The sequence below is a fragment of the Bradyrhizobium sp. CCBAU 25360 genome (genome assembly GCF_028128695.1).
Classification (GTDB): domain Bacteria; phylum Pseudomonadota; class Alphaproteobacteria; order Rhizobiales; family Xanthobacteraceae; genus Bradyrhizobium; species Bradyrhizobium ottawaense.
The window spans coordinates 1-54,935 of the sequence record NZ_LBJA01000030.1 but is presented as its reverse complement, the minus strand read 5'-3'; the positions used below and the strand labels follow the sequence as shown (position 1 = coordinate 54,935).

Below are 54,935 nucleotides of genomic sequence, written 5' to 3'. Positions count from 1 at the left end.
GGATCTCGCCGTTCTCGAGCCTGGGCATGCGATGGTTCATGCGGCCGGGAATTTCGCGGATCTCGGGATGCAGCGAGCCGCCGAAGGCGACGTTCATCTCCTGGAGGCCGCGGCAGATGCCGAACAGCGGCACACCGCGGGCGACGCAGGCGACCGAAAGCGCCAGCGCCACCTCGTCGCGATGGATATCGTACGGCTCGTGGCGCTCGCAGGGATCGACATTGAAGCGGGTCGGATGGACGTTGGCGCGGGCGCCGGTGAGCACGATGCCGTCGACCACGTCGAGCAGCGCGCCGATATCGGTGATATCAGGCGCGCCCGCGAACATCATCGGCAGGCCACCGGAAACCTCGGCCACGGCGCGCAAATTGCGCTCGCCGACCATCTGGACCTGAAATCGATTTTCGACGCGATGGGCATTCCCGATCACGCCGACGACCGGCTTTCTCATCTGTCGTTCCGCGCCTCTCCGATAAGAAGATTCTCCAAACATGCCCTTGGGCTGGAACAAATTCAACAGAAGGGATCGCGGGACGGCAATGCTATTTTCGCGCAAATGCCTCCCGGGCCTCGCCCCCGGCGGGCAGCCCGGCGGCCTGCAGTGCGGTTGCGGCAGGATCGCCCGGGGCGGCCAGCCAGGGCAGTTTCGCATCGATGCCGCGCGTCACGGGCTCTCCGAGCACCCCACCGAAATCGATCGGCCAGAACCCGTTGGGCTCGACCTCGGCAGTGATGCCCCGGATCGCATAGCCCTCGCCCAGAACCGCCTCCGCATGGTCGCCGGCGACAAGGCGGGCCGTCTTGGGATCCTTGGGATCGCCAAAGCTCACGAGCACCGGCACGAGGTCTGCCTGCACCGGGACAACGCCGGTCAGCCGGTGGATATCGTTGAACGAGACGCGGTTGCCGCGCGCGGCGCCATAGGCACGGAGCGCGACATAGTTGATGTCGTCGAAGTCCAGCTTGGCGTCCTGCCGGTGCGCCAGCAATGCCACCAGATTCTTGCTCTGGCCGAGGTCGACGAACACCGCCTCCCCGCGCATCGTGGTGCGGCCGCCGCGGTTATAGTTGCGGTCGGGCACGACGGCCAGAACGCCGGATCCGGCCTTGATCCCGTCAGGCGTCGTGACCTCGACCGTGAGACGAAATTTGTGGCCGGGCCGGTTGATCCGGATCTGGTCGCCGACCACGAGCACGGCGAGAAGCCCGAGCAGACCGGCCCATTTGCTGATGAAGCTCAAACCGCCCCCATTGCTCTTTCCTCATCGCTCTGCACCGTCGGCACGCCGACGTCAAATCAGCGCGTTGACGCGGTCTTGATCCGAAGCGCGTTTGCCCGGAGAGTGCAGCGCGCATTGCGCTGAAAAGGACCCGATGTGACCATGTCGTCCAAAGATGAACGCTCCCGGACCCGCGGCGACCTCGCTTGGGCGATCTCGGTCGGGGGCATCGGCGTCGTGCTGTTCACCGCGCTGCTCGCCTTCACCTGGTATTTCGCCGCCACCCTGCTGCTGATCTTCACCGGCATGCTGCTCGGTCTCGGCCTCAACGCGCTGACAGGCGCGCTCGGCCGCCGCGTGCCCCTGCCGCATCCGGTGCGGCTCGCGATCGTCTGCACCGCGCTCGCCCTGATGCTGGCCGGCATCGCCTATCTCGGCGGCGCCACCATTGCCGAACAGGCTTCGCTGCTGAGCAAGACCATCAAGTCGCAGATCGGGAACGTGAAGTCCTTCCTGGACAACCACGGCATCGACACCAGCTTCTTCGATTTCGGCAACGGCGCGACCGACGCCTCGGCCACTGCGCCGTCGGAGACGGCGCCCGCACCAGCAGCGCCCTCGCGCGGTCCCCTGCCCGGCGCCGGCGCGCTGGCCTCCAGTGGCGGGGCGATCGTGAGCCAGACTTTCAAGCTGCTGCTCGGCACCATCCACGGTGTCGGCAACATCTTCATCGTGCTGTTCCTGGGCTTCGCCTTCGCCGCCCAGCCGGCCGTCTATCACGACGGTCTGCTATTCCTGGCGCCTGCCAGGCACCGCACCCGCGTCGCCCTCATCATCGATCGCATCAGTGAGACTCTGGAGCGCTGGCTGATCGCGCAGATCATCGTCATGCTCGCGGTCGGCGTGGTGACCTGGATCGGGCTTGCCATCATCGGCATCCCCAGCTCGTTCATCCTGGGAATTCAGGCCGGCCTGCTCGCCTTCATCCCGACCATCGGGGCCATCATCGCCGGCGTCGTCGTGGTGCTGGCGAGCCTCGCCTCGGGCTGGATCCCGGCGCTATCGGCCTTTCTGCTCTTCATGGGCGTGCACGCCATGGAGAGCTACGTGCTGACACCGATCCTGCAGCGGCAGGCGCTGGACATTCCGCCGGCCACCCTGTTCGCGTTCCAGATCGTGCTCGGCGTCGTGTTCGGCATCTGGGGCCTGGCGCTGGCACTGCCGCTGGTCGCCATCGCCAAGGTCATGATCGACCATTTCAAGACCTATGAGGCGCCGCCTTTGGCAGAAGCGGCCTAGAGCATGATCCGGACCCGAAGGGCCGCGTTAGCGCAAAGTGCGCAGCGGTTTTCCGATAAGATCATGCTCCAGAAATAAACCCTCAGGTCGTCAGCACGGTCTCGGTGTGCTCCACCTCGGGCGGCGAGGCAAAGTACTGGCCAACGAGGCCCCGCCATTCGGTGAAGTTTTCCGAGCCGCGGAAATCGACGGTGTGATTTTCCAGCGTCGCCCATTTCACCATCAGCCGGTAGCGCTGCGGCTTCTCGATCGATTTGTGCAGCTCGAAGCCGTGAAAGCCCTTGGAGCGGCCGAAGGCGGCCCTGGCCTTGGCGACGGCGGCCTCAAAGTCCTTCTCGCTGCCCGGCTTGACGTCGATTTGCGCGATCTCGGTGATCATCGGTTTCCACCCTTTTTGTTCGATGGGCGTGTCTAGCGCAGGCAGCAAGAAAGAAAAAGGCGCCGAAACGGCGCCCTGGTCGGCCCAAAAATGCAGGTCTCTCAGAGCAGCAGCAGGACGGTGCCCGCCACGATCAGGGCGCAGCCGATGAACAGCGCGAGCGGCCAGTAGCTGCGGCGGCCTTGCGTGTAACGCCCCTGCGCGCGGCGCTCGGTGATCAGCGCGCTCTCGTATTCGTCCGCGGTCGAGAACAGACAGGCGAAGCCGCTGCGTGCCGAGGCCGCAGCGGCTTCGAGCGACATCAGGGCAGCTTGCGGGTTCTGTCGACGGATCGATTCCATGACCGCAATGGTAGGGATCGAATGGTAAACAGAGGATTACCGCGGGTGCTGCCTTGCGTCTCAGGCGGTAGCCGGCCGCGGCTGCGGCGCACTGATCCGCGCGGCGCTCTGTCGGCGCCAGTTCTCCAGCGACAGCGGCAGCTCCTCCGCCGCCTCGACGCGGTTACGGCCGCCGCGCTTGGCCTGGTAGAGTGCGGTGTCGGCCGAAGCCAGCAGCACCTCGAGCTCGGTGCCGGCGGGCCCGCCGGCGACGCCGATGCTGACGGTGGTGTCGACCGGGCCTTCATCGACCACGACGCCGGACGTCTCGAACGCCTCGCGCACGCGCTCGGCGACCAGCACGCCCTCCTCCAGCGAGCACGGCAGCAGCGCGGCGAACTCCTCGCCGCCGATGCGGCCCGACATGTCGGTGATGCGCAAATTACTGACGACGACGGTGGAGAACAGTTTCAGCATCTCGTCGCCGGCGGGGTGGCCGAAGCGATCGTTGATCGACTTGAAGTGATCGATGTCGAAGATCATCACGGTCACGGGACGTCCGGCCTTGGCCTCGCGCTCGATCACGCGGCCGCAGGCTTCCGAGAAGCCGCGCCGGTTGAGCATGCCGGTCAGGGGATCGGTCGACGCGGCGGTGCGGTGCGCGGTCACGGTGCGCTCGGACACCAGCATGAAGATCACGAACACGGTGCCGACGGCGTAGAGGATGAGTTCAACCGCGAACACCTTGACCCAGATGCTCTGGGAGAAGCCGGCATCGTGCGGACGCAGGAAGCTGCCGATCAGGACCGGCAGCATCAACACGCAGCCATGCATCACGGGCATCACGAAGGCCGGCCAGCGCCGCTGCAGGCTCTTGCGCCGTTCGGTCCAGAGCTCGCTGGCGGTCAATGCCGCGTAAACCGAGACGATGCCGGCGCCGATGATCATCCGCAACATGGATGCCTCGGGGTCGAGCAGCGTGACGGCGGCGACCCAAGCGAGCGCGCCGAGCACGAGACCCGGCCAGTTCGGCTTGCGGCCGTGGAAGACCCGCGCCGCATTCCACACCATGCCACAGGCGACGAAGCCGACCGCGTTCAGCGCAAGGTAAAGATGCGGGCCCAGCCTGTCGCCGGCCGCGGTCCACAGCGCGACGGAGGCGGCACCGAGCAGATACGCGGTGCCCCACCATTTCAGTGCAGGGCTGTTCTCCTGCCTGCCGAAAAACACCATCATGGCGCCGAGCAGTGCGGCAACCATGGTGGCGACCAAATAGAGCGTGATGCTATCGAGCGACATCATGTCGGCCCCCTCTAGAACATAGCAGTTACGCGACCGGCCCAGCCGATTTGCGCGCCCTTCCGAATGCGACGCTAGGTCGCGCGAGTTCCATTCAGGTTTTCGCGGGAGGCCAAGTTTTCGGGAAACACGCCATCAATTTGCATACAAACGAACAACAAAAAGGGCGCTGAAATCAGCGCCCTTTTGCATCTCATTGAAGCCGCTTTCGCGGCGAATGTGACCGAAGCGATTAACGCTTCGAGAATTGGAAGGACCGGCGGGCCTTGGCCTTGCCGTACTTCTTGCGCTCGACCACGCGGGAGTCGCGCGTCAGGAAGCCGCCCTTCTTGAGCACAGAGCGCAGCTCCGGCTCGAAATAGGTCAGCGCCTTGGAGATGCCGTGACGGACCGCGCCGGCCTGACCGGACAGGCCGCCGCCGGCAACCGTGCAGATCACGTCGTACTGGCCCGAACGCGCGGCCACGGAGAACGGCTGCTCGATCATCATCCGCAGCACGGGACGGGCGAAATAGACCTCGACCTCGCGCGAATTGACGGTGACCTTGCCGGCGCCCGGCTTGATCCACACGCGGGCGACCGCGTCCTTGCGCTTGCCGGTGGCATAGGCGCGGTTGAACTTGTCGACCTTCTTCTCGTGCTTGGGCGCATCGGGCGCCGCCGCCGTCTTGAGCTGCGAGAGCTGGTCGAGCGACTGGATGGATTCGGCCATGTTATGCGGCCCTCGTGTTCTTGCGGTTCAACTTGGCGATGTCGATCTTCTCGGGCGTCTGTGCCTCGTGCGGATGATCGGCGCCGCCATAGACGCGGAGATTGCCCATCTGGACGCGACCGAGCGGGCCACGCGGGATCATGCGCTCGACGGCCTTCTCGAGCACGCGCTCGGGATGCTTGCCCTCGAGGATCTGGCGCGCGGTGCGCTCCTTGACGTGACCGACATAGCCGGTGTGCTTGTAATAGGTCTTCTGCTCGCGCTTGCGGCCGGTGAGGACCGCATGCTGCGCATTGATGATGATGACGTTGTCGCCGCAATCAACGTGCGGGGTGTAGGTCGGGAGGTGCTTGCCGCGCAGGCGCATGGCGACGATGGTGGCGAGGCGGCCGACGACCAGACCCTTGGCGTCGATCAGCACCCACTTCTTCGTCACCTCAGCCGGCTTTGCCGAAAAGGTTTTCATGTCAGAGTTTCCGTGGACGGGGAGCATCGGCGCGAACACCGCACCGGACTGCGCGGTTTTCTAGAGAAGAGACGCGCAACGGTCAATGCCCGGCGGCGGAAATTAGTACCGTAATATCAATGGCTTGAAAATATGGTGCTATATTACCTGCAAAAAGCTCAAACATTTGGAATGGAATAGGTCGAGGTGACATGGGCGATCGGATCGGGCGAGCTGCCGGACAACAGTTTCACCTCCCCGACCGCCAGCCGCTTGCCGAGCTTGAGCAGCCGCGCCTCCGCCAGCACGTCCTGCCCGGGCCCGCCCTTGCGCAGGAAGTTGATGTTGAGATTGGTGGTGACGGCGAGCCCGACAGGCCCGATCGCGGACAGGAGGACCACGTACATCGCGAAATCGGCCAGCGCCATCAGCGTCGGGCCGGACACGGTTCCGCCGGGTCGCAGCATCCTTTCGCTGTAGCGCTGGCGCAAAAGGCAGGTCTGGCCGTCCGCGCTTTCGATCGTGATGTCGTCGCCGCTGAAGGCCTGGGGAAACTCGTGGCGGAGGAACTGCTCGACCTCTGCCACGCTCATTTTCGCTAACGCCATGCTGTTCCCCACCCTCGCTTCACTTGCCCTGTTACATTAAGTTATCTGCGTCATTCAAATGCAATAATCCAACGGAAACGCTTCGATGTCCGCCCAGGCTGCCCGCGCTCCCTCCCCGCAACCGCCGATCCTGCTGCGCGAGACCGTAGGCCCGATCGCCGTACTGACGCTGAACCGCCCCGCCGCGCGCAACAGCCTGTCGGCGGCGATGATCGCAAGCCTGCATGCCGAGCTCAATGATATCAGCAGCGACAAGGCCGTCCGCGGTGTCGTGATCGCCGCCAACGGTCCCGCCTTCTCCGCCGGCCACGACATGAAGGAGCTGACCGCGCGCCGCACTGACCCCGATCGTGGCCGCGCCTTCTTTGCCGAGATGATGACCGCCTGCAGCGCGATGATGCAGGCGATCGTGCACCTGCCAAAACCTGTGGTCGCATCCGTCCGGGGTATCGCGACCGCGGCCGGCTGCCAGCTCGTGGCCAGCTGCGATCTCGCCATCGCCTCGGAGGACGCGAAATTCGCAACGCCGGGCGTCGACATCGGCTTGTTCTGCTCGACCCCGATGGTGGCGCTATCGCGCAACGTGCCGCGCAAGCAGGCGATGGAGATGCTGCTGACGGGCGAGCCTGTTACGGCCGCGCGCGCCCGCGAGATCGGCCTCATCAACCGCGTGGTGCCCGCCGGCACCGAACGCGACGCCGCGATCGCGCTGGCGGAGCAGGTCGCGCTGAAATCGGCCTACACCGTCAAGCTCGGCAAGGAGGCGTTCTATCGCCAGGCCGAGATGAGCCTTGTGGATGCCTATCGCTATGCCGCAGAGGTAATGACCGAGAACATGATGGCACGCGATGCCGAGGAAGGCATCGGCGCCTTCATCGAGAAGCGCACGCCGACATGGCGGGATGAATAGAATTCGTCATTGCGAGCGAAGCTAAGCAATCCGGAAATCCCTCCGCGGAAAAAGACTGGATTGCTTTGTCGCTTCGCTCCTCGCAATGACAAGGAAAAAGAACAAATGAACCACGACTCCTATTCCGACAATTACATCCGCGCCATCCTCAACAGCGTGAAGTCGATCGCGATGGTCGGCGCCTCGCCGGTCAATGTGCGGCCGAGCTATTTCGCATTCAAATATCTGGCGCAGCGTGGCTACGACATGATCCCGGTCAATCCCGGCCATGTCGGCAAGGAGCTGCTCGGAAAGCCCTTCATCGCCTCGCTGTCCGACATCGGCCGTCCCATCGACATGATCGACATCTTCCGCAATTCCAGCCACATCATGCCTGTCGTCGAGGAAGCGCTCACGCTCGACCCGCTGCCGAAAGTGATCTGGATGCAGCTTGGCGCACGTGACGACGTGGCGGCAGCGAAAGCCGAGTCGGTCGGTATCAAGGTGGTGATGAACCGCTGCCCCAAGATCGAATATGGCCGCCTGTCGTCCGAGATCTCCTGGATGGGCGTGAATTCGCGCACGCTCAGCTCCAAGCGCGCGCCGGCACCGACGCAAGGCATGCGGCTATCCCTCAATCGGATGAGCGTCGGCGGCGGCGACACAGCGGCCTCCGATCGTGCCGCCAAAAACAAGACCGAGCAAAGCTGACGCAATTGCGAGGGATTCATTTTGCCAACGCGACAATGCGTAGCAAGATCATTCCCAAATGGTCTTGATGTGACACGGCGCCTTGACGCCGAGCGCGGCGCCCATCAGCATGCCGCGCGATTTCAGACCAAGAGAACAGGACGCCCTCAATGAGCGATCGCCTTCCGGGATTTTCAACCCTCGCCGTGCATGCCGGTGCACAGCCCGACCCCACCACCGGCGCGCGCGCGACTCCGATTTATCAAACGACGTCGTTCGTGTTCAACGATGCGGACCACGCCGCCTCGCTGTTCGGCCTGCAGGCGTTCGGCAACATCTATACCCGCATCGGCAATCCCACCAACGCGGTGCTGGAAGAGCGCGTCGCCGCGCTCGAAGGCGGCACGGCCGCGCTTGCGGTGGCCTCGGGCCATGCCGCACAGGTCGTGGTGTTGCAGCAATTGATGCAGCCCGGCGACGAGTTCATCGCCGCGCGAAAACTCTATGGCGGCTCTATCAACCAGTTCACGCACGCCTTCAAGAGCTTTGGCTGGAACGTGGTGTGGGCCGATCCCGACGATATCGCAAGCTTCGAGCGCGCGGTGACGCCGCGCACCAAGGCGATCTTCATCGAGTCCATTGCCAATCCCGCCGGCAGCATCACCGACATCGAGGCGATCTCGACGGTGGCGCGGAAGGCGGGCGTGCCGTTGATCGTCGATAACACGCTGGCCTCGCCCTACCTGATCCGCCCGATCGACCACGGCGCCGACATCGTCGTGCACTCGCTGACGAAGTTCCTGGGCGGTCACGGCAATTCGCTCGGCGGCATCATCGTCGATGCCGGCACCTTCGACTGGTCGACCGGCGGCAAATATCCGATGCTGTCGGAGCCGCGACCGGAATATCACGGCATCCGCCTGCAGGAGACCTTTGGCAATTTCGCCTTCGCGATCGCCTGCCGCGTGCTGGGCTTGCGCGACCTCGGCCCCGCTCTGTCGCCGTTCAACGCCTTCATGATCCTGACCGGCATCGAGACCTTGCCGCTGCGCATGCAGAAGCAGTGCGACAATGCGAAAGCGATCGCCGAATTCCTCGCCGGCCATCCGGCGGTGGCGTCGGTTAGCTATGCGGGCTTGGCAAGCGACAAGTATAACCAGCTCGCGCGCAAATACGCACCGAGGGGCGCGGGCGCCGTGTTCACCTTCAGCCTGAAGGGCGGCTATGACGCCGGCGTCAGCCTGGTGTCGAAACTGCAGCTGTTCTCGCATCTCGCCAATGTCGGCGACACCCGCTCGCTGGTGATCCATCCGGCGTCCACCACGCACAGCCAGCTCGACGACGCCGCCAAGGTGAAGTCCGGCGCCGGCCCCGACGTGGTGCGGCTCTCGATCGGCATCGAGGACAAGGAAGACCTGATCGCCGATCTGGAACAGGCGCTGGGGGCGTAGCTTTCCCGGTCATTCCGGGACGCCTGAATGCGCCCCGGAATGACGTCCCGGTTAACAGTCATTAACCATATCTGCCCCATACATCGTCCTTGGATCGCCCTTTTGATTCGGAGCCGACGATGCTGCGCTGGATGGTGCCTGCCCTTGCGGCGATGCTGACGGTTTCAGCCGCCGTTGCCGCTGACTTGCCGGCCACGCCGAAGCGGCGCGCCGCCGCTCCGCCACAGGAGCCGCCGCAGGTCTATGTCGATACCGACCCGGATGCGCTGATCTCGCCGGCCTATGGCATCGGCAGCTATATCCGCAATCTGCCGGGCACGCCGCTGCTGCCGGGCTCGCACACCTTGCCGGGCTACTACGGCCGCCCCTGGAGCTACGACTATCAGGGCGCGTATTACGGCGGGAAGCAGGTCGATTATTTCTGGCGCCTACCCTACGCGTGCGGCATCTACGGCTATTGCTGATCAGCCGGGCTGGCTAATCGGAACCGCACGCGGCTGCGCCTCCGCAGATCGCCGCGAAGCGAGCCGCTCCACCTGCATCACCGCGAGCGTCAACACGACGATTGCGACGGCCTGATGCGACAGCGCGAGGTCGATCGGCACCTGGTTGAGCAGCGTGAGAATGCCGAGCACCGCCTGCAGGCTCACCGCCGCGAACAGCCAGAGCGCGCCGCTTGCGGCCGCACCTGCGCGCGAACGCACCGCGTCGATCGCATGCAGCGCGGCCAGCGCGAACAGCGCATAGGCGGTCATGCGGTGCTCGAACTGCACCGTCAGCACATTGTCGAACATGTTGCGCCACCACGGGGTCTCGAACCACAGCCGCTCGGCCGAGGGAATGAACGCGCCGTCGATCTGCGGCCAGGTGTTGTAGGCGCGCCCGGCGCGCAGGCCCGCAACCAGCGCACCGAAATAGATCTGCACGAACGTCACGACGAGGAGCAGCGCGCCCGTGAAGCGCAACCGCGCAGACGCCGCGATCTGCGGCCGCTCCTTGAGCCGCCGCACCGTCCAGACGATGCCAGCAAAGATCAGGAGCGCGAGCACAAGATGCGTCGCCAACCGATATTGCGACACCTCGACACGCTCGGTGAGACCCGAGGCGACCATCCACCAGCCGACCGCGCCCTGGAGACCGCCAAGCGCGAATAGGAGCCACAGTCTACGTTTCAATTCACCGGACAGGCCACCGCGCCACAGGAAGAACAGGAACGGCAAGAGATAGGCGACGCCAATGAAACGGCCGAGCAGCCGGTGGCTCCATTCCCACCAGAAAATCTGCTTGAACTCGGACAGGCTCATGCCCGCGTTGAGCTCGCGATATTGCGGGATTCTCTTGTAGGCCTCGAACGCCTCGGTCCACTGCGCTTCCGACAGTGGCGGGACGCTGCCCGTGACCGGCTTCCATTCGACGATCGAAAGGCCGGATTCCGTGAGCCGCGTCGCACCGCCGACCAGCACCATCAGCGCGATCAGCGCGGCGACGGAGATCAGCCACCAGCGCACGGCGCGATGCGGGTTGGTTGGAACGGAATTCGTCGTCATTTCAGGCGCTAAAACCAGGGCTTGAACCGGACTGCGTGCCCCTTATAGTCCCCCGCTCCCGCAGCGCAAGTTACGCGAAGGCCGTATAGTCAGCCATGACGATCCGCACCCGCAAGTTCCTCGGCGCCATCCTGCTCCTGGTGCTGGCCACGGTCTGGGCCCTGCTCGGCATGGCGGCGGCGCAGATGCCGTGGATCGCCGAGTCCGGCTGGCGGCAGGCGATCTATTACGTGGTGGTCGGCATGGGCTGGGTGCTGCCGGCGATGCCGATCGTGAGCTGGATGCAGCGACCTGATCGCGTCAAGTCTGGCTCGTAGCGGTCGGCCTCACCGGCGCAAACGCAACACCCGACACCAGCACGCGCAACATGCGCAGCGAGCGCACGCGACCGTCCCAGGAAATCCGCGGCAGCGCGCGCAGATTGGTCCGCCCCTCCGCGTCCACGATGCCCGGGATCGTCGACACCGCGCTGGCAAAGCCTGCCTCCTCCGCCATCACAACGTGGCCGCGCCGGAACGAGGTACGATCGCCGAACGGAAAGGCGAGATGCCTGACATCGCGGCGGAAGGCCGCTTCGGCAACGGCCTTGCCCATCGCCATCTCGCGCGAGGCTGCCGTATCCTTCATGTTGGCGAGAACCGGATAGTTCACCGTGGCGCTGCCGATCGTGACGAGCGGATCGGCGGCGAGCTTGGCCAGATCCTCCCAATCCATCGACGCCTCGCGCGAGAGCGCGGCGAGATCGATCCGGTAGCGCGTGCAGAGATCGGCGATCGCGGCCGACAGATCCGCCGGCGACAGCGAGCGCAGCCAGCTCTCGAGATGCGAAAACAGCGCCTTCTTCTCGGCATTGCCGGTGACGGTGAAGCGCTGCTCCTTCTCACCCATTATCAGATTGATGCGGCTCTCGCGCGCGATCACCTGTTCGAGCCCGAGCCACCAGGCCTGCCCGACGCCATCGGGAAACGCGGTGGGCACGTAGATCGTGAAGGGCACGGCGTGCTGCGCCAGCACCGGATAGGCAAAGTCGATCAGATCCTTGTTCGCGCCGTCGAAAGTGAGCGCCACGAAACGCCGCTTCTCCGGCAGTGTCACCGCGCGCCGGCAGACCTCGTCCATGCCGAGAAGATCGTAGTTCCAGCGCTTCAACGCGCGAATGGCGCGGTCGAGAAATTGCGGCGTGATCTCGTCCGCGCGCAGCGGCTGAAACCCGCCGCGCCGCCGTGGCCGCACCCGCGCAAAGCGCAGGATGGCGCCGGCACCGCGGCTGCGCAGCGCAGCCTGGCCGGTGAACCAGGCCAGCTCGAGGCGCAGCCGTTCCAGCCATCTGTCGTCGGATGCCAAAATCTTGACCCTTCGCGCCCGGAAGGCGCCCGTTCCCTCTCCATTGTCCTTACCCTTTGTTGACATTTCTTTGCAAAGGTCGGCCACAGGCCGAATTACGTCTATTTTGATTTCTCGACAGGTTTCGCGAATGACCATGGCTGCGGCGATGCAAAGCCGGACGGCAGAAGCGCCAGCGCGGTCGAAAGCGAGCCGTATCGCGCATGTCGATATCGTCACCGATCTCGGCGCCGCCGAGGCGGTCTGGCGCGCCTTCGAGGAGCCCGGCCATCTCTTCACGCCCTATCAGCGGTTCGATCTGCTGAGCCCCTGGCAGGGACTGGTCGGCGAGCGCGAGGGCGCGCGGCCCTTCATCGTGATCGGCCGCGACGCCGATCACACGCCATTGATGCTGCTGCCGCTCTCGCTGCGCCAAAGCCACGGCGTGCGTACGGCCTGCTTCATGGGCGGCAAGCATACGACCTTCAACATGGGCCTGTGGAACGCCGCGTGTGCTGCGCAGACCACTGCCGCCGATCTCGATACGCTGCTTGCGCCGCTGCGCGAGCACATCGACGTGCTCGCGCTGACGCAGCAGCCGCAGCGCTGGCACGGCCAGCAGAACCCGTTTGCCCTATTGCCGCGGCAGAGCCCGATCAACGGCTGCCCGCAACTGGTGCTGGAGCCGGGCGGGCCGCCGGCATCGCGGATCAGCAATTCCTTCCGCCGCCGACTCAAGAGCAAGGAAAAGAAGCTCCAGGCGCTCGCCGGCTATCGCTATCACCTTGCCACGTCAGACGCGGACGTCACCCGCCTGCTCGACTGGTTCTTCCGCGTCAAGCCGGTGCGGATGGCAGAACAGAAGCTCCCGAACGTCTTCGCCGAGCCGGGCGTCGAACAGTTCGTCCGCAGCGCCTGCCTTGCGCCGCGCGGCGAAGGCCGCGTCATCGACATCCATGCACTGGAATGCGACGACGAGGTGATCGCGATCTTCGCCGGCGTCGCCGACGGCGAGCGCTTCTCGATGATGTTCAACACCTACACGATGTCCGAGCACGCCCGCTACAGCCCCGGCCTGATCCTGATGCGCTACATCATCGATCGCTACGGCGAGCACGGCTACCGCTCGCTCGACCTCGGTATCGGTTCGGACGACTACAAGCGGATGTTCTGCAAGGACGACGAAGACATCTTCGACAGTTTTGTCCCGCTGACCTCGCGCGGCAAGCTCGCGGCGATGGCGATGTCCTCGCTCAGCCACGGCAAGCGGCTGGTGAAGCAGAACCAGATGCTGTTTGATCTGGCACGCAGGCTGCGGCAGGCGTTCGGGTAAGACTTCTCCCCAAACACCGATATCGTAGGGTGGGCAAAGCGACTTGTCCGCCGTAGCTCGCAGAGCGAAGGCGGAAGCGTGCCCACGTCTTCTGTTACTGTATCGAATAGGTGGTGGGCACGGCGCGAACGCGCCTTTGCCCACCCTACGATTCCGAGTGCGCGGAGAGAGAAAGAAACGCCTACGCCGCCACCACGCGCGGCGCGTCGACCGCATCCGAAGCCTGCACGGGCTTGCTCAGCATCGTCACCTCGCTGAAGCCGACCGCCCGGAGCTGCTCGCACATCAGCGTGCGCGCATCGCTTGCCATCGAGGCATCGGGCACCACGACGGCGCGGGCATGCGCCGTCAGCAGCTCGGCCGGAAGGTCGGAGGCGCTGCCGGCGTCGACCAGGACGTGATCATAGGCGCGCAGCAGCGCGTCGATCGCGAGCGTCACCCGCGGCGATTGCAGCACGCTGCGGTCGAAGCCGGGACGGCCGGCCATGACGAGGTGGAGCCGTGACAGCTTGTCCCGGGTGATGATTTGCGCGAACGACGCCTCACCCTGCATCAGCTCGGCAAGGCCGGGCGCCGAAGCATCGACGGACACCGCGGCAATCGTCGGCGAGGACGCAGCGAGATCGACCACGACGACGCGCGCCTCGCGCGCCAGATGCCGGGCGAGCGTCAGCGTCGACAGCGTAATGGCTTCGCCGGAGGCGGTGCCGAGCACCGTGACCTTCTTCGCCGCAGCGCCCGCGGCGCGCAGGCTGCCGGCCAGATTTTCGATCTCGGTGAATTCGGTGACGTCGGCATGATCAGTCATCTCCGGCTGAAGCGGCGCGGCCTCTGCCATGACCGGATCGGCGATCGGCTCGACCTCGGGCCGCACAACCGGCTGGACGACCGGTTGGACAACCGGTTCCCGGCGCACCGGTGCCTGCGTTTGCGCCGGGCCGACCGCGGCCACAGCGCGCGGTGCGGTCTGGCGCAATAGCTCGCCGGTGACGACGACGCCGGACGAAAGCAGCAGCGTCGCGATCGTCGCGATCAGCACGATCGGCAGCTTCTTCGGGTAGGCCGGCGTGTTCGAAACGATGGCGCGCGAGATGACGCGGCCGTCGGTCGGCGCCGTGTCGATGGTCTCGCGGGTATTGGCCTCGCGGTACTTGGCGAGATAGCCTTCCAGCAGATCGCGCTGCGCTTTGGCCTCGCGATCGAGTGCGCGGAGCTGGACGTCCTGGCCGTTGGTCGAGGTCGCCTGCTTCTTGAGCTGCTCGAGGCTCACGGTCAGGCCATCGACGCGGCCGCTGGCGATCCGCGCGTCGCTTTCGAGCGAGCGGGAAATCTTGGCCGCTTCGTCGCGGATCTGATTGTCGAGGTCGCCAAGCTGCGCCTTCAGCTCCTTGATGCGCGGGTGATTGCCGAGCAGCGTGGACGACTGCTCGGCGAGCTGCGCACGCAACGTCACCCTTTGCTCCGACAGCCGCCGCATCAATTCGGAGTTCACGACTTCGGATGCCTCGATCGGCTTGCCGCTCTGGAGCATCTCCTTGATCAGCCTAGCCTTGGATTCCGCATCCGCCTTCAGCGAGCGCGCATTGTTGAGCTGGGTGTTCACCTCGCCCATCTGCTGGTTCGACAGCGTGGTGTTGTTGGTGCCGATGAACAGGCTCGACTTGGAGCGGAAGTCCTCCACCCTGGCCTCGGCGTCGGAGACCTTCTTGCGCAAGCTCTCGATCTCGCCGGCGAGCCACTGGCTGGCATTCTTGGCCTGGTCCTGGCGCGCATTCTGCTGGAGCACCAGATAGCCGTCGGCGATCGAATTGGCGACGCGGGCGGCAAGATCCGGATCGGCGGACTGGAATTCGACCACGATGACGCGCGATTTGTCGACGGCATAGGCTTGCAGGCGCTCGTAATAGGCATCGAGCACGCGCTCTTCCGGCGTCATCGAGAACGGATCACGGCCGATACCGATCATCGCGGCCAGCGACTTCAGTGGCGAGATGCCCTGCAGCACCGGATCGAACTCGGGGCGTTCGGCGAGCTTGTTCTTCTTGATGATCTCCCGCGCGAGATCGCGCGACAGCACCAGCTGCACCTGGCTGGTGACGGCCTCGGCGTCGAGCGCCTGCCGCTCCTCGGCGCGGTCGCTGCTCGGACGCAGGAACACGTTCTCCCGGCCGTCGATGAGAATGCGCGATTCGGACTTGTAGCGCGGCGTGACGAGATTGACGACCGCAAAGGATGCGACCAGCGCCAGCACCGTCGGCACGATGATCCAGCCGCGCTTGCGCGCCAATGCCGCGCCGAGCGCGTGCAGGTCGATATCGCCGGACTCGACTTGGGCCTGCTTCGTGACGATCGGCGCAGGCCTGACTTCGATCGTCTGCTCGATCTTCTGCTCGATCTTGGGCTCGACTTGGACTTCAGCCTTGACGTCAGCTTTGGGCGCGACTTCGGCCTTGGACTTTCCAACAGCCCGCGCAACCACCGCCTTGTCCTTGCCGGCACGCCAGAACGCTAAACGCATCGAACACTCCCGCAGGGGCAACGCCACTAAGCTACCTCAACCCCGGCGATTACACTCCATTAAGGTTGCCGCTGGGTTAATCGCGGCATGCGGCGACTTGCGCAGGCGCACGCGTCACCGTTTGTTAACCACGAGGCCCCTTAATCCGTCTCGATATTTTCCTAGGAATTGTTCGGCATTCGCCGTCGAGCGCTGGTTTTGATTCATGCCCCCCTCTCCTGACCGGCCGCTTCGTATCCTGCACGCCGTGCGTGCTCCGGTCGGCGGCATCTTCCGCCACATCCTCGACGTCGCCAACGGCCAGGTCGACCGCGGCCACCATGTCGGCATCCTCGCCGATAGCCTCACCGGCGGCGAGCGCGCCGACAAGGCCCTCGCCGAGCTCGCGCCGCGGCTGAAGCTCGGCGTGCACCGGATGGCGATCCGCCGCGAGCCCTCTCCGGACGACGTTTTGGTGTGGCTTCGCATGCGGCGCCTGATTGCCACCCTGAAGCCCGACGTCATGCACGGCCACGGCGCCAAGGCCGGCGCCTTCATCCGCATGCGGCGACGCTCCGACGACACCATCCGCATCTACACGCCGCACGGCGGCTCGCTGCATTATCCCCTCAACACCTTGAAGGGCGAGTTTTACGCGCGACTCGAGCGCTCGCTGATGGATTCGACCGACCTGTTCCTGTTCGAAAGCGCGTTTGCCCGCGACACCTATCAACGCATCGTCGGCACGCCCAAGGGCGTGGTGCATTGCGTCTTCAACGGCGTCACGCCCGAGGAGTTCGAGCCGGTCGTGACCACCGACGATGCGACCGACCTCGCCTATGTCGGCGAGTTCAGGCACATCAAGGGCGCCGATCTCCTGGTCGATGCCGTGGCGCGCCTGCACGAGGGCGGCAAGAAGGTCACGCTGACGCTCGGGGGCGACGGCGAGGAGACGGCGGCGCTGAAGGCGCAGGTCGAGAAGCTCGGTTTGTCCGGCGCCATCCGCTTCATCGGTCACGTCAAGGCGCGCTACGGCTTCTCCAAGGGGCGGCTGCTGGTCGTCCCCTCGCGCGGCGATTCCATGCCCTATGTCGTGATCGAGGCCGGCGCGGCCGGCATTCCCATGATCGCATCGCGCATCGGCGGCATTCCCGAGATCTTCGGCTCCGACAGTCCGGCCCTGTTCGCGCCGAGCAATTCCGAGGCCATGGCCGAGGCGATCGCGGCCGCACTCGACGATCCCACCGCAACGGCGCAGCGCGCCGTGTCCTTGCGCGAACGCATCTCGGCGCATTTCTCGCAAGCCGCCATGGTCGACGGCGTGATCGCCGGCTATCGCGATGCATTTGCCAATCATTAACCATCCTTAAGCCCGCTTTAGAAAATCTTCCGATTTGTTCGATAATCGAAGGACCGGGGGATGCCGCCCGGGGCGCCAACGCCATTGGCCCGCGGGTGCTTGAAATGGACGTGGACGCCCGTGGAACCGCTCAACGCACGCTCGATGCTCGATGCCGCGACCAGTGCCGCGGCGAAACCCGCTGACCAACCCTTCGTGGAGCGCCGCCGCCGGCTCTCGCCCGCAGCCCTCGACGTCGTCAACCAGAAGGTCGCCCGCGCCTATTCGCCGATCGTGATCGCCGGCTTCGTGCGCGTGGCCGACTTCGCGCTGCTCAGCCTCGTCGGTATCGCGCTCTATGTCGGCTACGTCATGCCGCTCTCCGGCTTCAGCTGGGTCTATCCCGCCGAGGTCATCGCCGTATCGATCGCAGCCGTGATCTGCTTCCAGGCCGCCGACATCTATCAGGTGCAGCTGTTCCGCGGTCAGCTCCGGCAGATGACACGGATGATCTCGTCCTGGTCGTTCGTCTTCCTGCTGTTCATCGGCATCTCCTTCTTCGCCAAATACGGCAGCGAAATCTCGCGGCTGTGGCTTGCCGCCTTCTATTTCCTCGGGCTCGCCGCGCTGCTTGCCGAGCGTCTGGTGCTGCGATCGCTGGTGCGCGGCTGGGCGCGCCAGGGCCGGCTCGACCGCCGCACCATCATCGTCGGCGCCGACAGCAACGGCGAGCAGCTGGTCGAAGCGCTCAAAGCGCAGGAGGATTCCGACATCCACGTGCTGGGCGTGTTCGACGACCGCAACGACAGCCGCGCGCTCGATACCTGCGCCGGCGCGCGCAAGCTCGGCAAGGTCGACGACATCGTCGAATTCGCCCGCCGCACCCGCGTCGATCTCGTGCTGTTCGCGCTGCCGATCTCGGCGGAAACGCGCATCTTGGAAATGCTGAAGAAGCTCTGGGTGCTGCCGGTCGACATCCGCCTCTCCGCGCACACCAACAAGCTGCGCTTCCGGCCCCGCTCCTATTCCTATCTCGGCGAAGTGCCGACGCTCGACGTGTTCGAGGCGCCGATCACCGACTGGGATCTGGTGATGAAATGGCTGTTCGACCGCGTCGTCGGCAGCCTCGCGCTGCTCGTGGCGCTGCCGGTGATGGGGCTGGTGGCGCTGGCGGTGAAGCTCGACAGCCCCGGCCCGGCGCTGTTCCGCCAGAAGCGCTTCGGCTTCAACAACGAGCGCATCGACGTCTACAAGTTCCGCTCGATGTACCACCATCAGGCCGATCCCACGGCGTCCAAGGTCGTGACCAAGAACGATCCGCGCGTCACCCGCGTCGGACGCTTCATCCGCAAGACCAGCCTCGACGAGCTGCCGCAGCTCTTCAACGTGGTCTTCTCCGGCAATCTCTCTTTGGTCGGCCCGCGCCCGCATGCGGTGCAGGGCAAGCTGCAGAGTCGGCTGTTCGACGAAGCCGTCGACGGCTATTTCGCCCGCCATCGCGTCAAGCCCGGCATCACGGGCTGGGCCCAGATCAACGGCTGGCGCGGCGAGATCGACAACGAAGAGAAGATCCAGAAGCGCGTCGAGTTCGACCTCTATTACATCGAGAACTGGTCGGTGCTGTTCGACCTCTACATTCTCCTGAAGACGCCGATCTCGCTGCTGACCAAGAACGAGAACGCGTATTGAGTTTTCCGTCATGCCCCGGCTTGACCGGGCGATGACAGCGGTGTTTGGCGTCCGAATAGCGTGAGCATGTGATGGCGTATGTGGCGACAGCCGGTGGAGTGAACGTAGTCGTACCGGCTGCGCCCGGCGTGCTGGCGCTGCAGCGCGCGCTGGTGTGGCTGGTCGGCGCCTCCGGCGCGGTCGTCTTCATCGAGCCGAGCCCCTACGAGATCATGACGCTGCTCGCAGCCGTCACGTTCTTCGCCACCGGCCTGCGGCTGCGGCTCGCGCTGATGCCGCTGGTGCTGATGCTGGTCCTGCTCAATGTCGGCTACACCATCAGCGCGATCCCGCTGTTCGAGCAGCCCGAGGTGGTGAGCTGGATCGCAACCTCCTGGTACATGGCGGTGACGGTGGTCTTCTTCGCCATGGTCACGTCCGAGGACACCGCGGCCCGGCTCGACATGCTCCGCCGCGGCCTCGTGGTCGGCGCGATGATCGCCTCACTCCTGGCGGTCGCCGGCTATTTCCACCTGGTGCCCGGCGGCAACGACCTCCTCACGCTCTACGGCCGCGCGCGCGGCACGTTCAAGGACCCGAACGTGCTCGGCGCCTTCCTGATCCTGCCCGCGCTGTTTGCGCTGCAGAGCGTGGTTTCGGACAAGCTGGCGAAGGCGTTCCGCAACGTCATCGCCTTCGGCATCATGTCGCTCGCGATCCTGCTCGCCTTCTCGCGCGCCGCCTGGGGCGGCCTCGTGCTGACCTCCGCCTTCATGCTGGCGCTGATGGTGCTGACCAGCCGCACCAACGCGCAGCGCTCGCGCATCATCATCATGGCGATCGTGGCCGCGGTGCTGGGGCTCGCGCTGATCGCGGTGCTGCTGTCGTTCGATTCCACCGCCGAGATGTTCAAGCAGCGCGCGAGCTTCGACCAGAGCTACGACGAGGGCCGCTTCGGCCGGTTCGGCCGCCACATCCTGGGCGCGGAGATGGCGCTCGACCTGCCGTTCGGCATCGGCCCCCTGCAATTCCACCGCTTCTTCCCCGAGGACACCCACAACTCCTATCTCAACGCCTTCATGTCCGGCGGCTGGCTGTCCGGCGTGTGTTATCCCGCGCTGGTCTTCACCACCGTCATCATGGGCTTCCGGCACATCTTCGTGCCGGTGCCCTGGCAACGCGCTTATCTCGCCGTGTTCTCCGCCTTCGTCGGCACCGTCGGCGAAAGCTTCGTGATCGACACCGACCACTGGCGGCACTTCTGGATGATGCTGGGCGCGATGTGGGGCATGATCGCGGCCGCGCAGATCTACAAGATCAGGGCTGGCGAGGACGCGTCTTCAGCTTGAGAGCCGGACGTTTTTCCGGCGGCGTGTCGAGCAGGCTCTTCAGCGCCTCGGTTGCCGCGAGCACGCCCTTGTAGCCTTCGTTGGCGAAACGCAGCAGCAGCCTCAATTCCTCGTCGGAATAGCCGCCGAATACCTTTTCCATCGCCTGCTGCATCGGCACGTAGAACTGGCCGATCTTCATCGCCGCGTCCGGCACGACGGCGATGAAGACCTTGCGGCGGTCTTTCTCATCGCGTTCACGGCGCACCAGCCCCGCCTTTTCGAGCCGATCGACCACGCCGGTGATGGCACCGGTCGTGAGCCCCGTGACCTCGGCGAGCCTCCCGGCAGTGACGCGTCCTTCGAGATACAGGATGTCCATGCATTCGAGATCGGAATTGGCAATTCCGGCAACATTGGCAACGGTTTGCCCATAGAGCACGCCCTGCGCGGACGACCGGCGCATGGCGTCCTCGAGCTCCTGCAGCAGCGCGTTGCGCGCCTTCGTCCTTGACAAGGCGGACCTCATATCTTAGGCGATATATATCTTAGTAACTAAGATATTTAGCGACCGTAATTCCTCCTAGCACCACGGAAACGTCGGGAGCAAGCCATGTCCTATCGACCCCGCAAGGCCCTGATCATCGGCGCCGGCATTGCCGGCCCCGTGGCCGCGATCCTGCTGCGCCGCGCCGGCATCGAGTCCGCGATCTTCGAGGCCTGGCCCTATTCGAAGGGCATCGGCGGCGGCCTTCAGATCGCGCCGAACGGCATGCATGTGATGGACGAGATCGGGCTGGCGAATGAGTTGATCGGCCGCGGCTCGGTCGCAGAATCCTTCGACTTCTATTCTCAAGGCGGCGTGAGGCTCGGTTCGATCAACCGCGACATGGAACGGCGCTTCGGCCAGCCTGCGGTGAACGTCTGCCGCGCCACGCTGAACGAAATCCTGATCGACAAGGCCTGGTGCGCCTGCGTTTCGCTCTATTTCGAGAAGCGCCTGATCAAGGTCGAGGATCGCGGCGACCAGCCGATCATTGCCTATTTCGCCGACGGCACCACAGCCGAGGGGGACTTCCTGATCGGTGCCGACGGCGTGCACTCGATCACACGTCGGCAGGTGGTGCCGGACGGACCCCAGCCGTTCAACACCGGACTGATCGGCTTCGGCGGCTTCGTGCCGCACGCCGTCCTCGACGGCAGATCGATCGGCCGGCACGTCGAGACCACGTTCGGCCAGAGCGGCTTCTTCGGCTACGGCTATTGCAGCCCCGATCCCACGGACGGCGTGATGTGGTGGAGCACGCAGCCCGCGCACGGCATGGACGCCGCGATGTTTCGCGCGCTCGACTCGTCGACGCTGAAGCAGCATCTGCGCGGCTTCCACCGCGGCTGGCACGACCCGATCCCCGATATCATCGAGGCCGCCGAGAACATCGTGGTCACCGACACGCTCGACGTCGCGAGCCTGCCGACCTGGTCGCGCAAGCGCTCGCTGCTGATTGGGGACGCCGCGCATGCGACCAGCCCCCATGCCGGCCAGGGTGCTTCGCTCGCGCTCGAGGATGCGATGCGCCTTGCCCGCCTGATGCAGGAGGGCCAGGAGCTCGGCGCCACCTTCCAGGCCTTCGAGGCCGAGCGTCGCCCGCGCACCGAGAAGATCGTCGCCATGGCCCGCCGCAACGGCAACAGCAAGCGCGAATTCAGCGCCACCGGCGCGTGGGTGCGCAATCAGATGCTGAAATGGCTGCTGCCGCTGGGATCGAAAAGCATGGAGTTCATGTACGCGTATGATGCGCGGGCGATGTAACAGAGACGGTGCCGTAGGGTGGGCAAAGCGCAGCGTGCCCACCATTTCTATCCAATCGGGACAATGGTGGGCACGGCGCGTTGCGCCTTTGCCCACCCTACGGCACCGAGCTAGCCCTCCACCCCGAACGTCAGCCCGGCATGATCCTGCAGCCGCTTGATCAGCTTGTGCTGCATCGCTGCGCCCGGGGTCCAGAAGCCGGCCGGAACGTCCGCGGCGTCGCGCAGCAGGCAGATCGCGCATTCGGAGATCATCTTCGAGGTCGAGCCGTAGCCGGGATCGCGGTCGCCGGTGACGCCGGCGCGGACCATGCGGCCGTCGGGCGCGATCGCGACATAGAGCAGGTTGAATAGACCGTTCTCGCGCTCTTCCTTCGACGGCCCCTCGCCTGGCTTCGGCGCATTCGGCCCGGTCTTCTCGGCATTGACCGCCATCACTCGCTTCGCGTTGGCCTCGCCCTTCTCGCCGGGACCGGTCAGGACCATCTCGTCGTAGACAAACTCGCGGCCGTAGGGAAAGCCCATCAGCATGTTGGAGCGATGGACGTTGCGGGTGTTGATCAGCGCCATCATGAACGGCGCGGCCCAGGATTGCAGATCCTCCTCGTAAGCCGCTCTGTTGCCTTTCGGCTGCTTCGGACCGGTAAATCCGGGCGTCAGCGCAAAATGGTCGTTGAGGATGGCGACGAGGCTGAGATCCTTGGCGACGGCATCGAAGGTCGCCTTCGCGCTCGCCGCTGTCCCGCCTGACAGCGTGCCGCGCATGTCGCGCACGCGGCCCTTGACGCGCGCAGCAGGCGCGCCGAACACGCGCCTGGCCTCTTCCTGCACGAAGAATGTGCCGAGCTCGAACGGCACGGAATCATAGCCGCAGGAAAACACGATGCGCGCGCCGCTCGCCTTGGCCGCCGCATCGTACTTGTCGATCATCTGGCGCATCCAGACCGGCTCGCCGCAGAGATCGAAATAGTCTGTGCCCTGTGCAACGCAGGCTGCGAGCAGCTCTTCACCGTAGAATTGGTACGGTCCGACCGTCGTGATCACCGATCTGGTCTGCGCCACCATCGCCTTCAGCGAGGCAGCGTCCGACGCATCCGCCACGATCAGCGGCGTATCCGCGGGCGCGCCGATGGCGTCGCGCACCGATTTGAGCTTGTCGAGGCTGCGGCCCGCCATCGCCCATGTCAGCGCCTTGTCGTCCTTGTAATGTGCCGCCAGATACTCGGCGACGAGCTGGCCGGTGAAACCGGTCGCGCCGTAGACGACGATGTCGAATTTCGCAGAGCTCATGACTGGCCTTTACTTCTTCGCGTAGCTCACGCCCATGCCGGCACGGACGTCGCTTTGAATGCCATAGGGCGGGATCGGATAGCGCAGGCCGTTCCTGGCCAGCGCCTTCATGCCTTCAATTGCCTTGGCGAGATGCGACGGCTTCAAGGCCATCAGCATCTCCTCGTCCGGCACGCCGCCATAGCGCCGTTCGGCATAGCATGGCAAGGACAGGCTGGGCTCCCCGGTCTTGAGCGCCCGCCCCCAGGAATCCGCGCAAGCCGTCTCTCCGACCACGCCCCATTCGAACTTCTTGTAGCCGGTATATTGCAGCCCGTTGATCAGGATGATCATCTGTCCCGGCGTCGCATAGACCAGGCAGATGTCGGGCGGATCGAGCCGGCCGCTGGCGAGCGGACTGACGGCGAGCGCCTGATAGTGTCCGAATGGAACCACGTCCAGCGCCTCCTGGCGCTTGCGCGCGTCGTCCGCGGTGCCGTGCCAGACCCCGACATAATTTTCACCGGCGAGCCATTTCTCGTCCTGCGGCGCAAGCCCGATCACCGCGCGGCATTGCGCGCCGACAAGGTCATCGGCCGTGATGCCGACGGTCCAGCCCAGCCGTGCGGCCATGCTGACGATCTGGTCGGTGGTGTGGATCGCATTCGGCCGCCGGATTTTCGGGATCGCCTCCATCTCTGCCGCTTGCGCGAACAGCTTCATGCCGATCACTGTCGTCTTCAGCCGCAGCAGGCTGTTGAGATCGGCGACGAGGCCGCCAAGATCGATGCTGTCTGCACTCTGCTGTTGCATGGCTTCCTCCGGCCCGGCGATCGTGCGCCGTGTGTTCTTGTTTTACAGCTCTCGTTCTAGTCCTTGCCCGGTCCCGGAAGCAACTCGCCGGTCCTGCCCATCAGACGGTAGGCCACGAGGCCAATCCACTCGCGCACCGCGACTTCGGTTCGGCCCAGCCCGTCCGCGCCCATATTGGTGAAGGCGAAGAGATCGTCACGTCCGCCCATCCGCCAGTCCACGGGATAGGCCTCGACGTCGAATCCGGCCTTGCGGAAGATCCCCATCGAGCGCGGCATGTGGAAGGCCGATGTCACCAGAAGCCAGCGCTCGCCCGGCTTCGGCGCCACCAGCTCCTTTGTGAAGATCGCATTCTCCCAGGTATTGCGGGAATTGCGCTCGAGGATCAGGCGCTGCTTCGGTATGCCGAGATTTTCCAGGATCGGCGCGGAGTAGTCGGCCTCCTTCGCGTCTGTCGCGACCAGGTTCGCGGTCCCCCCAGTAAACACGATGCGCGCATTCGGATAGCGGCGCGCGAGCTCGGCCGGCGCAAACAGACGATCGGCGGCGTGCGCGACCACCGGCGTGCGATGCGCCGCCGACAGATCGGCGTCGACGGAGCCGCCGAGCACGATGATGCCGTCGGGCGCGCCGCGCGCAGGGTCCCACGCCGGAAAGCGCGACTCCAGCGGATAGATCAGGAGATTGCCGAGCGGCGAGAACGCCGCCAGCGCCAGCAGCACCAGCGTGGTCACGGCAAGCTTGCGGCCGAGCGCGACAAAGCGCGTCGCCATCAGCACCAGCGACAGGATGCCGAGCTCGACCATGAAGTTGATCGGCAGCAACGCGGTGCCAAGCGTCTTGGACAGGACGAAAAACAGGGGAGCCTCGCTGGCATGAACTGGCCGGTCCGCGCGGGGCTTGACCTGCCCGGCGATCTTCAGAAATCTTCTTGAAAGAGGATCGATCGCCGGGTCAAGCCCGGCCTGATGAAAGCGACCGGACGCGGCACATGACCCATCACCACCTGCATTCCAGCCCCAAAACCTGCCATTGGGGCTTCTTCGAAGCCGCGCTCAAGCCCGTGCTGACGATCAAAAGCGGCGACGAGGTGACGGTCGACACCATCAGCGGCGGCCCCGACATGCTGCCCGACCGCGACAAGTTTCACATTCCCCCCGAGATGTTCGAGGTTCACGCCAACAACGAGCGCATGCTGCCCGGCCACATTCTCACCGGCCCGATCGCGGTCGAAGGCGCCGAGCCCGGCGACGTGCTCGCGGTCGAGATCCTCGACGTCCAGCTCCGGCAGGACTGGGGCTGGAACATGATCAAGCCACTGTCCGGCACCCTGCCCGACGATTTCCACGAGACCCGCATCCTGAACATCCCGCTCGACCGGACGCGGATGACCGGCCGCATGCCGTGGGGCCTCGACCTGCCGCTCAAGCCGTTTTTCGGCGTGATGGGCGTGTCGCCGCCCCCTGGCTGGGGCCGCATCTCCTCGCTGATCCCGCGCGCCATGGGCGGCAATCTCGACAACAAGGAGCTCGGCGCCGGCGCGACGCTCTATTTGCCGGTGTTCGTGCCGGGCGCGATGTTCTCCTGTGGCGACGGCCACGGCGTGCAGGGCGACGGCGAGGTGTGCGTCACCGCGATCGAGACCGCGCTGCAGGGCCGCTTCCGCCTGACGCTGCGCAAGGACCTGAAGTTCGACTATCCCCGCGCCGAGACGGCGACCCACTACATGACCATGGCGATGGATCCCGACCTCGACCAGTGCGTCGTACGCGCGCTGCGGGGCATGATCGCGCTGCTCGGCGAGCGGCGAAACCTGTCGCGCGAGGATGCCTACACGTTGTGCAGCCTGGCCGCAGATCTCAGGGTGACCCAGACCGTCAACGGCGCCAAGGGCATCCATTGCATGATCGAAAAGGCGATCGTGGACGGCTGAGCCGGCCCGCACCTCGTGACCTGTCGACGCCACGCCGCCGCCGGGACTCCCGCGCGGCGCGCCTCGTCGCGTCTAATTTCCCGTGCGATTCCAACGTGCTGAGCGTCAAGCTCAGCCTGCATTTGACTTCCACCCCCGAACCTAAATAGAGTCTTAATCGTTACTTTTATGTACCCGAGTAAGAGGCTAGCGTTCGCGCCATGGCCACCGAAAAAGCCGAGACTGACCGTATTCCCGTAACCTTGGCGCTCTCGACCATCACCTATTTGGAGAAGCTGGTGAGACAGGGCACCCACGGCACCAGCGTTCCCGGCGTCGCACGTACCCTGATCGAGGAAGGCATCCGTCTCGCCATCAAGGACGGGCTTTTGTCGATTCGCGACAATGGCAGGACGTGAGCGCGCGCCGAATGCGAGGCGGACGGATCTCGGCAAGGCGGATGGCCACATCTGCAACCTGGGACCGTGACACATGCCTGTTCTCTCACCAACGTCTTCATCGACCTGTCCTGCGCCGACGTCTTCCTCAAGCACTTATTCCGCGAGGACTTATTCCTCGAAAACCTGGACCGACGAGCGCATCGAACTTCTGAAGCGGCATTTCGAGGCCGGCCTCTCCTGCCGCGAGATCGCCGCCGACATCGGCGTCAGCCGCAACGCGGTGATCGGCAAGCTGTCCCGCCTCAATCTCACGCGCGGCCGCACCATCGACGAGCGCAAGGTTCAGGACAGGCCGGCGCGGGCACCGAGAGCCGTGCCGCGGCTGCAATACGAGATGCTCGCCACGATCTATGGCGAAGCCGACGCACCCGTGGCCACAGGTCCGATCGACGACGCCAATCGCTGCTCGCTGATGGAGTTGGCCGAGAACCGCTGCCGCTGGCCGATCTCGACGCCGGGCGCCGAGGATTTCTGCTTCTGCGGCAACGCCGCGTCCGACGCTCAGCCCTATTGCGCCGGCCATAGCCGCCTCGCCTACCGGCCGAACTCACGCGCCCGCGTGGTGCGTGGCTAGCATCTGTTTGACGCGTTCTCTTGACGCGAACCGGTATCCACTTCGCTCGAAAACGCTGTGCCTCCCAAAAACGAAAAACCTCCGGCGGGGCATCGCCGGAGGTTTCTGGAGGCTTAGCATGAAGCTAAGAGCCGCAACTTTCGTATTTGGCTGAGAGATATATAGCTTAGTAACTCATGTAAGTAAATAAATCGGGGCCGACGGAATCGCATAGCTCGTCTTCGCCTTCCGCACGGGCCATTCGGATTTCTGAAGGCCCTGCAAAAAAGCCCCGGCGGTGTCCCGCCGGGGCCGTGTCGGATCGCAAAAGACCTCGAGCTTACCAGTTGCGCTGGGCGCGCAGCAGCATGCTGTAGGTGTCCTGGTCCTTGAGCTCGTAGGTCGCCGCCGGCTTGGCGACGCCCGTCAGTGCTCCGGTCGTGATCACGCCCGAATACTTCTGGTCGAGATGGCTGTAGGTGAAGTCAGCCGAGAAGGTCAGGTTCTTCACCGGCGTCCAGCGGGTGATGACACCGACCTGGCCGATGTTGAAGTCCGGGTTGCAGGAGCCGGTCAGGGTGGCGAACGCCGCGCTGCCGCAGATCATGCTCTTCGCCGTGCCGCTGTAATTGACCGCAGCCCACGCGCCGTACAGCGCCGTGTTCCAGTACGGGCTCCAGTTGTGGGTGAAGGCACCCCGGAAGCCGTAGGTCTTGGTCAGCTCGAGCTGGCCGCCCGGTCCGAACACTGCATCGGACACGCCGGCGAAGCCGATGCTCTGATAGGCAGCGTTCGAGCTGCCGAACATCGAGTAGCTGGTCGCGGCCAGCTCCTGGAAGTTGTAGCGGCTCGCGCCTTCGGTGTAGACGCCCGAGATGTTGATCACGTCGCCGGCACCGGTCGGGATGTTCTTGATGCCCAACGCGAGCTGAACGGCCCAGCCCCATTTGTCTTCGGGATGACCGGTGGCTTCGGTCGCACCGTAATAGCCGACATGGTTGTCATGCGCGGCGACCGACGCCTGGAACAGGCCCCAGGCCTGGTCGACGCGAACCATGGCGACGAGGTCGGGCGAGCGGGTGCCGCCGATGTCGTTCGAGCCGTAGGCACCGCCGAGAACGCCGGTGGTCGACATGCCCGCCGTGTTCCAGATGTTGGTCTGGAAGACCTGCGTCTGGTCCTGCGCCGAGAACGCGGCCGTCACACCCTGGCCGAAGTCGGCGGTGTAGGTGAACTGGGTCACGCCGTTGGTGGTGCCGCTGCCGCCGACGAGCTGGTCGAAATTGTTGCCGGGATAGTTGATCCATGGCGCGTCGAACTGCGACACGGCCTTACCCATGGTGAAGCCGGCGAACTGGACGAAGGCGTAGTAGACGCCGAGCGCGCCGCCGGAGAGATTGCCGTCGGTGCCGTTGATGTTGCCGCCGCTCGAGCCGGTGAGGCCGGTGCCGGCCGCGTTGAGGCCGATCGTGCCGCTGTACTGGGTCGCACCCGTGCCCGAACCGGTCCCGCCATAGCTGCCGGTCGTCCAGGTGAAGACCGCGTCGAAATAGGTGCGGACCACGCCGTACTCGGTCGCGGTGCGCGTGTCGATGTTGAGATCTTCACGAGCGCGCATCGAGTAGTAGTTGGTGAGGCGGTTGTTGGCCGCGAACACGCCGTTGTACTGGGCGCTGTAATTGCCGCCGGCGTTGAGCGCCACTTCGGCACGCACATAGCCGCCGAGCTTGATGCAGGTGTCGCTGCCCGGGATGTAGTAGAAGCCCGCGCCGTACAGCGTGCAGATCTTGACGTACTCGACTGCCTTGGCCTTGACCGGAAGATCGGCCGCCTGGGCTCCACCGACGGCGATCAGACCCGCCGCAGTGCCGAGCAAAAGGCTCTTCACCACTTTCATCTTAAAAACCTCCAAGTTGCTCATTTTACGGAGACCGGACCGTGAGGCCCCCCAAGATCCCCGTCTCTATCAATCCGCTCGGCCGCTTTCGGACACACCCGCTTTCGACGCGAGCAACGTCAGCGAACCACCTGCAACGGGACGATCGAGTACCCCCCACCGTCGCGCACCAATATGCCTGCGTCGTTCGCTAATCAAAATACTTTATTAAGTCAGCTTTCCGGTTTTCGCTAAGCCTGTGCCCCGCGCGCAACACCGGGACCAAGCCGATCGCTGAGCTGATCATCTTTGTAGTTTTAGTGACGAAATTACCCTGCCCTGCACTTGCGTCAGAGCAGGCTTGCGTGGACTATGGCCCTCCACGAACACCGGCCTGAACAATCGGTTCACGGGAGTGACGCTGTGTCCGCGACGAGGAAAGAAGGAGCGCGCCTGCGCTCGATCGGCAACCTGGATATCATCAGGCGCTTCACCTGGGAGATATCGTCGATCAACATGTATCTGGAGGAACTGCGTCAGTTCTGGGCGAAGACGCTCGGCATCAGCGGCCCGCAATGGCTGATCCTGATGGCCATCTCCGACCTCGACAAGGACGACGGCATTCCGGTCAACGTGGTCTCCAAGCTCCTCCACGTGGATCCGTCCTTCGTCACCACCCAGTCCAAGCTGCTCGAAAAGAAGGGCCTGCTCCGCCGTCGCCCCTCGCCGACCGACGCCAGGGTGGTCCGGCTGTCCCTGACCGACAAGACCCAGAAGCACATCGCAAGCCTCAACGAGCAGTACAAGACGATCCGCGAATTCGTCTTCCAGGAGTTCGACGAGAACGAATTGACGGAATTCACCGGCAAGCTCGCGACGCTGAAGAACCGCCTCCAGAAAGCCTGCGTCCGGATCTCACTCGACTTCTAAAGCGCGATGCGATCAGGATGAATCGTCATCGCGCTTCAGGTTGTTGTTTAAGCATGATCTTTTCGGAAAACCGCTGCGCACTTTTCCGGATCATGCTTTAGGGCCCCGCGCTCAGATCCGCCGCGCGGCGGTGCCGAGCCGCGATTCGAGCCAGTCGAAGATGTATTCGTTGGCAAGGCTCGGATTGTCCGCATGGGCCTGCGCCGCGCCGGTCTCGGCCGCGCTGAACACCTTCAGCATGACATCCGAACTGGCGAGCCGGGAGTTCTCGACGATCTGACGCGCCCGGTCGGCCTTGAGCCAGCCGTCCTCGCCGAGCGTGATCAGCACCGGGCAGTCGGCGCTGGAGGCCATCAGCGGCGCATGCGGCACCGGCACGATGCTGACATCGCTCATCGCGAATCGGCTGGCAAAGAAGGCCCGCTCGTGCAGGTCCCACAGGCCGCCGTCGCAGACGGCGGCGGCGAGCCGCGGCTCTTGCAACACCGCGCGCGCCACGAAGGACGAGCCCCAGCCGTCAGCGATGATCCCGACCCGGGCGAAATCGATGTCGCCGCGCGTCTCCAGATAGTCCATGACGCCGGGAATTGCGCTCTCGAGATCCCGGCGCCGCAACAGCGCGTCGAGATAGTCGTCGCGCTGGTCGCCGAGCAAATCGAGCGCCAGCATCGAGAATCCACGCTCGCGCGCATGCGGCACGAGCTTGAACAGGAATTCCTCCTTGCGATGGCCGGGCTCGCCGATGCAGATCACGGTCGGAGCCCGTCCGCTTCCCGTCGGCGCGGGAACGAAGTAGCCCTGCAACGCATGTCCGTCGAGCCAGGGGATGGTCACGACTTCGCCGGCGGGCCCGCGCGCCGCGAGATAGCGGCGTGCGCATTCCTGCATCGCGAGCACCGCAACCCAGCGGCGCTCGTCGGCCGGGTCGAGCGGCATCGCCGCCGCACCGTAGTAGTTCATGGCGCGCAGCCAGTTGCGCTGCGCGCTCGCCATGTGGCCTTCCGCGAACGCGGCCTCGGCGCGCTGCCGATTGGCCTGCGCCAGCTTCTTCCACTCGCGATGCCAGGACCGGTCGTCACCGCGCTTCAGCTGCCGCGCGATCATCAGGCATTCGGCGATCGTGGCGCCGCCCTCCTGGGCCGCGGTCAAGAGCCGCGTAAATTCAGCGGAGATGTCCTCCCGCTCCGGGCAAAGGATCCAGTCGTCGGAGAGGCATGCGGGAATCATCGGAGCTACGCTCTATCATCGCGTTATCCCCGATTGAGTAAACTATTTCAGTTTACCGACCAAGCAGCCGTGCACCGAATGAGAGCCGTTCGAGATCACCATCGCTTGAACGAAACGGCCCCCTCGCATGCGTGACATTCCAATTCGTCATGAGGCGACGAACATTGGCAGGAGGTGGCACGTACAATTACCTGCGCGCCTCTTGCCATGATGATTATCATACCTATATCGGCGCGCCTTTCGAGGCGGTCTCAACCGAGCCGCCAGCCGACCTCCTGCGTAAAGCTTTCGTAGAAGGCGCGGTCATAGGCCTGCTCCGGCGTGGCGCGCACGCGTTCGTCGAGTCGCTCAGCGTCCTCGCCGACGAGGATGCGCCAGCGCTCCGCCTTGACCCCGTCGAGAATGATCTTCGCGGCTTGCGCAGCCGTGGTCGGCGCATCCTCCAGGAAGCTGCGGGCGCGTTCGGCGAACGCCGCCTGGATGTCCTCGTCCGACATCTTGTCGGCATCCGGCACGCCGGCCGTGACCATCCGCTTGCGGGTCAGCGCGACCTCGTCGGCATTGAGTCGCTCCGATCCGTCGGCGCTCTGCACCTTGCGCGAGTTGGAGACGATCGAGGTGCCGATGTGACCGGGCATCACCACCGAGCATTTGACGTGCGGCGCATGCAGGCGGAGGTCGTTGATCAACGCTTCGGTAAATCCCTTCACCGCGAACTTGGCCGAGCTGTAGGCGGTGTGCGCCTGGCCCATGCCGATCGAGGCCCAGAAGCCGTTGACGCTCGCGGTGTTGACGATGTGGGCCTCGTCCGCCGCGACCAGCATCGGCAGGAAAGTGCGCACGCCGAGATAGACGCCGCCCCAGCAGATGTTGAAAGTGCGCTCCCACTGCTCGCGCGTGTTGGTGAACAGGCTGCCGCCGCCGCCGATGCCGGCATTGTTGAACAGCAGGTGGATCCTGTCGGTCTTCTGCTGCTCGGCGAGCTCGTCGCGAAAGCGCTTCAGATGATCCTCGATCGAGACGTCCGCGACATGCGTCGTGACGCGCAGGCCCTGCGGCAGCTTCTCGATCTCGCAGAGTCGCTTGGTCTCCGCCATCGCGGCCTCCGAGACGTCGCACATCGCGACATTGCAGCCTTCGGCGACGAGTTGCCGCGCGAGCTCGCGCCCCATTCCCGTGCCGCCGCCGGTGATGACTGCGATCTTTCCTGCGAAATCCTTCATGGGACTTTCGGCCCCTCCCTTGTCGGTATGTTTCTTCGTCATCGCGCACTCACTGGAGCGCGCACGAAATGTAGCAGCGCCGCATCCGCAAATGAAAGCGGATCGGCGAGGCAATCTTCAGCATCAGTTATTTCGGCGCGCGGACTATTGGCCGTTCCGATGCTGTTGCCACGCGGTCCGTGCATGTGAGGCAGCCTCGCCCGCGGCACATCCTTCGAGACGCCCGCCGTTGGCGGGCCCTCAGGATGAGGACTCGGTGCGTGGCAGCACCTTCAACGAGCACCGATGTTCATCAGCCTCATCCGGAGGAGACCGCGCAGCGGTCGTCTCGAAGGACGAGGCGCTTGCTCGGCCATCGCCAGGAAGCACACGCGATAGCCCGGCCGTTGCGAGAGAGCGCCCGCGTCGCTGCCGCCACAGTCGGGCAAAAATGCCCGGTTCCCGTATTTGTCCGGCTTCGGTTTATGGGCATTTTTTTTACAATCCGAATCATCAAATGGACTCCGGACGCTGGGTCGAGTCGGCCAGGCCAGCGTGTTGTTTGCGTGTCACAGGCTCTGGCACTCCGCTTGCATCCTCTTCGTGGTCTGAAACTACCGATGAGGTGACAGGAATGTTCGTGACCGTCGTTGCCGTGCTCTGCCGGCTGAGTGCAGCCAGCTCAGGCAGTTGCATCGAGGAAATCGTGACCGACAGCAACATGACGCCCGAGATGTCGATGATGCAATGTGCGATCGGCGCACAGGCGCCGCTCGCGAAATGGATGGGTGAGCATCCGATCTATCACGCCAATTGGCGCCTGGATCGGTACAAATGCGTGCCCGGCCATTACGAGATCAAGGGCCACGCCTAAGGCCCCGCAAAACTACTGATCCGAGGAAACGCCCGGGGGCCGCCGTGCCCTCCGCGCGAGCACCGTCAGCGCCAGCCCCATCGAGGCGGCGCGCCCTGTGACCACGGTCACACCGTCCCCCTAAGCCACCATGCGCATGATGAGCGCACGCGCCCTGCGCCCTTCCGGCGTCGGCATCAGCGCGTAGTTGTGTGGCTGGTCACGCAGCAGATGCAGCTCGACCGGCACGCCCACCGCCCTCGCCCGCTCGGCGAGATCGACGCTGTCGGGATAGAGCAGATCGCGAGTCCCAGCGAAGATCGTCATCGGCGCGAGACAGCGGAAAGCGCCGTTGAGCGGGCTGACGAAGGGATGGCCGATATCGAGCGCGCCGGCATAGAGCCGCCCGGCCTCGACGATCCCCGGAATGTCCTGGATCGGATCGCGCTTTGCGATCTCAATCTGCTCCGGACGGCTGACCGACGCATCGCCCGCCGGCGAGATCAGCACCATCTGGTTAGGCTGCCGATGACCGCGATCGCGTAGCCATTGGCAGGCAGCGAGCGCGAGGCCAGCGCCGGCCGAGTTGCCGACCACCGTGACCTTTGCGGATCCGGCGTCTTCCAGCAGCATGCGCAGCAGCTCACCCGTTGCCGGCACGACGTCCTTGGCAGTCGCGCGCGGCGCCAACGGATAGATCGGCACGACGCACGACACGCGCGCCTTGCGCGTCATCTCGCCAACGAAGCGCCAGTGCGCCGGCGCGATCTCGTTGATGAAGCCGCCGCCGTGCAGGAACATGACGTAGTTGCAGTCCTCGAAGCCCGACGACGGCGCGGTGTAATAGACCGGCCAGCCGCCCATCTTGGTCAGCGTCGCCTCGACGCCGCGCCCCAGGCCCGGCGGCTCGTAAGAGGCCGGCTGCAAGGCGAGCTTCTGCACATGCGCCTGCACGGCTTCGATTGATGCCAGCTGCTGCTTGTAGGGCAGCAAGGCGAGCAGCATGTTGAAGACGCGACTTTGCAGGCTTGGGGCGGGATCGCGCCGGGCCGGTGGACCGAACACGCAACCGCCCGGGCAGAACTGCAAGGCCGACACTAGTCTGGCAACGCTCATGGCCACATCCCCATCTGGCACTTTCGAAACGGCGACAAGGGGCTTGCCGACCCACCGCCACCTGCCGATATAATGCGAGTATTCGCTCGCTTTTCCTACTCGCATTCGGATCACAAGATCGTGGCTCGCCAACCGCCGACAAAACCCCGGAAAAATGCCTCGCAGGCGCGATCACGCGCCACCATCCACGCTCTGGTCGAGGCGACCGCTCGCATTCTGGTCCGCGAAGGTTTTGAGAAGGCCAGCACCAACCGCATCGCCGAAATCGCCGGCGTCAGCGTCGGTTCGCTCTACCAGTATTTTCCAAGCAAGGAAGCGCTCGTCGCCGCCGTGATCGACCGTCACAACGACGAGATCATGGGCATCGTCCGCGCCGCGCTCGTTGAAGTCGCCGATCTGCCGATCGACAAGGCGGTGCGAAAACTCGTCACCGTCGCGATCGACGCCCACCGCATCAATCCGAAGCTACACCGCGTCCTCGCCGAGCAGATCCCACGCACCGGCCAGCTCAAAGACGTCGAAGCTTACAACCGAGAGATCCAAACGTTAGTGCGCGCCTATCTCGAAAGCCGCCGCAAGGAGATGCGCAAGGTCGATCTCGATGTCGCAACCTTCATCTGCGTCAGCGCGATCGAAGCGATCGCGCACAACACGGTGCTGCACGGCGCCGAGATGCTGTCGGAGAAGATGGTGCGGACGCTGGTGGACGAGACGACGCGGATGGTGGTGGGGTATTTGAGGTAGGCGGCCCTTACGGAGATCTGCTCCAAAGCTCAAAAGTGATAGTTCACGCCCACTCGCGCCACGTGGAAATCCGCCCGGCCGAAATTCGCAGTGTATCTGGACAGGTTCGGACCAATACCCGTTGCGAGTGCGTTGGCCGTCACTGACGATTTGCCGAGGTCAACGTAAAGATATTCGGCCTTGAAGCTCCAACGAGGCGCAAAGCGCCATTCGCCGCCTCCACCCAACGTCCAGCCGGTCTGAATGCGGGAATTGCTCCCCGTGAAGCACGTCAATCCCGTTGTACAAGCAAATGAAGTGCCGCTGACGGAGATACTGAAGCCTCCAGGCGGTCCGTTTACGATATAGTCGTCAAATGTCGCCACCCGACCAAAAGCGAAGCCGCCGGTCCCATACAGAAGAACGCTAGGCGAGACCAGCGCCCCAAAGCGCCCACGAATACTGCCCCACCAATCAATCTTTTGCTCGGCCGAGATGGTCTGTGTGAAAGCTGGGGGCAGAATCGGCGCGGTTTCGCGACCGCTTCCGCGCAAGCTGGATGCGCTCAAGTCGCCTTCAACGCCGACGAGCCATTTGCCACCCAGCTGCCAATTGTAGCCCGCCTGCAAACCTCCCGTTACACCATTCATCGAAAAATCGTGAGCGCTGAGAGCAACCTGCCCCGCAAACGGAGCTACAAGCGGAACTCCGGGATTGAAAAGGAAAGCGGAAGCGGCGTCACTCGTAAAAACCACGGACCGGTTTGCCCATGCCCCACCAACGTTGCCGCCTACATAAAATCCCGTCCAGCTCGGGCTGGGGTCAGCTGTGCGCGCTTTCGTGAAAAGTGAAGGGCTTTGGTCAGCAGCTTCCGCCCCCGACGCGACACTCGCCAAGACTGCTACAGCGGCCAGCACTCTTCTCACGGGACGCCCCCTCCGCGATTCCAACGCGCCCGAAATTCTTAAATCATGTTGACGCTGCACGCTGTGACGTCAAGGCAACACTCGCGGAACGTTGCAACCGCAAACGTGCGGCCCGCGGTAACCCGCCCGAAAATTTGATTCTTTGAAATGGTCGGAGCGAGAGGATTTGAACCTCCGACCCCTAGTCTCCCAGACTAGTGCGCTAACCGGGCTGCGCCACGCTCCGAACGTCGTTCCATTAGCTAGGATCGGCGCGATGCGCAAGGCGAGGCCACAGCATTTTGGTGCCTCTCCCTCCATGGGCTCGGAGCCCAAGCGCCCGGAACTGCCGGCAAAGCCGACTGAACCCGCTCCTCACCCGTCCTTCAGCGCCTGATCCAGCATTTCGCGGCAGGCGACGAGGTCGGCGAGGACGCGTCCGAGGCGCTCCCGGTCCAGCGCACTAGGGCCGGCCGGGGCTGCGGCCGTCGTGCCGCCCTTGCGGAAGGTGGTGAGAATGTCCTCGTCGTCGACCTCGGTGAAGCGGAAGTCGATGCCTTCCTCCTCATCCCCCTGGTAGTCGTCATCGTCGCTGTCGGCGACGCCCTTGATGGGCGCCTCCTCGTCCTCGGGCTCCATCAGGCTGGCGCCGATGGCGTCCTCGATGGCGCCGAACGAGACCGCGGCGGCGCTGTCGGCGAGGCCCTGCACCGATTTGACGCCGTGCTCCTTCAGGATCCGCTGCACCCCGCGGATGGTGTAGCCCTCGCCGTAGAGCAGCCGGCGGATGCCCTTGAGCAGGTCGACATCGTCGGGGCGGTAATAGCGGCGGCCGCCGCTGCGCTTCATCGGCTTGATCTGGGAGAATCGGGTCTCCCAGAACCGCAGCACGTGCTGCGGAATGTCGAGTTCCTGCGCTACTTCGCTGATGGTTCGGAACGCATCCGGCGCCTTGTCCAAATGCCAAATCCTTTGCCGAAGGCGTTACGCCTCTTGTTGAGCCTTGCTGGCGTCACCGTTGGCGCGGTGCTGGCCGTTGATCCGCTGCTTCAGGATCGCCGACGGCTTGAACACCATGACACGGCGCGGCGAGATCGGCACCTCGGTGCCGGTCTTCGGGTTACGGCCGATGCGCTGACCCTTTTTGCGGACCATGAAGGACCCGAACGAGGACAGTTTCACCGTCTCGCCCTTTTCCAGGCAGTCGGTGATCTCCTTCAGCACGAGTTCCACGAAGGCGGACGATTCCGTGCGCGACAGGCCCACCTTCTGGTAGACGGCTTCGCACAGGTCGACACGCGTTACGGTTTTACTTTGATCGGTCATCGCCCTGCCCCACATCACGGCGAACAATTGTTGTCTGAAATTATGAGGTTACGTTACAGCGGTCAACAGCGCTCATCAATGCAGACGCATCGATAATCGCGGCTAAATCCGGCAAAATTTTATCGACTGTGGCTCTACCAGCGCACGAGTGCGGAGCCCCAGGTGAAGCCGCCGCCCATGGCCTCCAGCAGGACCATGTCGCCCTTCTTGATGCGGCCGTCCCTGCGGGCCACCGACAGCGCCAGCGGAATCGAGGCGGCCGAGGTATTGCCGTGACGGTCCACCGTCAGCACCACCTTCTCCGGCGCGATGTGGAGCTTGTGGGCGGAGGCGTCGATGATTCGTTTGTTGGCCTGGTGCGGCACGAACCAGTCGATGGTCTCGGCATTGAGCCCGGTGGCCTGGAAGGCATCGACGATGACGTCGGTGATCATGCCGACCGCATGCTTGAAGACCTCGCGGCCCTCCATGCGCAGATGGCCGACGGTCTGGGTCGAGGACGGTCCGCCGTCGACGAACAGCTTTGCCTTGTGGCGGCCGTCGGAGCGCAGATGCGTGGTGACGATGCCGCGATCGGTCGCGGCCTTGCCCGGCTGCTCCTGCGCCTCCAGCACCACCGCGCCGGCGCCATCGCCGAACAGCACGCAGGTGCCGCGGTCGTTCCAGTCGAGGATGCGCGAGAAGGTCTCGGCGCCGATCACCAGCGCGCGCTTGAAGGCGCCGGTGCGCAGGAAATTGTCGGCGGTGGCGAGCGCGAACACGAAGCCCGAGCATACCGCCTGGAGGTCGAAGGCCGCGCCGTGGGTGATACCGAGCCCGTGCTGCACGGCAACGGCCGTCGCGGGGAAGGTGTTGTCCGGCGTCGAGGTCGCGAGCACGATCAGGTCGATCGACTGCGCGTCCATGCCGGCATCGGTCAGCGCGGCCTGCGCCGCCTTGATCGCCAAGTGCGAGGTGAACTCGCCCTCGGCCGCGATGTGGCGCTCGCGAATGCCGGTGCGCTGCACGATCCACTCGTCGGAGGTGTCGATACGCGCCGCCAATTGGGCGTTGGTCACCACCTGCTCCGGCAGATAGGAGCCGCAGCCGAGCACGACCGAACGAATTTGAGTCACGAAACAGCCTCCTGCGCGGCCTGCACGGAATTGAGTGCACCACCCTCGCGGTTGAGCATCTGATTGATCTTGTTCAGGAGATCGTAGTGAGCCATCTCATAGCCAACATCGATCGCATAGGCAAAGCCTTCGGCGCTGGTTCCGCCGTGGCTCTTGACCACTAATCCGTTCAAACCCAGGAACACGCCGCCATTGGACTTGTTCGGGTCCATCTTGTCGCGCAGGGCCTGGAAGGCGCTGCGTGCAAAGAGATAGCCGAGCTTCGACAGCCAGCTCCGCTGCATCTCGTTGCGGAGTAAGTCCGCCATCTGCCGCGCGGTTCCCTCGGCGGCCTTGAGCGCGATGTTGCCGCTGAAACCTTCGGTCACGATGACGTCGGCCAGCCCCTTGCCGATGCCGTCGCCCTCGACGAAGCCGATATAGTCGAGCTCCGGCAGGTTCCTGGCACGCAGGATCTCGCTGGCCTCGCGGATCTCCTCGTGCCCCTTGATCTCTTCGGCCCCGATATTGAGCAGCCCGACCGTGGGGCGCTTCCTGTCGAACAGCACGCTCGCCATCGCCGCGCCCATCACCGCGAGCGACACCAGATGGTGCGCGTCGCCGCCGATGGTGGCGCCGAGGTCGAGCACGATGGAATCGCCGCGCCTGGTCGGCCAAACGCCCGTGATCGCCGGGCGATCGATCCCCTTCAGCGTGCGCAGGTGGAAGCGCGACATCGCCATCAGCGCGCCGGTATTGCCGGCGGAGACCGCGACATCCGCCTCGCCCTTCTTCACGGCATCGATGGCGAGCCACATCGAGGAGGTCTTGCGGCCGCGCCGCAGCGCCTGGCTCGGCTTGTCCGAGCCGCTGACGGCCACGTCGGTGTGGATGATCGTCGAAGCGGCCTTGAGGGCCGGATGTTTCTCGAGCTCGGGCTCGATCTTGGCGCGGTCCCCGACCAGCAGGAACTCGGTCTCGCGATGCCTCTGAAGCGAGATGGCGGCGCCGGGAATGACCACGGCGGCGCCGGCGTCGCCCCCCATGGCGTCCAGCGCGATGCGAACCTTGCTTGGCATAAAAGTCCTGGAAACCTGGTCTGGTGCGGTCTTGGATCAGCGGGACCGCAAAATGAGTTCGCCACGGACATGGCGGCCGGCCAAGCGCCACGCCGCACCCGGGCCGGGGCGCGACAATAGCGTTTTGTTACCCCGAAACAACCTCTTGCCCCCAGCCTTTTGCATCCGGGGCGATCCGGCCGCGAACCGCGAAATTTGCAAGAAACACACTGAAATCAGTCAGATAAAGAGCGCTTTGAAACCATCCCGGCAAATGCCTCGCGCACCCCCGCAAGACGATCCCGCGGGGAAATGCCCGGCTATCGGCCCTTCTTGTTGTCCTGGAGCGCCTTCAGGGCTGCGAATGGATGGTCCTCCGGATCGGGAGCGGTGACCTCCGCCTCGAACACGACACCCTCCTTGCGCGGATAGGGATCGATCGCCAGGAACAGGGCGTCGGTGGCGAGCCGGCCGAGGTCGATGATCCCACCCACGATCGCCTCGGGCGGGTCGGCGACCTCCGGCGGCTCCTTGTCGTCCTGCCCCTCAGCGATCAGGTCGGCGAGACGCCGCGCCTCGGCCTCGGGGGCGAACATCAGGTCCACCTCCTCCTCGATCTCGCTTTCGATCGGATCGAGCGTGACCACGCAGGTCTGGCCGATTCGGGCCCGGACGCTGCCGGTCACCTGGACCCGGCCGCCGCTCCTGGGCACCACGTCGAACTCGGCCTCGGCCGACAGGACTTCGCGGAGGCCCGCAAGCCCGGCCATCGCCTGCCGCTCGGCGGCCGAGGCCTCGAGCTTGCGGTGCAGGCCGGTGTCGGGGATTTGCGCAACGATGATTGGGACCCGCCAGGGATCTGGCTCGGTATTTGGTCGGCTCATGGCTTGTCGCCCTCGGGAAGCGCTGGAGGAAACCTGAAGGAGGCGCGCAGCAGCGCGGCCTCGTCGGCCCGGCCGAGATCGGCCTCGGTGACCCGCGCATAGGCCGCAAGCCGCCTCGCCTGGTCCAGGTCGGTCCCGTTCAAGATATTCTTGCGGATCGCCTCTGCCAGGGCCTCGCCGCCGGCCTCGATGGCCTGGTCATAGGCCTGGACGCGGCCGTAAAACGCCTCGCCGAACGCCCGCATCCGCTTCGGCACGGTCTGGTCGCCCACCCCCATCTCGCGCAGATTGTCGTCCATGTCCTCGCAGAAGCGGTCGAACAGCGCCTGCGACAGCTCCGAGGCTCCTGCGATGGCGCCCTGAACCGTGCGCAGGCGCCGCAGCAGCAGCCACAGATGCAGCAGCAACAGGTCGAAACGCCCGTTAACCGTATCGGGCACGCCCAAGTCGCGGTAAAACATGGGTTCTCGCGCCTGCGTCACGATCATGCCATAGATGGCTTCAATGGTGCCCGACGGGGTTAGCCGGGGTTTCCTGAAGTGATTGAACGGCCAAAGCATTGTGGTTTCCGCAAGCGGGCGCGCGCGAGTTGCATTCAGACGCCCAGCCCGGTACTTCAGCGCCTCGCGCGACGCAAGGGGACGGAATCAGTTCCGCTATGACGACAACGAACCAGATCAGCCTGCGCGCGGACAAGCGGCGCGGCCTTCATGCACGCTGGCGCGGCTTGCGCATGCTCGCCGCCGTCGCCCTGGTCGGCGCCGCGCTCACGGGCTGCACGGGCGAGCAATTCCAGAAGGGTTACATCCTGCCGCCCGGCGCGCTGGAGCAGATTCCGATCGGCGCGAGCCAGGACCAGGTGCTGATCGTGATGGGCACGCCCTCCACGGTCGCGACCCTCGACGGCGAGGTGTTCTACTACATCTCGCAGCGCTCGGAGCGCATGGTCGCCTTCATGAACCAGAAGGTGGTCGATCAGCGCGTCATCGCGATCTATTTCGACAAGAACCGGCGCGTGCGGCGTCTCGCGAATTACGGTCTGCAGGACGGCAAGATCTTCGACTTCATCAGCCGCACCACGCCGACGTCGGGCCAGGAGATGAGCTACCTCACGCCGCTGTTCAAGCTGCTCAGCTTCAACTGAGTCCCCGAAGCGTTTTCGGGTGAAGCCGGGGACCGGCTCGCATCAGGAAAACGCTTCAAGACAAGCACCCAGAACGCCTTCCAATTCCGCCGGAAGGTATATGGCCCTCGCCTGCGGCGTCGTGCCGCCGTCCACGCGGCACTGACCGCCGCGCGCGACTTGCCGTCGCACCTGCGGTTTCCTACCCTCCCTGCAAAGAAAGAAGCAGGGAGTGGATTCGTGCCTAAGACTTTGTCCCGACGTCGCGTGCTCACCGGAATGGCCGGCCTTTCGGCCGCAGCGATCCTGCCGCGATCGAGCCTTGCGGACTGGAAGCCGACCGAAAACGTCCGCCTCGTCGTGCCGGCTGCGGCCGGCGGCTCGACCGACGTGTTGGGCCGGCTCCTGGCCGCGCATCTGCAAACCGCCTGGGGCCAGTCGGCTGTCGTGGAAAACCGCTCGGGCGGCGGCGGCACGATCGGCACCGCCGAGGTGGTTCGTGCCAAGCCCGACGGCCACACCATCCTGGTCGGCAATCCCGGTCCGAACGCGATCGCCTACAGCATCTTCAAGAATCTGACCTACAAGCCGGACCAGCTCCAGCCGGTCTCCAACATGATCCGGATCCCGAACATCGTGTCGGCGCATCCGAAGACCGGCATCAAGTCGGTCGCCGAGCTGATCGCCTATCTCAAGGCCAATCCGGACAAGCTCAGCTACGCCTCCTCCGGCGTCGGCCAGAGCCCTCACCTCACCGGCGCCTGGTTCCTCCAGCTCACCGGCCTCAAGATGACGCACATCCCGTTCCGCGGTGCGGGCCCCGCGCTTCAAGCCGCACTGGCGGGCGACATCCAGATCCTGTTCGACAATCTCTATCCGAGCCTGCCGCAGGTGCAGAACGGCACGCTCAACGGCCTCTGCGTCACCACCACCGAGCGCAGCGACCTCGCGAAGGACCTGCCGACCATGCGCGAGAGCGCACCGGAGCTGGCGAATTTCGACGTCTCGTCATGGTTCTCGGTCTTCCTGCCGAAGGGCGTCTCGCCCGAGGTGCTGAGCGCGCTCAATCTCCAGGTCAAGGCGATGCTGGAGCGCGACGACATCAAGAAGCAGATCGCCGCCATGGGCGCCCGCGCCGATTACGGCACGCCCGAGCAGTTCGCCGCCTTCGTGGATGCCGAGACGAAGAAGTTCGCCGGCATCATCCAGAAGGAAGGACTGCAGATGGACGTGCAGTGACGCACGGCCGCGGTCTGTAGGGCGGATTAGCAAAGCGTAATCCGCCTTCGATGCAGTTTGGGCGGCGGCGGATTACGCTTCGCTAATCCGCCCTACGCACTGTCACGACAAACAAAAACCCCGCGGCTCGCGCCGCGGGGTTTGTCTTGTCTCGTCTGCGCCGCTCAGTGCGCCAGGATCGCCAGCAGCAGCAGGGCCACGATGTTGGTGATCTTGATCATCGGGTTCACCGCGGGACCCGCCGTGTCCTTGTAGGGATCGCCGACGGTGTCGCCGGTCACCGCCGACTTGTGGGCGTCAGAGCCCTTGCCGCCGAAATGACCGTCCTCGATGTACTTCTTGGCGTTGTCCCAGGCGCCGCCGCCCGAGGTCATGGAGATCGCGACGAACAGGCCCGTCACGATGACGCCGAGCAGCATGGCACCGACGGCGGAGAACGCCGCCGACTTGCCGGCCGCGCCGCCGCCCGCGATCGCGTAGATCAGGAAGTAGACGACGATCGGTGACAGCACCGGGAGCAGCGAGGGGATGATCATCTCCTTGATCGCCGCCCGGGTCAGCAGGTCGACCGCCTTGCCGTAATCAGGCTTGTCGGTGCCCTGCATGATGCCCGGCTTCTCGCGGAACTGGCGCCGGACCTCCTCGACGATCGCGCCGGCGGCACGGCCCACCGCGGTCATGCCCATCGCGCCGAACAGATACGGCAACAGGCCGCCGAACAGCAGGCCTACCACCACATACGGGTTGTTGAGCGAGAAGTCCGGATTGACGCCGGCGAAGTAGGGATGGTGCGCGGAGTCTGCAACGAAGAACTTGAGGTCCTGGTTGTAGGCCGCAAACAGCACGAGGGCACCGAGACCGGCCGAGCCGATCGCGTAGCCCTTGGTGACCGCCTTGGTGGTATTGCCGACCGCGTCGAGCGCATCGGTCGACTTGCGCACCTCCTTCGGCAGGCCCGCCATCTCGGCGATGCCGCCCGCGTTGTCCGTCACCGGGCCGAATGCGTCGAGCGCGACGACCATGCCGGCCAGCGCCAGCATGGTGGCGGTCGCGATCGCGATGCCGAACAGGCCGGCGAGGCTATAGGTGACCAGGATGCCGGCGATGATCACGATCGCGGGGAGCGCGGTCGCTTCCATCGAGACGGCGAGGCCCTGGATCACGTTGGTGCCGTGGCCGGTCACCGAGGCCTGGGCGATCGACTTCACCGGACGATAGTCGGTTCCGGTGTAGTATTCGGTGATCCAGATGATCAGCGCGGTGACGATGAGGCCGACCACGCCGCATTGGAACAGCGCCATGCCGGTATAGTCGACGCCATCGAGCTTGCCGAAGCCGATCAGGCTGTAGATCACGCCGGCGATGCCGATCAGCGACAGGACGCCGGTTGCGATCAGGCCCTTGTACAGCGCACCCATGATCGACTGGCTCGGCCCGAGCTTGACGAAGAAGGTGCCGATGATCGAGGTGATGATGCAGATGCCGCCGATCGCGAGCGGCAGCGTCATCATGTTGGCGAGGATCGGCGTCTTGGCGAAGAAGATCGCGGCGAGCACCATGGTGGCGACCGCGGTCACCGCATAGGTCTCGAACAAATCGGCGGCCATGCCGGCGCAGTCGCCGACATTGTCGCCGACGTTGTCGGCGATGGTGGCCGGGTTGCGCGGATCGTCCTCGGGAATGCCGGCCTCGACCTTGCCGACGAGGTCGCCGCCGACGTCCGCACCCTTGGTGAAGATGCCGCCGCCGAGACGGGCGAAGATCGAGATCAGCGAGGCGCCGAAGCCGAGCGCCACCATGGCGTCGATGACGGTGCGGCTGTCAGGCGCAAGCTTCAGCGAATGCACCAGGAAGCCGAAATAGAGCGTCACCCCGAGCAATGCGAGACCTGCCACCAGCATGCCGGTGATCGCGCCCGCCTTGAAGGCTAGCTCGAGGCCGCCGGCGAGCGAGGTGGTCGCCGCCTGGGCGGTCCGCACATTGGCGCGGACCGAGACATTCATGCCGATGAAGCCGGCCGCCCCCGACAGGACGGCGCCGATCAGAAAGCCGATGGCGACGTAGATTCCGAGGAAATAGACAAGCAAGAGGAAGATGACCACGCCGACGATGCCGATCGTCGTGTACTGGCGCCGCAGATACGCCTGTGCACCCTCAGCGACCGCCCCCGCGATCTCCTGCATGCGCGGCGACCCCGCATCCGCGCTTAACACCGAAGACGTCGCCCAAATCGCGTAAACGACGGAAAGCACTCCGCAGAGCACTATCAACCATAATGCTGTCATGTGATTTTTGCCTCAGATCCTTGATGTACCCCCGGCGCCTTTTGTTGTCCGTCGAGCGGTGCGGCGCCTTGATTTCGAACAAAGCCGCCCCTTGCCCAAAAGGGGCGGCCTCAGTCGGTCGCAAGCTTGCCAAAATCAAATTGAGGGTGCAACGCCGGATAAGGCCGAAAACGCCGATCTCGGCAGGTATTTAGACCAAGTGCAGCGAACTAAGATGCCGGTTTGGAGCAATTCCTAGAAGTGGCTGTAGGACAGCCGCCTCAAGACCAATTCCTGGCCCTGCCCGTCCAGGAAGCGCGGCCCTTGCTTCCCCGCGACGATTGTGCCGATCGCGGTGACGGCAAGACCGGCCGCCCGCCCCGCGGCAATCAGCGCATCTGCCTGCGCGGGCGGAACGGTACACAGCACCTCGTAATCGTCGCCCCCCGCAAGCAGCGTCTCGACGCAAACGACGTTGCGGGCAATCAGGCTTGCTGCCGCGGCCGAGAGCGGCACGCTTGCCACGTCGACCATGGCCGAGACCCCGGACGCTGCGCAGAGTTTGGTCAGATCGCCGGCGAGCCCGTCGGAGACGTCCATCGCCGCGGTCGCATGATCGCGCACGGCCCATGCCAGCGGGTTGCGCGGCTGCGGCACGCGATAGCGGGAGACCAGGGCTTCCCTTGCCGCCGGATCGGTCGCAAGCGCTGCGGCAGCGGCACCACCCGTGAGCACGTCGAGGCCGAGCGCAGCGTCGCCGATCGTGCCGGTCACCAGGATGCGATCGCCTGGCCTCGCGCCGGTCCGGCCGACCATCCGCCCCTGCGGCACGCGGCCGAAGGCGGTGATCGAGATCATCTGCGGACCCGGCGTCGACACCGTGTCACCGCCGAGCAGCGGACAGGCGAATTCCTTTGCGTCCTCGCCCAGCGCGTCCGCGAAGGGCTGGAGCCAGGCATCCTCCCTGCTGCGCAGCGCCAGCGTCAGCACGAATCCTGCAGGCGTCGCGCCCTTGGCGGCGAGATCGGACAGGTTCACCCGCAGCGCCTTGCGCGCGATGGTGTCAGGGGGATCGGTGGCAAGATAGTGCACGCCTTCGATGACGGCGTCGGTGGTGACGACGATGTCATCGCCGAACGACGACAGCACCGCCGCGTCATCGACCAGACCGAACGCGCCGGGATCGGTCGCCAGCGGCTTGAAATAGCGCGCGATGAGGGAGTCTTCGGCGGAGGGGTTTTGCGTGTTCGTCATCGGCGCCGGCCTCAAACTTCGCTGTCATCGCCCAGCCAGTGCGCACTTGCGCACCAGGACCGGGCGATCCAGTACGCCGCGAAGCCGATTATCAATCACCGCTGCCGCGGCGTACTGGATCACCCTCTTTCGCGGGTGATGACAGCGGAGTGAATGTCTACCCCCGTCCGAACTCGTCGCCGCGAAATTGGCGGCCGATCTGGTCGAGCACGGCGTTGACCATGCCGGTCTCCTCGCGGTCGACGAAGGCGTTGGCGACGTCGACATATTCGGAGATGACGACGCGGCCCGGCACGTCCTTGCGGTGCTCCAGCTCATAGGCCCCTGCCCGCAGCACCGCGCGCAGGATCGCTTCGATCCGCTTCAAGGGCCAGCCCTTCGACAGCGCCTCGTCGATCAGGGGATCGAGCTTCTTCTGGTCGCGCACGACGCCCGAGACGACGTCGCGGAAGAAGGCCGCCTCGGCCGGCAGGTAGGTGTCGCCCTCGACCTCGTTGCCGAGCCAATGGCTCTCGAACTCGGCGAAGATGTCGTTGATGCCGGCGCCGGCGATATCCATCTGGTACAGCGCCTGCACCGCCGCGAGCCGCGCCGCGCCGCGCCGGTTCGCCTTCTTCTCGTTTGGCCCTGCCGGCTTCTTGGTGGGATCAGCCATGGCTTCAGGCCCGCGCCATGCGGCGTTTGATGCGCAACATCGCAAGCGCCGCACGTGCGGCATCGCCGCCCTTGTTGAGCTCGCTGGCGCGCGCCCGCGCCCAGGCCTGCGCCTCATTGTTGACGGTGAGGATGCCGTTGCCGAGCGGCAGCTTTCGCGCCACGGCAAGATCCATCAGCGCGCGCGAGGATTCCTGCGACACGATCTCGAAATGGATGGTGTCGCCGCGGATCACGCAGCCGAGCGCGATCACCGCGTCATAGGGCTTTCCGTTCGCCGCCGCCGCGTCGATCGCGATGGCGACTGCCGCAGGGATCTCCAGCGCGCCGGGAACCGTGATCACGTCATGCGTCAGGCCCGCCGCCTTCAATTCGGTCACCGCGCCGTCCAGAAGCGCGTCCTGGAGATCGTCATAGAACCGCGCCTCGACAATCAGCGCGCGCGCGCCGGAAATGTCGGTCTGGTCCTTCAGGGGTGCGCGCCGCGCGTCTGCCATCGTCTCAATCCGTTTACTGGGGTCGGCGCGTTATGTAGTCGCCGCGGGCACGTAAGCCAAGTTCAAAGACTGTCATTCCGGGGCGCGAAGCGAACCCGGAATGACGACTACGCCGTCATTTCCGTCAGCCGCGCCGCGTAGCGGGCCATCAGGTCGACCTCGATATTGACCTCGTCCCCCGCCTTCCAGCCACCGATCGTCGTGACCGAGAGCGTGTGCGGGATGATCAGCACCGAAAAAGTCACGTCCCTGACCGTATTGACCGTGAGCGAAACGCCGTCGAGCGTGATCGAGCCCTTGGTGGCGATGAACCGCGCCAGCTCCCGCGTGGTCGAGAGCTCGAACCGCGCCATGTCGGGCAGATCCTCGCGGCTGACGAGGGTCGCGATACCGTCGACATGGCCGGCGACGATGTGCCCGCCGAGCTCGTCGCCGATCTTGAGCGCGCGCTCGAGGTTGAGCTTCGTTCCGAGCTTCCAGTGCTTTGCCGTGGTCAGCGCCAGCGTCTCGGCCGCCGCATCGACGTCATACCAGGTTTTGCCGCCTGCGACGCCGGAGGCAACCACGGTCAGGCAGACGCCGTTGCTGGCAATCGAGGCACCGTCGGCGATGGTGGTCTGATCGTAGCGGCAGGCGATGCGCAGCCGGTGCAATTGCCCTTGCGCCACAGGCGTGAAGCTGACGATCTCGCCGATATCGGTGACAATGCCGGTGAACATTACGCGCGCTCGTAGATGGTGAGAGTATCCTTGTCGAATGTTTCGCTAGCATGAACCTTGTAGGCCTGCGACTGCGTGATTTTCGACAGGGGCAATGCATCGAGCGCATCGACGCCGCCGCTGCCCACCGCTTCCGTGCCGCGGAACAGCCAGATCTCGTCGACGAGGTCGGCCGCGACGAACGAAGCCGCAACGCGGCTGCCGCCCTCGACCATCAGGCGGGTGATGCCCTTCCCGGCCAGCGCATGCAGCGCGGCCGGCAAATCGAGCCCGGAGGCACTTGCCGGCGGGATGCGGATCACTTGCGCGCCGGTCGCGCCGAGACGTGTTGCTGCCGCGGCTTCCGCAAGGTCGGAGCCCATCACCCAGAGCGGCGTCTCGCGCGCGGAGCCTATGAGCTTGCTTCCCCCGGGAATGCGCAGGCTCTGATCGAGCACCACGCGCACCGGCGAGCGCGCCGCCATGCCCGGCAGGCGGCAGGTGAGAAGCGGGTCGTCCGCCAGCACCGTGCCGATGCCGACCAGGATCGCATCGCTCTGCGCCCGCAGGAGATGCACGCGATTGCGCGCCGCCTCCCCCGTGATCGCGACCGGCTTGCCGCCGGCGGCGCCGATCTTGCCGTCGGGCGAGACCGCCAGCTTCAGGATCACATGCGGGCGCTTGTCCCGGATGCGACGGAAATGCCCGGCATGGTCGAAGGCGGCTTCCGCCGCGCACAGGCCTACATCTACTGTGATGCCGGCGGCGCGCAGGCGCGCATGGCCCTGCCCCGCGACCTCAGGATTGGGATCCTCGATCGCCGCCACCACCCGCTTGATGCCGGCCGCGATCACCGCGTCGGCGCAAGGCGGCGACTTGCCGAAATGCGAGCAAGGTTCGAGCGTGACGTAGAGCGTGGCGCCGCGTGCGGTCTCACCGGCCCGCCGCAAGGCTTCGGGCTCGGCATGCGGGCGTCCACCTGTCTGGGTCCAGCCGCGGCCGACGATGACACCGTCCTTGACGACGACGGCACCGACCGCCGGGTTGGGCCAGGTGCGCCCCTGCCCGCGGCGTCCGAGCGCCAGCGCCAGCTCCATGAAGCGGCGATCGGCGTCCCTGGCCTCGCGGGCCTTCTGCGCGAACTGATCCTCCAGGATACGGAAGATCATTTGCGGATCGCGGCGAGCCGCGCTTCCTCCTCACCGGAGAGCTCGCCGAGCACGTCGGCGAAATCCTTGGCCTCGCGGAAATTGCGATAGACCGAGGCGAAGCGCACATAGGCGACGTCGTCGAGCGTGCGCAGATGCTCCATCACGGTCTCGCCGATCACCTCGGAGGAGATCTCGGCCTCGCCCCCGGTCTCGAGCTCGCGCACGATGGTGGAGACCATCTTCTCCACCCGCTCCGGCTCGACCTGCCGCTTGCGCAAAGAAATCTGCACCGAGCGCATCAGCTTGTCGCGGTCGAACGGCACGCGGCGGCCGTTGCGCTTGATCACCGTGAGCTCGCGCAATTGCACGCGCTCGAAGGTGGTGAAGCGGAAATTGCAGGCGACGCACACGCGCCGCCTGCGGATCACGGAAGAGTCCTCGGTCGGACGCGAGTCCTTTACCTGCGTATCGAGACTATTGCAGTTCGGGCAGCGCATCCTCGTGGCCCAGCCTTACTGATAGATCGGGAACCGATCGGTGAGCGCCTTGACGCGTTCCTTGATCGCGGCTTCCACCAGCGGCGCCTTGCCGTCGTCCGACTGCGCGATCGCATTGAGGACCTCGGCGATCATGCCGCCGACCTGCTGGAATTCTGCGACGCCGAAGCCGCGGGTGGTCGCCGCCGGCGTGCCCAGACGAATACCGGAGGTCACGAACGGCGACTCGGGGTCGAACGGAATGCCGTTCTTGTTGCAGGTGATGGCAGCGCGAACCAGCGCCTTCTCCGAGGCGTTGCCCTTCAGGCCCTTCGGCCTGAGATCGACCAGCATCAGATGGTTGTCGGTGCCGCCGGAGACGATGTCGAAGCCGTGGCTCTTCATCGCCTCGGCCAGCGCCTTGGCGTTCTCGACGACGTTCTTGGCGTAGACCTTGAAGTCCGGACGCAGCGCCTCGCCGAAGGCGACCGCCTTGGCCGCGATCACGTGCATCAGGGGGCCGCCCTGCAGCCCCGGGAAGATCGCCGAGTTGAACTTCTTGGTCAGCGCCTCGTCATTCCACAGCATCAGGCCGCCGCGCGGACCGCGCAGCGATTTGTGCGTCGTCGTCGTGGTGATGTGGGCATGCGGCACGGGCGAGGCATGCACGCCGCCGGCGACGAGGCCCGCGAAGTGCGCCATGTCGACCAGCAGATACGCGCCGACGCTGTCCGCGATCTCGCGGAAGCGCTTGAAGTCCCAGGCACGCGAATAGGCCGAGCCGCCCGCGACGATCAGCTTCGGCTTGACCTCTTCGGCCTGCTTCTGGACCGCGTCCATGTCGATGATCTGGTCCTCGCGGCGCACGGTGTAGTGCGCGGCCTTGAACCATTTGCCGCTCATGTTGACGGGCGAGCCGTGGGTGAGATGGCCGCCGGCCGCAAGGTCGAGGCCCATGAAGGTGTCGCCGGGCTGCAGCAGCGCCAGGAACACCGCCTGGTTCATCTGGCTGCCGGAGTTCGGCTGCACGTTGGCGAATTTGGCACCGAACAGCTTCTTGGCGCGATCGATCGCGAGGTTCTCGGCGACGTCGACCCACTCACAACCGCCATAGTAGCGCGCGCCCGGATAGCCTTCCGCGTATTTGTTGGTCATCACCGAACCCTGCGCTTCCAGCACGGCCCGGCTGACGATGTTCTCGGAGGCGATCAGCTCGACCTCATGGCGCTGCCGGCCGAGCTCGCCCTTGATGGCGGCGGCGATTTCCGGGTCGGCCTGCTCGAGCGAGGCAGTGAAAAACGAATCGGGCGCGGAGGCGGTTTTTGCTGAAGTCATCTTGCGAATATCTCCACCGCCGCAGCCTTTTGGCGGGCTACGGGCGGGTCTGGTGTGGCGATCGGAAGCACGCGCGATCTACCACATCGCCCGCAACAGGCCAAGCATTTGCGGGTCGGGCCTGATATTTATGCAAGATATGGTGGAGGGTGGCGGTTTTCGGCACTTGGGCCGGCTCTGGGGAGCCGCCCGTCCACCCCTCCCGAATGGGGCCGCTTTGGGCCCTAACTCCTCATCCGTGGAGCCGCCGGCTGTCTATCACAGCCCGGTATACCCCGCCTTCACAGGGTCCACGCTGCCGTCGAGCTGGCGCAGATAAGTCAGGCCGCACACCGTCAACCTGTGCGGGTCCTTCTCGCCCGCTTCCATCAGGGTGGTGAGGTAGTTCGTGACCTTGGCCCGTGCCTCCTCGCTGGCCGCAGCGGTGCGGTTGGCGAGCAGGTCATAGGTCTGCATGATGCGGTCGATGGCGGCTTCCATGGCACCCTCTGGTTCGTGCGATATTCTGGGTTCGTCGGTATTTTGCGACTGTTGATCAGGCAACCGCGCGGGCCTCGGCCTGCGCCTGGAACCGGGCGATCGCCGTGTTGGCGAGCCGGATCTTGTTGAACTCCCCGTTCTGGAGCAGCTTGATGATGATCCCGAGCAGATGTTCGTCGGTCACGAGCGTATCGGCAATCGCGCCGGACCGGCGAAGGTAGTTCGCGGCAATGGCGTAGGCCTCGCTCACGAGTTCCACGTTCATCGCCTGCAACCCGCGCTCGACCAGCATCGCCCTGTCTCCGATCCGAAGGAGATAAGCGCCAAGCCCGGAACTGGTTCCTCGGGGTCGCAAAATTTTCTTCGCAGGTGCAAAATGCAAAACGCACCGGTCCGGGGGCAACTCCGGGCCGGCGCGCTGGGGAAGTTGAGGCACGTTCGGGCGGCTTGCCGGTCTTGTTGCGGGGCCGGCTTGGCCTTATCCCTTGGAAACTCAGAGCCGATACAGGATCTGGTCGGTCCAGAACCGCTCGAGGCGGTGCAGCGACTTGTTGAGGGTCGAGAATTCCTCGCCGGAGATGCCGCCGACCTGCTCCACCGTCTTGACGTGCTTCTGGTAGAGCGCATCGACGATGCGGCGGACTTCCTGGCCCTGCGGGGTCAGGCGAATGCGCACCGAGCGGCGATCGACGCGCGAGCGCTGATGATCGAGGAAGCCGAGCTCGACGAGCTTCTTCAAATTGTAGGAGACGTTGGAGCCGAGATAGTAGCCACGCGTGCGCAGCTCGCCCGCGGTCAGCTCCTTGTCGCCGATGTTGTAGAGCAGGAGAGCCTGCACCGAGTTGATGTCCGCGCGGCCGCGGCGATCGAATTCGTCCTTGATCACGTCGAGGAGCCGGCGATGCAGCCGCTCCACCAGAGTCAAAGCTTCCAGATAGAGCGACTGCACCGAACCCTGCTGGCCGGAGACGCGCTCTGCGGTATCTGCCGCAGTTGCGACGGCTTTCATCATGACACTTCCCCTGTTGTCGTTTTTATCGACACTTATTCGACGAAACTTGTGTCCCGTCTGATAGGTGCAACTTAAGGGGCTCGTTTGAAGATCGGCTTAAATAAGAGAATAAAGAGATCATGAATTTAAGACAGTGAATTGCGGATTAAGCCTGTGCCACAAGCACTTTTCGCAACGCTCTGTTGACCTTCGCAAGGTCCTGTTCACCCTCCGTCCGCCGCAACTGTCGCATTCCAGAACAGCCCCGCTTCGTTTCGAAACGGGCGCGTAACGGCTGTGGCGGAACCGGCTGGTCAACGAGAACTTACCGCAAATTTTAGGCAACCAACGGTCAACCAAACCGGCACAACTCCGCAAGCTCCACTCGCGTGTCCCGGACAAGCGGAGCGCAGAGCCGGGACCCCGAAAGCCAAAAGCGGGATCGCGGAGAGATGGGCCCCGGCTCTGCAACGCAGCACGCCGCAAGTGCGGCGCGCTGCGTCGCGTCCGGGGCACGAGAGTATCTATGTATCGAAGGTGTCGCCTACGGCGGTCGCTCGCGCGCGGCCATCCAGGCGAGCGCGAGATAGGCGGCGAGCATGAAGGCTTCGACGCCGACGACGATCAGGCTGCCGCCGTAGATTCCCGGGAACATCAGCTCGATCACCGCCATCGACACTACGGTGGTCAGCCACACCACCGCGCCCCACGGCGTCGCCAGCCACAGGCCGACCGCGGCGACGAGCTCGATCACCGCGAAGTAGACGGTCGCGGCCTGCCAGGCCATCGACTGGTTCTCGAACGCCTCGTCCTCGCCGCCGACGAAGCCCGTCACCTGCGCCCAGTGATAGAGACCTTTCAGGATCGAGAGCAGCGCCATCACCCGCAGGAACAGCACGAGGCGGCGAGTCCAGACATTGTCGTCGGACTCCGAGCGCTCCGACGAGATCGCAGCCACCGACATCGCGCTGTCTCTGGCGCTGTCTCTGACGGCGTCCCTGGGGCTGCCGTCACGGGCCGCATCGCGGGTGGAAATCTCGGACATGGCCCCCTTCTGGCTGCTTCGGCCCGCAAAATCAATCGGCTGCCATCACGTTGCGGCAGGTCAAGCCGCGGTGACGGGAACCATGCGAGCTGGTATAAGAATAATTCCAGCCGGAGGAAGAGTGATGGCGATCAAATACGGACGTCCGATCGAACTGCGCGAGGTTTCGCGCCGCGAGGGAGCGGCGGTGCCCCATGCCCTCGATCTGACCGTCCGCCCGCGCCGCAATCGCAAGGCCGAATGGGCCCGGCGGATGGTGCGCGAGAACGTCCTCACCACCGACGATCTGATCTGGCCGCTGTTCCTGATCGACGGCGACAACAAACGCGAGCAGGTCGCCTCGATGCCGGGCGTCGAGCGCCTCAGCGTCGACCAGGCCGTGCGCGAGGCCGAGCGCGCCATGAAGCTCACCATCCCCTGCCTCGCGCTGTTTCCCTACACCGAGCCGTCCTTGCGCGACGAGGAAGGCTCCGAAGCCACCAATCCGAACAATCTGGTCTGCCAGGCGGTGCGCGCGATCAAGAAGGAGTTTCCTGAGATCGGCATCCTCTGCGACGTCGCGCTCGACCCCTTCACCAGCCACGGTCATGACGGCCTGATCTCGGACGGCAGGATCTTGAACGACGAGACGGTCGCCGTGCTGGTGCGTCAGGCGCTGGTGCAGGCCGAAGCCGGCTGCGACATCATCGCGCCCTCCGACATGATGGACGGCCGCGTCGCCGCGATCCGCGAGGGCCTGGACCGCACCGGCCTGCTCGACGTGCAGATCATGGCCTACGCCGCCAAATACGCTTCCGCCTTCTACGGCCCGTTCCGCGACGCCATCGGTTCGGCCAAGACGCTGACCGGCGACAAGCGCACCTATCAGATGGACAGCGCCAACACCGACGAGGCGCTGCGCGAGGTCGAGCTCGACATCACTGAGGGCGCCGACATGGTGATGGTGAAGCCCGGCATGCCCTATCTCGACGTCGTCCGCCGCGTGAAGGACACCTTTGCGATGCCGACCTTCGCCTACCAGGTCTCGGGCGAATACGCGATGATCGCGGCCGCCGCCAACAACGGCTGGCTCGACGGCGAGCGCGCCATGATGGAGAGCCTGCTCGCCTTCAAGCGCGCCGGCGCCGACGGCGTGCTGAGCTATTTTGCGCCGAAGGCGGCGGAGAGGCTGCGGTCGCAGGGGTAAGCTGGCGGGGCACCCTCACTGTCGTCCCTGCGTACGCACTAGGGCATGCACATTCTGGTGCGGCGGATTGACTCGGGTTCGCCCTGGGGGTTCCAGAATCGGAGATCTGTGTGATTCCTATTGCGGCACTCCATGGTTTGGACGGGGGTGCTGCGATGTTGTCACGGATTGACTGGACGCTGGG

At 64.9% G+C, this 54,935-nt stretch carries 58 protein-coding genes and 1 tRNA gene (1 of these 59 running past the window's edge); 20 read left to right on the top strand and 39 right to left on the bottom strand.

Translation table 11 applies throughout. The features are described 5' to 3' along the window. Positions 1–451, bottom strand: the 5' portion of a protein-coding gene (locus XH81_RS07540; protein WP_028141424.1) for a gamma-glutamyl-gamma-aminobutyrate hydrolase family protein. The gene continues 323 nt to the left of window position 1, outside the view; the window shows 451 of its 774 coding nt (coding positions 1–451); it begins with the start codon at positions 449–451; its stop codon lies off the left edge, out of view. Between the two features lie 91 nt (positions 452–542). After that, on the bottom strand, positions 543–1,241 hold the full coding sequence (locus XH81_RS07535) for a hypothetical protein (RefSeq protein WP_028141423.1): 699 nt from the start codon (positions 1,239–1,241) through the stop codon (positions 543–545). Positions 1,242–1,382: 141 nt separating this feature from the next. Here XH81_RS07535 and XH81_RS07530 point away from each other — a divergent pair, with 141 nt between their 5' ends. After that, positions 1,383–2,519 (top strand): AI-2E family transporter, encoded by a 1,137-nt coding sequence (locus tag XH81_RS07530; protein WP_085968110.1) that lies wholly within the window; start codon positions 1,383–1,385, stop codon positions 2,517–2,519. A gap of 82 nt (positions 2,520–2,601) precedes the next feature. Here the strand turns inward: XH81_RS07530 and XH81_RS07525 are convergent, their stop codons facing one another. From XH81_RS07525 to XH81_RS07500, 6 genes are all read right to left on the bottom strand, one after another. Further along, positions 2,602–2,898, bottom strand: a complete 297-nt coding sequence (locus tag XH81_RS07525; protein ID WP_028141421.1) for an antibiotic biosynthesis monooxygenase family protein — start codon at positions 2,896–2,898, stop codon at positions 2,602–2,604. A gap of 101 nt (positions 2,899–2,999) precedes the next feature. Then, the gene (locus tag XH81_RS07520; protein ID WP_028141420.1) at positions 3,000–3,239 is read right to left on the bottom strand and encodes a hypothetical protein; all 240 of its coding nucleotides are present in this window, start codon (positions 3,237–3,239) and stop codon (positions 3,000–3,002) included. Between the two features lie 60 nt (positions 3,240–3,299). Further along, a complete protein-coding gene (locus tag XH81_RS07515; RefSeq protein ID WP_028141419.1) occupies positions 3,300–4,520 on the bottom strand; it encodes a GGDEF domain-containing protein in 1,221 nt (406 codons plus the stop codon). A gap of 229 nt (positions 4,521–4,749) precedes the next feature. Continuing rightward, a complete protein-coding gene (gene rpsI, locus XH81_RS07510; RefSeq protein WP_008547917.1) occupies positions 4,750–5,229 on the bottom strand; it encodes a 30S ribosomal protein S9 in 480 nt (159 codons plus the stop codon). 1 nt (position 5,230) lies between these two features. Then, complete coding sequence (rplM, locus tag XH81_RS07505) at positions 5,231–5,695, bottom strand: 50S ribosomal protein L13 (protein ID WP_008137961.1); 465 nt, start codon at positions 5,693–5,695, stop codon at positions 5,231–5,233. Between the two features lie 158 nt (positions 5,696–5,853). Then, entirely contained in the window at positions 5,854–6,282 is a 429-nt protein-coding gene (locus XH81_RS07500; protein WP_028141418.1) for a PaaI family thioesterase, read from the bottom strand. Positions 6,283–6,367: 85 nt separating this feature from the next. On the opposite strand from XH81_RS07500, the gene XH81_RS07495 reads away from it, so the two are divergent. From XH81_RS07495 to XH81_RS07480, 4 genes are all read left to right on the top strand, one after another. Next, positions 6,368–7,192 carry an enoyl-CoA hydratase gene (locus XH81_RS07495; RefSeq protein WP_028141417.1) on the top strand — a complete coding sequence of 275 codons (825 nt, stop codon included), beginning with the start codon at positions 6,368–6,370 and terminating at the stop codon, positions 7,190–7,192. Between the two features lie 105 nt (positions 7,193–7,297). Continuing rightward, positions 7,298–7,882: a CoA-binding protein gene (locus XH81_RS07490; RefSeq protein ID WP_028141416.1), complete on the top strand. Its 585-nt coding sequence runs from the start codon at positions 7,298–7,300 to the stop codon at positions 7,880–7,882. A 149-nt stretch (positions 7,883–8,031) separates the two neighbouring features. Continuing rightward, positions 8,032–9,312: an O-acetylhomoserine aminocarboxypropyltransferase gene (locus XH81_RS07485; RefSeq protein WP_028141415.1), complete on the top strand. Its 1,281-nt coding sequence runs from the start codon at positions 8,032–8,034 to the stop codon at positions 9,310–9,312. A gap of 119 nt (positions 9,313–9,431) precedes the next feature. Further along, on the top strand, positions 9,432–9,776 hold the full coding sequence (locus XH81_RS07480; RefSeq protein WP_028141414.1) for a hypothetical protein: 345 nt from the start codon (positions 9,432–9,434) through the stop codon (positions 9,774–9,776). On the opposite strand, the gene XH81_RS07475 is transcribed toward XH81_RS07480, so the two are convergent. Beyond that, positions 9,777–10,859 (bottom strand): COX15/CtaA family protein, encoded by a 1,083-nt coding sequence (locus XH81_RS07475; RefSeq protein WP_028141413.1) that lies wholly within the window; start codon positions 10,857–10,859, stop codon positions 9,777–9,779. A gap of 95 nt (positions 10,860–10,954) precedes the next feature. Between XH81_RS07475 and XH81_RS07470 the strand changes: the two genes are divergently transcribed. Continuing rightward, complete coding sequence (locus XH81_RS07470) at positions 10,955–11,176, top strand: DUF2842 domain-containing protein (RefSeq protein ID WP_018320088.1); 222 nt, start codon at positions 10,955–10,957, stop codon at positions 11,174–11,176. On the opposite strand, the gene XH81_RS07465 is transcribed toward XH81_RS07470, so the two are convergent. Continuing rightward, entirely contained in the window at positions 11,160–12,203 is a 1,044-nt protein-coding gene (locus XH81_RS07465) for a polysaccharide deacetylase family protein (RefSeq protein WP_028141412.1), read from the bottom strand. The genes XH81_RS07470 and XH81_RS07465 overlap by 17 nt on opposite strands. A gap of 130 nt (positions 12,204–12,333) precedes the next feature. Between XH81_RS07465 and XH81_RS07460 the strand changes: the two genes are divergently transcribed. Continuing rightward, a complete protein-coding gene (locus XH81_RS07460) occupies positions 12,334–13,515 on the top strand; it encodes a GNAT family N-acetyltransferase (RefSeq protein ID WP_028141411.1) in 1,182 nt (393 codons plus the stop codon). Between the two features lie 181 nt (positions 13,516–13,696). Here XH81_RS07460 and XH81_RS07455 read toward each other — a convergent pair whose 3' ends face one another. Beyond that, complete coding sequence (locus tag XH81_RS07455; protein WP_028141410.1) at positions 13,697–16,033, bottom strand: GumC family protein; 2,337 nt, start codon at positions 16,031–16,033, stop codon at positions 13,697–13,699. Between the two features lie 205 nt (positions 16,034–16,238). On the opposite strand from XH81_RS07455, the gene XH81_RS07450 reads away from it, so the two are divergent. The 3 genes from XH81_RS07450 (at position 16,239) to XH81_RS07440 (ending at position 20,368) form a co-directional block, all read left to right on the top strand. Next, positions 16,239–17,372, top strand: coding sequence for a glycosyltransferase family 4 protein (locus tag XH81_RS07450; RefSeq protein ID WP_028141409.1), 1,134 nt, complete (start codon positions 16,239–16,241; stop codon positions 17,370–17,372). 120 nt (positions 17,373–17,492) lie between these two features. After that, positions 17,493–19,040 (top strand): undecaprenyl-phosphate glucose phosphotransferase, encoded by a 1,548-nt coding sequence (locus XH81_RS07445; RefSeq protein ID WP_028141408.1) that lies wholly within the window; start codon positions 17,493–17,495, stop codon positions 19,038–19,040. Positions 19,041–19,111: 71 nt separating this feature from the next. After that, positions 19,112–20,368, top strand: a complete 1,257-nt coding sequence (locus tag XH81_RS07440; protein ID WP_028141407.1) for an O-antigen ligase family protein — start codon at positions 19,112–19,114, stop codon at positions 20,366–20,368. Here XH81_RS07440 and XH81_RS07435 read toward each other — a convergent pair. Beyond that, on the bottom strand, positions 20,337–20,813 hold the full coding sequence (locus XH81_RS07435; RefSeq protein WP_049801985.1) for a MarR family transcriptional regulator: 477 nt from the start codon (positions 20,811–20,813) through the stop codon (positions 20,337–20,339). The genes XH81_RS07440 and XH81_RS07435 overlap by 32 nt on opposite strands. Before the next feature lie 147 nt (positions 20,814–20,960). Between XH81_RS07435 and XH81_RS07430 the strand changes: the two genes are divergently transcribed. Continuing rightward, positions 20,961–22,157, top strand: a complete 1,197-nt coding sequence (locus tag XH81_RS07430; RefSeq protein ID WP_028141405.1) for an FAD-dependent monooxygenase — start codon at positions 20,961–20,963, stop codon at positions 22,155–22,157. 110 nt (positions 22,158–22,267) lie between these two features. On the opposite strand, the gene XH81_RS07425 is transcribed toward XH81_RS07430, so the two are convergent. The 3 genes from XH81_RS07425 to XH81_RS07415 are packed head-to-tail and all read right to left on the bottom strand — an operon-like array spanning position 22,268 to position 25,062. Then, positions 22,268–23,446 (bottom strand): saccharopine dehydrogenase family protein, encoded by a 1,179-nt coding sequence (locus tag XH81_RS07425; RefSeq protein ID WP_028141404.1) that lies wholly within the window; start codon positions 23,444–23,446, stop codon positions 22,268–22,270. A 9-nt stretch (positions 23,447–23,455) separates the two neighbouring features. Next, positions 23,456–24,238 carry a DUF169 domain-containing protein gene (locus XH81_RS07420; protein ID WP_028141403.1) on the bottom strand — a complete coding sequence of 261 codons (783 nt, stop codon included), beginning with the start codon at positions 24,236–24,238 and terminating at the stop codon, positions 23,456–23,458. Between the two features lie 56 nt (positions 24,239–24,294). Continuing rightward, complete coding sequence (locus XH81_RS07415; RefSeq protein ID WP_049801984.1) at positions 24,295–25,062, bottom strand: YdcF family protein; 768 nt, start codon at positions 25,060–25,062, stop codon at positions 24,295–24,297. 167 nt (positions 25,063–25,229) lie between these two features. Between XH81_RS07415 and XH81_RS07410 the strand changes: the two genes are divergently transcribed. From XH81_RS07410 to XH81_RS07400, 3 genes are all read left to right on the top strand, one after another. Beyond that, positions 25,230–26,171, top strand: a complete 942-nt coding sequence (locus tag XH81_RS07410) for an acetamidase/formamidase family protein (protein ID WP_028141401.1) — start codon at positions 25,230–25,232, stop codon at positions 26,169–26,171. Between the two features lie 200 nt (positions 26,172–26,371). Continuing rightward, positions 26,372–26,569 (top strand): hypothetical protein, encoded by a 198-nt coding sequence (locus XH81_RS07405; protein ID WP_007603456.1) that lies wholly within the window; start codon positions 26,372–26,374, stop codon positions 26,567–26,569. Positions 26,570–26,642: 73 nt separating this feature from the next. Continuing rightward, entirely contained in the window at positions 26,643–27,185 is a 543-nt protein-coding gene (locus XH81_RS07400) for a GcrA family cell cycle regulator (protein WP_028141400.1), read from the top strand. Positions 27,186–27,504: 319 nt separating this feature from the next. Here XH81_RS07400 and XH81_RS07395 read toward each other — a convergent pair whose 3' ends face one another. Continuing rightward, positions 27,505–29,061: a porin gene (locus XH81_RS07395; protein WP_028141399.1), complete on the bottom strand. Its 1,557-nt coding sequence runs from the start codon at positions 29,059–29,061 to the stop codon at positions 27,505–27,507. A 402-nt stretch (positions 29,062–29,463) separates the two neighbouring features. Between XH81_RS07395 and XH81_RS07390 the strand changes: the two genes are divergently transcribed. Next, positions 29,464–29,970 carry a MarR family winged helix-turn-helix transcriptional regulator gene (locus XH81_RS07390; RefSeq protein ID WP_026202299.1) on the top strand — a complete coding sequence of 169 codons (507 nt, stop codon included), beginning with the start codon at positions 29,464–29,466 and terminating at the stop codon, positions 29,968–29,970. 111 nt (positions 29,971–30,081) lie between these two features. Here the strand turns inward: XH81_RS07390 and XH81_RS07385 are convergent, their stop codons facing one another. Then, positions 30,082–31,197 carry an alpha/beta hydrolase family protein gene (locus XH81_RS07385; RefSeq protein ID WP_028141398.1) on the bottom strand — a complete coding sequence of 372 codons (1,116 nt, stop codon included), beginning with the start codon at positions 31,195–31,197 and terminating at the stop codon, positions 30,082–30,084. Positions 31,198–31,448: 251 nt separating this feature from the next. Further along, entirely contained in the window at positions 31,449–32,420 is a 972-nt protein-coding gene (locus XH81_RS07380; protein WP_028141397.1) for an SDR family NAD(P)-dependent oxidoreductase, read from the bottom strand. Positions 32,421–33,033: 613 nt separating this feature from the next. On the opposite strand from XH81_RS07380, the gene XH81_RS07375 reads away from it, so the two are divergent. Further along, the gene (locus tag XH81_RS07375; RefSeq protein WP_007611067.1) at positions 33,034–33,273 is read left to right on the top strand and encodes a hypothetical protein; all 240 of its coding nucleotides are present in this window, start codon (positions 33,034–33,036) and stop codon (positions 33,271–33,273) included. 120 nt (positions 33,274–33,393) lie between these two features. On the opposite strand, the gene XH81_RS07370 is transcribed toward XH81_RS07375, so the two are convergent. Further along, positions 33,394–34,368, bottom strand: a complete 975-nt coding sequence (locus XH81_RS07370) for an alpha/beta hydrolase fold domain-containing protein (protein WP_028141396.1) — start codon at positions 34,366–34,368, stop codon at positions 33,394–33,396. Between the two features lie 120 nt (positions 34,369–34,488). On the opposite strand from XH81_RS07370, the gene XH81_RS07365 reads away from it, so the two are divergent. Further along, positions 34,489–35,112 carry a TetR/AcrR family transcriptional regulator gene (locus XH81_RS07365; protein ID WP_028141395.1) on the top strand — a complete coding sequence of 208 codons (624 nt, stop codon included), beginning with the start codon at positions 34,489–34,491 and terminating at the stop codon, positions 35,110–35,112. Between the two features lie 29 nt (positions 35,113–35,141). Here XH81_RS07365 and XH81_RS07360 read toward each other — a convergent pair whose 3' ends face one another. The 8 genes from XH81_RS07360 to XH81_RS07325 all read right to left on the bottom strand — a co-directional run bounded on the left by XH81_RS07360 (position 35,142) and on the right by XH81_RS07325 (position 40,918). Beyond that, a complete protein-coding gene (locus XH81_RS07360; RefSeq protein ID WP_244439225.1) occupies positions 35,142–36,008 on the bottom strand; it encodes an outer membrane protein in 867 nt (288 codons plus the stop codon). Positions 36,009–36,165: 157 nt separating this feature from the next. Then, a tRNA-Pro gene (locus XH81_RS07355) sits at positions 36,166–36,243 on the bottom strand. Positions 36,244–36,371: 128 nt separating this feature from the next. Beyond that, positions 36,372–36,956 (bottom strand): MerR family transcriptional regulator, encoded by a 585-nt coding sequence (locus XH81_RS07350; protein WP_028141393.1) that lies wholly within the window; start codon positions 36,954–36,956, stop codon positions 36,372–36,374. A 24-nt stretch (positions 36,957–36,980) separates the two neighbouring features. Beyond that, complete coding sequence (locus tag XH81_RS07345) at positions 36,981–37,322, bottom strand: integration host factor subunit alpha (RefSeq protein ID WP_028141392.1); 342 nt, start codon at positions 37,320–37,322, stop codon at positions 36,981–36,983. Between the two features lie 134 nt (positions 37,323–37,456). After that, on the bottom strand, positions 37,457–38,437 hold the full coding sequence (locus XH81_RS07340; protein WP_028141391.1) for a beta-ketoacyl-ACP synthase III: 981 nt from the start codon (positions 38,435–38,437) through the stop codon (positions 37,457–37,459). Then, positions 38,434–39,495, bottom strand: coding sequence for a phosphate acyltransferase PlsX (gene plsX / locus XH81_RS07335; RefSeq protein ID WP_028141390.1), 1,062 nt, complete (start codon positions 39,493–39,495; stop codon positions 38,434–38,436). Before plsX ends, XH81_RS07340 begins: the two co-directional genes overlap by 4 nt. 299 nt (positions 39,496–39,794) lie before the next feature. Beyond that, entirely contained in the window at positions 39,795–40,358 is a 564-nt protein-coding gene (locus XH81_RS07330; RefSeq protein WP_028141389.1) for a YceD family protein, read from the bottom strand. Then, entirely contained in the window at positions 40,355–40,918 is a 564-nt protein-coding gene (locus XH81_RS07325; RefSeq protein ID WP_028141388.1) for a ubiquinol-cytochrome C chaperone family protein, read from the bottom strand. Before XH81_RS07325 ends, XH81_RS07330 begins: the two co-directional genes overlap by 4 nt. 98 nt (positions 40,919–41,016) lie before the next feature. Between XH81_RS07325 and XH81_RS07320 the strand changes: the two genes are divergently transcribed. Both XH81_RS07320 and XH81_RS07315 read left to right on the top strand, forming a co-directional pair. Then, positions 41,017–41,502: an outer membrane protein assembly factor BamE gene (locus XH81_RS07320; protein ID WP_018320052.1), complete on the top strand. Its 486-nt coding sequence runs from the start codon at positions 41,017–41,019 to the stop codon at positions 41,500–41,502. A gap of 219 nt (positions 41,503–41,721) precedes the next feature. Further along, positions 41,722–42,720, top strand: coding sequence for a Bug family tripartite tricarboxylate transporter substrate binding protein (locus XH81_RS07315; RefSeq protein ID WP_028141387.1), 999 nt, complete (start codon positions 41,722–41,724; stop codon positions 42,718–42,720). 164 nt (positions 42,721–42,884) lie between these two features. Here XH81_RS07315 and XH81_RS07310 read toward each other — a convergent pair whose 3' ends face one another. From XH81_RS07310 to XH81_RS07255, 12 genes are all read right to left on the bottom strand, one after another. Beyond that, positions 42,885–45,005 (bottom strand): sodium-translocating pyrophosphatase, encoded by a 2,121-nt coding sequence (locus tag XH81_RS07310; protein WP_028144407.1) that lies wholly within the window; start codon positions 45,003–45,005, stop codon positions 42,885–42,887. A gap of 234 nt (positions 45,006–45,239) precedes the next feature. Further along, positions 45,240–46,238, bottom strand: a complete 999-nt coding sequence (gene thiL, locus XH81_RS07305; RefSeq protein ID WP_028144408.1) for a thiamine-phosphate kinase — start codon at positions 46,236–46,238, stop codon at positions 45,240–45,242. A 157-nt stretch (positions 46,239–46,395) separates the two neighbouring features. Further along, positions 46,396–46,893, bottom strand: a complete 498-nt coding sequence (nusB, locus tag XH81_RS07300) for a transcription antitermination factor NusB (protein WP_028144409.1) — start codon at positions 46,891–46,893, stop codon at positions 46,396–46,398. 4 nt (positions 46,894–46,897) lie between these two features. Then, positions 46,898–47,389: a 6,7-dimethyl-8-ribityllumazine synthase gene (ribH, locus tag XH81_RS07295; RefSeq protein WP_028144410.1), complete on the bottom strand. Its 492-nt coding sequence runs from the start codon at positions 47,387–47,389 to the stop codon at positions 46,898–46,900. A gap of 107 nt (positions 47,390–47,496) precedes the next feature. Beyond that, positions 47,497–48,108: a riboflavin synthase gene (locus tag XH81_RS07290; protein WP_028144411.1), complete on the bottom strand. Its 612-nt coding sequence runs from the start codon at positions 48,106–48,108 to the stop codon at positions 47,497–47,499. Further along, positions 48,108–49,256 (bottom strand): bifunctional diaminohydroxyphosphoribosylaminopyrimidine deaminase/5-amino-6-(5-phosphoribosylamino)uracil reductase RibD, encoded by a 1,149-nt coding sequence (ribD, locus tag XH81_RS07285; RefSeq protein WP_028144412.1) that lies wholly within the window; start codon positions 49,254–49,256, stop codon positions 48,108–48,110. Before ribD ends, XH81_RS07290 begins: the two co-directional genes overlap by 1 nt. Then, on the bottom strand, positions 49,253–49,735 hold the full coding sequence (gene nrdR / locus XH81_RS07280; RefSeq protein ID WP_011087793.1) for a transcriptional regulator NrdR: 483 nt from the start codon (positions 49,733–49,735) through the stop codon (positions 49,253–49,255). Before nrdR ends, ribD begins: the two co-directional genes overlap by 4 nt. Before the next feature lie 15 nt (positions 49,736–49,750). Next, entirely contained in the window at positions 49,751–51,049 is a 1,299-nt protein-coding gene (gene glyA, locus XH81_RS07275) for a serine hydroxymethyltransferase (RefSeq protein WP_028144413.1), read from the bottom strand. Between the two features lie 258 nt (positions 51,050–51,307). Then, positions 51,308–51,529 carry a hypothetical protein gene (locus XH81_RS07270; RefSeq protein WP_028144414.1) on the bottom strand — a complete coding sequence of 74 codons (222 nt, stop codon included), beginning with the start codon at positions 51,527–51,529 and terminating at the stop codon, positions 51,308–51,310. A gap of 55 nt (positions 51,530–51,584) precedes the next feature. Then, complete coding sequence (locus XH81_RS07265; protein ID WP_028144415.1) at positions 51,585–51,821, bottom strand: hypothetical protein; 237 nt, start codon at positions 51,819–51,821, stop codon at positions 51,585–51,587. A 201-nt stretch (positions 51,822–52,022) separates the two neighbouring features. Then, positions 52,023–52,541 (bottom strand): transcriptional regulator LdtR, encoded by a 519-nt coding sequence (ldtR, locus tag XH81_RS07260; RefSeq protein WP_018320040.1) that lies wholly within the window; start codon positions 52,539–52,541, stop codon positions 52,023–52,025. Between the two features lie 523 nt (positions 52,542–53,064). Next, a complete protein-coding gene (locus XH81_RS07255) occupies positions 53,065–53,565 on the bottom strand; it encodes a DUF6163 family protein (RefSeq protein ID WP_018320039.1) in 501 nt (166 codons plus the stop codon). A gap of 124 nt (positions 53,566–53,689) precedes the next feature. Between XH81_RS07255 and hemB the strand changes: the two genes are divergently transcribed. Beyond that, positions 53,690–54,751 carry a porphobilinogen synthase gene (gene hemB / locus XH81_RS07250; protein WP_028144416.1) on the top strand — a complete coding sequence of 354 codons (1,062 nt, stop codon included), beginning with the start codon at positions 53,690–53,692 and terminating at the stop codon, positions 54,749–54,751. The last annotated feature ends 184 nt before the right edge of the window (positions 54,752–54,935 follow it).

What these genes read in the sequence shown, in the direction of transcription:
- rplM (WP_008137961.1), bottom strand. Translation starts at nt 5,695, where the DNA reads ATGAAAACCTTTTCGGCAAAGCCGGCTGAGGTGACGAAGAAGTGGGTG.
- XH81_RS07420 (WP_028141403.1), bottom strand. Translation starts at nt 24,238, where the DNA reads ATGCAACAGCAGAGTGCAGACAGCATCGATCTTGGCGGCCTCGTCGCC.
- XH81_RS07380 (WP_028141397.1), bottom strand. Translation starts at nt 32,420, where the DNA reads ATGAAGGATTTCGCAGGAAAGATCGCAGTCATCACCGGCGGCGGCACG.
- XH81_RS07375 (WP_007611067.1), top strand. Translation starts at nt 33,034, where the DNA reads ATGTTCGTGACCGTCGTTGCCGTGCTCTGCCGGCTGAGTGCAGCCAGC.
- XH81_RS07470 (WP_018320088.1), top strand. Translation starts at nt 10,955, where the DNA reads ATGACGATCCGCACCCGCAAGTTCCTCGGCGCCATCCTGCTCCTGGTG.
- XH81_RS07430 (WP_028141405.1), top strand. Translation starts at nt 20,961, where the DNA reads ATGTCCTATCGACCCCGCAAGGCCCTGATCATCGGCGCCGGCATTGCC.
- XH81_RS07500 (WP_028141418.1), bottom strand. Translation starts at nt 6,282, where the DNA reads ATGGCGTTAGCGAAAATGAGCGTGGCAGAGGTCGAGCAGTTCCTCCGC.
- XH81_RS07480 (WP_028141414.1), top strand. Translation starts at nt 9,432, where the DNA reads ATGCTGCGCTGGATGGTGCCTGCCCTTGCGGCGATGCTGACGGTTTCA.
- XH81_RS07310 (WP_028144407.1), bottom strand. Translation starts at nt 45,005, where the DNA reads ATGACAGCATTATGGTTGATAGTGCTCTGCGGAGTGCTTTCCGTCGTT.
- XH81_RS07385 (WP_028141398.1), bottom strand. Translation starts at nt 31,197, where the DNA reads ATGATTCCCGCATGCCTCTCCGACGACTGGATCCTTTGCCCGGAGCGG.
- XH81_RS07425 (WP_028141404.1), bottom strand. Translation starts at nt 23,446, where the DNA reads ATGAGCTCTGCGAAATTCGACATCGTCGTCTACGGCGCGACCGGTTTC.
- glyA (WP_028144413.1), bottom strand. Translation starts at nt 51,049, where the DNA reads ATGACTTCAGCAAAAACCGCCTCCGCGCCCGATTCGTTTTTCACTGCC.
- XH81_RS07270 (WP_028144414.1), bottom strand. Translation starts at nt 51,529, where the DNA reads ATGGAAGCCGCCATCGACCGCATCATGCAGACCTATGACCTGCTCGCC.
- XH81_RS07435 (WP_049801985.1), bottom strand. Translation starts at nt 20,813, where the DNA reads ATGCGCCGGTCGTCCGCGCAGGGCGTGCTCTATGGGCAAACCGTTGCC.
- thiL (WP_028144408.1), bottom strand. Translation starts at nt 46,238, where the DNA reads ATGACGAACACGCAAAACCCCTCCGCCGAAGACTCCCTCATCGCGCGC.
- hemB (WP_028144416.1), top strand. Translation starts at nt 53,690, where the DNA reads ATGGCGATCAAATACGGACGTCCGATCGAACTGCGCGAGGTTTCGCGC.
- XH81_RS07400 (WP_028141400.1), top strand. Translation starts at nt 26,643, where the DNA reads ATGCCTGTTCTCTCACCAACGTCTTCATCGACCTGTCCTGCGCCGACG.
- XH81_RS07490 (WP_028141416.1), top strand. Translation starts at nt 7,298, where the DNA reads ATGAACCACGACTCCTATTCCGACAATTACATCCGCGCCATCCTCAAC.
- plsX (WP_028141390.1), bottom strand. Translation starts at nt 39,495, where the DNA reads ATGCCAAGCAAGGTTCGCATCGCGCTGGACGCCATGGGGGGCGACGCC.
- rpsI (WP_008547917.1), bottom strand. Translation starts at nt 5,229, where the DNA reads ATGGCCGAATCCATCCAGTCGCTCGACCAGCTCTCGCAGCTCAAGACG.
- XH81_RS07405 (WP_007603456.1), top strand. Translation starts at nt 26,372, where the DNA reads ATGGCCACCGAAAAAGCCGAGACTGACCGTATTCCCGTAACCTTGGCG.
- XH81_RS07290 (WP_028144411.1), bottom strand. Translation starts at nt 48,108, where the DNA reads ATGTTCACCGGCATTGTCACCGATATCGGCGAGATCGTCAGCTTCACG.
- XH81_RS07460 (WP_028141411.1), top strand. Translation starts at nt 12,334, where the DNA reads ATGACCATGGCTGCGGCGATGCAAAGCCGGACGGCAGAAGCGCCAGCG.
- XH81_RS07450 (WP_028141409.1), top strand. Translation starts at nt 16,239, where the DNA reads ATGCCCCCCTCTCCTGACCGGCCGCTTCGTATCCTGCACGCCGTGCGT.
- nusB (WP_028144409.1), bottom strand. Translation starts at nt 46,893, where the DNA reads ATGGCTGATCCCACCAAGAAGCCGGCAGGGCCAAACGAGAAGAAGGCG.
- XH81_RS07525 (WP_028141421.1), bottom strand. Translation starts at nt 2,898, where the DNA reads ATGATCACCGAGATCGCGCAAATCGACGTCAAGCCGGGCAGCGAGAAG.
- XH81_RS07440 (WP_028141407.1), top strand. Translation starts at nt 19,112, where the DNA reads ATGGCGTATGTGGCGACAGCCGGTGGAGTGAACGTAGTCGTACCGGCT.
- XH81_RS07515 (WP_028141419.1), bottom strand. Translation starts at nt 4,520, where the DNA reads ATGATGTCGCTCGATAGCATCACGCTCTATTTGGTCGCCACCATGGTT.
- nrdR (WP_011087793.1), bottom strand. Translation starts at nt 49,735, where the DNA reads ATGCGCTGCCCGAACTGCAATAGTCTCGATACGCAGGTAAAGGACTCG.
- ldtR (WP_018320040.1), bottom strand. Translation starts at nt 52,541, where the DNA reads ATGATGAAAGCCGTCGCAACTGCGGCAGATACCGCAGAGCGCGTCTCC.
- XH81_RS07485 (WP_028141415.1), top strand. Translation starts at nt 8,032, where the DNA reads ATGAGCGATCGCCTTCCGGGATTTTCAACCCTCGCCGTGCATGCCGGT.
- XH81_RS07530 (WP_085968110.1), top strand. Translation starts at nt 1,383, where the DNA reads ATGTCGTCCAAAGATGAACGCTCCCGGACCCGCGGCGACCTCGCTTGG.
- ribD (WP_028144412.1), bottom strand. Translation starts at nt 49,256, where the DNA reads ATGATCTTCCGTATCCTGGAGGATCAGTTCGCGCAGAAGGCCCGCGAG.
- XH81_RS07255 (WP_018320039.1), bottom strand. Translation starts at nt 53,565, where the DNA reads ATGTCCGAGATTTCCACCCGCGATGCGGCCCGTGACGGCAGCCCCAGG.
- XH81_RS07410 (WP_028141401.1), top strand. Translation starts at nt 25,230, where the DNA reads ATGACCCATCACCACCTGCATTCCAGCCCCAAAACCTGCCATTGGGGC.
- XH81_RS07495 (WP_028141417.1), top strand. Translation starts at nt 6,368, where the DNA reads ATGTCCGCCCAGGCTGCCCGCGCTCCCTCCCCGCAACCGCCGATCCTG.
- XH81_RS07345 (WP_028141392.1), bottom strand. Translation starts at nt 37,322, where the DNA reads ATGACCGATCAAAGTAAAACCGTAACGCGTGTCGACCTGTGCGAAGCC.
- XH81_RS07265 (WP_028144415.1), bottom strand. Translation starts at nt 51,821, where the DNA reads ATGCTGGTCGAGCGCGGGTTGCAGGCGATGAACGTGGAACTCGTGAGC.
- XH81_RS07370 (WP_028141396.1), bottom strand. Translation starts at nt 34,368, where the DNA reads ATGAGCGTTGCCAGACTAGTGTCGGCCTTGCAGTTCTGCCCGGGCGGT.
- ribH (WP_028144410.1), bottom strand. Translation starts at nt 47,389, where the DNA reads ATGGCAGACGCGCGGCGCGCACCCCTGAAGGACCAGACCGACATTTCC.
- XH81_RS07520 (WP_028141420.1), bottom strand. Translation starts at nt 3,239, where the DNA reads ATGGAATCGATCCGTCGACAGAACCCGCAAGCTGCCCTGATGTCGCTC.
- XH81_RS07475 (WP_028141413.1), bottom strand. Translation starts at nt 10,859, where the DNA reads ATGACGACGAATTCCGTTCCAACCAACCCGCATCGCGCCGTGCGCTGG.
- XH81_RS07325 (WP_028141388.1), bottom strand. Translation starts at nt 40,918, where the DNA reads ATGCTTTGGCCGTTCAATCACTTCAGGAAACCCCGGCTAACCCCGTCG.
- XH81_RS07330 (WP_028141389.1), bottom strand. Translation starts at nt 40,358, where the DNA reads ATGAGCCGACCAAATACCGAGCCAGATCCCTGGCGGGTCCCAATCATC.
- XH81_RS07395 (WP_028141399.1), bottom strand. Translation starts at nt 29,061, where the DNA reads ATGAAAGTGGTGAAGAGCCTTTTGCTCGGCACTGCGGCGGGTCTGATC.
- XH81_RS07455 (WP_028141410.1), bottom strand. Translation starts at nt 16,033, where the DNA reads ATGCGTTTAGCGTTCTGGCGTGCCGGCAAGGACAAGGCGGTGGTTGCG.
- XH81_RS07320 (WP_018320052.1), top strand. Translation starts at nt 41,017, where the DNA reads ATGACGACAACGAACCAGATCAGCCTGCGCGCGGACAAGCGGCGCGGC.